At 40.9% G+C, this 57,671-nt stretch carries 40 protein-coding genes and 2 riboswitches (2 of these 42 only partly in view); of the genes, 18 read left to right on the top strand and 22 right to left on the bottom strand.

Annotated features, from left to right (window positions below; genetic code table 11):
* The 5 genes from ACM2FC_RS04675 to ACM2FC_RS04655 all read left to right on the top strand — a co-directional run.
* Positions 1–214: the 3' end of a fumarylacetoacetate hydrolase family protein gene (locus tag ACM2FC_RS04675; RefSeq protein WP_498479697.1), read on the top strand. Its footprint begins 638 nt before the window's first position; 214 of the gene's 852 nt are visible here — the last part of the coding sequence; its start codon lies off the left edge, out of view; it ends in the stop codon at positions 212–214.
* Positions 215–347: 133 nt separating this feature from the next.
* Positions 348–460, top strand: a riboswitch (glycine riboswitch).
* 3 nt (positions 461–463) lie between these two features.
* A riboswitch (glycine riboswitch) is annotated at positions 464–544 on the top strand.
* A gap of 120 nt (positions 545–664) precedes the next feature.
* Positions 665–2,044: an alanine/glycine:cation symporter family protein gene (locus ACM2FC_RS04670; protein ID WP_498479696.1), complete on the top strand. Its 1,380-nt coding sequence runs from the start codon at positions 665–667 to the stop codon at positions 2,042–2,044.
* A gap of 133 nt (positions 2,045–2,177) precedes the next feature.
* Positions 2,178–2,354, top strand: coding sequence for a hypothetical protein (locus ACM2FC_RS04665; protein WP_498479695.1), 177 nt, complete (start codon positions 2,178–2,180; stop codon positions 2,352–2,354).
* A gap of 8 nt (positions 2,355–2,362) precedes the next feature.
* The gene (locus tag ACM2FC_RS04660; RefSeq protein WP_498479694.1) at positions 2,363–5,209 is read left to right on the top strand and encodes a sodium:solute symporter family transporter; all 2,847 of its coding nucleotides are present in this window, start codon (positions 2,363–2,365) and stop codon (positions 5,207–5,209) included.
* Between the two features lie 204 nt (positions 5,210–5,413).
* Entirely contained in the window at positions 5,414–6,943 is a 1,530-nt protein-coding gene (locus ACM2FC_RS04655) for an HD domain-containing phosphohydrolase (RefSeq protein WP_498479693.1), read from the top strand.
* Between the two features lie 67 nt (positions 6,944–7,010).
* Here ACM2FC_RS04655 and ACM2FC_RS04650 read toward each other — a convergent pair whose 3' ends face one another.
* Entirely contained in the window at positions 7,011–7,655 is a 645-nt protein-coding gene (locus tag ACM2FC_RS04650) for a LysE family translocator (RefSeq protein WP_498479692.1), read from the bottom strand.
* Positions 7,656–7,920: 265 nt separating this feature from the next.
* On the opposite strand from ACM2FC_RS04650, the gene ACM2FC_RS04645 reads away from it, so the two are divergent.
* From ACM2FC_RS04645 to ACM2FC_RS04635, 3 genes are read left to right on the top strand one after another with little or no spacing between them, the layout of a single operon-like run.
* Positions 7,921–8,952 (top strand): efflux RND transporter periplasmic adaptor subunit, encoded by a 1,032-nt coding sequence (locus ACM2FC_RS04645; protein WP_498479691.1) that lies wholly within the window; start codon positions 7,921–7,923, stop codon positions 8,950–8,952.
* A gap of 1 nt (position 8,953) precedes the next feature.
* Complete coding sequence (locus tag ACM2FC_RS04640) at positions 8,954–10,033, top strand: efflux RND transporter periplasmic adaptor subunit (protein ID WP_498479690.1); 1,080 nt, start codon at positions 8,954–8,956, stop codon at positions 10,031–10,033.
* Positions 10,026–13,124, top strand: a complete 3,099-nt coding sequence (locus ACM2FC_RS04635; protein WP_498479689.1) for an efflux RND transporter permease subunit — start codon at positions 10,026–10,028, stop codon at positions 13,122–13,124. The genes ACM2FC_RS04640 and ACM2FC_RS04635 overlap by 8 nt, the downstream gene beginning before the upstream one ends.
* 83 nt (positions 13,125–13,207) lie before the next feature.
* Here the strand turns inward: ACM2FC_RS04635 and ACM2FC_RS04630 are convergent, their stop codons facing one another.
* Both ACM2FC_RS04630 and ACM2FC_RS04625 read right to left on the bottom strand, forming a co-directional pair.
* Positions 13,208–14,620 (bottom strand): hypothetical protein, encoded by a 1,413-nt coding sequence (locus ACM2FC_RS04630; protein ID WP_498479688.1) that lies wholly within the window; start codon positions 14,618–14,620, stop codon positions 13,208–13,210.
* 208 nt (positions 14,621–14,828) lie between these two features.
* Positions 14,829–15,977, bottom strand: coding sequence for a hypothetical protein (locus tag ACM2FC_RS04625; protein WP_498479687.1), 1,149 nt, complete (start codon positions 15,975–15,977; stop codon positions 14,829–14,831).
* Positions 15,978–16,487: 510 nt separating this feature from the next.
* Here ACM2FC_RS04625 and ACM2FC_RS04620 point away from each other — a divergent pair.
* Positions 16,488–17,972 (top strand): carboxypeptidase M32, encoded by a 1,485-nt coding sequence (locus ACM2FC_RS04620; RefSeq protein ID WP_498479686.1) that lies wholly within the window; start codon positions 16,488–16,490, stop codon positions 17,970–17,972.
* Positions 17,973–18,118: 146 nt separating this feature from the next.
* Here the strand turns inward: ACM2FC_RS04620 and ACM2FC_RS04615 are convergent, their stop codons facing one another.
* Positions 18,119–20,143, bottom strand: a complete 2,025-nt coding sequence (locus ACM2FC_RS04615) for a methyl-accepting chemotaxis protein (RefSeq protein WP_498479685.1) — start codon at positions 20,141–20,143, stop codon at positions 18,119–18,121.
* A 330-nt stretch (positions 20,144–20,473) separates the two neighbouring features.
* Between ACM2FC_RS04615 and ACM2FC_RS04610 the strand changes: the two genes are divergently transcribed.
* A complete protein-coding gene (locus tag ACM2FC_RS04610; RefSeq protein ID WP_498479683.1) occupies positions 20,474–22,387 on the top strand; it encodes a fructose-specific PTS transporter subunit EIIC in 1,914 nt (637 codons plus the stop codon).
* Positions 22,388–22,495: 108 nt separating this feature from the next.
* On the opposite strand, the gene ACM2FC_RS04605 is transcribed toward ACM2FC_RS04610, so the two are convergent.
* From ACM2FC_RS04605 to ACM2FC_RS04590, 4 genes are all read right to left on the bottom strand, one after another.
* A complete protein-coding gene (locus ACM2FC_RS04605) occupies positions 22,496–22,999 on the bottom strand; it encodes an outer membrane beta-barrel protein (RefSeq protein WP_498479682.1) in 504 nt (167 codons plus the stop codon).
* A gap of 123 nt (positions 23,000–23,122) precedes the next feature.
* Positions 23,123–27,073 carry an ATP-dependent RNA helicase HrpA gene (gene hrpA, locus ACM2FC_RS04600; RefSeq protein WP_498479681.1) on the bottom strand — a complete coding sequence of 1,317 codons (3,951 nt, stop codon included), beginning with the start codon at positions 27,071–27,073 and terminating at the stop codon, positions 23,123–23,125.
* Between the two features lie 57 nt (positions 27,074–27,130).
* Positions 27,131–27,931: a class I SAM-dependent methyltransferase gene (locus ACM2FC_RS04595; protein WP_498479680.1), complete on the bottom strand. Its 801-nt coding sequence runs from the start codon at positions 27,929–27,931 to the stop codon at positions 27,131–27,133.
* A gap of 158 nt (positions 27,932–28,089) precedes the next feature.
* Entirely contained in the window at positions 28,090–28,329 is a 240-nt protein-coding gene (locus ACM2FC_RS04590) for a hypothetical protein (protein ID WP_498479679.1), read from the bottom strand.
* A 473-nt stretch (positions 28,330–28,802) separates the two neighbouring features.
* On the opposite strand from ACM2FC_RS04590, the gene ACM2FC_RS04585 reads away from it, so the two are divergent.
* Positions 28,803–30,704, top strand: coding sequence for an alkaline phosphatase D family protein (locus tag ACM2FC_RS04585; RefSeq protein ID WP_498479678.1), 1,902 nt, complete (start codon positions 28,803–28,805; stop codon positions 30,702–30,704).
* Positions 30,705–30,720: 16 nt separating this feature from the next.
* On the opposite strand, the gene tatC is transcribed toward ACM2FC_RS04585, so the two are convergent.
* From tatC to tatA, 3 genes are read right to left on the bottom strand one after another with little or no spacing between them, the layout of a single operon-like run.
* A complete protein-coding gene (tatC, locus tag ACM2FC_RS04580; protein ID WP_498479677.1) occupies positions 30,721–31,467 on the bottom strand; it encodes a twin-arginine translocase subunit TatC in 747 nt (248 codons plus the stop codon).
* 34 nt (positions 31,468–31,501) lie between these two features.
* Positions 31,502–31,852, bottom strand: coding sequence for a Sec-independent protein translocase protein TatB (gene tatB, locus ACM2FC_RS04575; RefSeq protein ID WP_498479676.1), 351 nt, complete (start codon positions 31,850–31,852; stop codon positions 31,502–31,504).
* Positions 31,853–31,854: 2 nt separating this feature from the next.
* Positions 31,855–32,091: a twin-arginine translocase TatA/TatE family subunit gene (gene tatA / locus ACM2FC_RS04570; RefSeq protein ID WP_498479675.1), complete on the bottom strand. Its 237-nt coding sequence runs from the start codon at positions 32,089–32,091 to the stop codon at positions 31,855–31,857.
* A gap of 526 nt (positions 32,092–32,617) precedes the next feature.
* Between tatA and ACM2FC_RS04565 the strand changes: the two genes are divergently transcribed.
* Positions 32,618–33,061: a tellurite resistance TerB family protein gene (locus tag ACM2FC_RS04565; RefSeq protein WP_498479674.1), complete on the top strand. Its 444-nt coding sequence runs from the start codon at positions 32,618–32,620 to the stop codon at positions 33,059–33,061.
* Positions 33,062–33,066: 5 nt separating this feature from the next.
* Here ACM2FC_RS04565 and ACM2FC_RS04560 read toward each other — a convergent pair whose 3' ends face one another.
* Positions 33,067–33,597, bottom strand: a complete 531-nt coding sequence (locus ACM2FC_RS04560) for a 3'-5' exonuclease (protein ID WP_498479673.1) — start codon at positions 33,595–33,597, stop codon at positions 33,067–33,069.
* 318 nt (positions 33,598–33,915) lie between these two features.
* On the opposite strand from ACM2FC_RS04560, the gene ACM2FC_RS04555 reads away from it, so the two are divergent.
* The 4 genes from ACM2FC_RS04555 (at position 33,916) to ACM2FC_RS04540 (ending at position 40,083) form a co-directional block, all read left to right on the top strand.
* On the top strand, positions 33,916–34,548 hold the full coding sequence (locus ACM2FC_RS04555) for a DUF2760 domain-containing protein (protein ID WP_498479672.1): 633 nt from the start codon (positions 33,916–33,918) through the stop codon (positions 34,546–34,548).
* On the top strand, positions 34,548–36,461 hold the full coding sequence (locus tag ACM2FC_RS04550; RefSeq protein ID WP_498479671.1) for an Hsp70 family protein: 1,914 nt from the start codon (positions 34,548–34,550) through the stop codon (positions 36,459–36,461). The genes ACM2FC_RS04555 and ACM2FC_RS04550 overlap by 1 nt, the downstream gene beginning before the upstream one ends.
* 100 nt (positions 36,462–36,561) lie before the next feature.
* Positions 36,562–39,387, top strand: a complete 2,826-nt coding sequence (locus ACM2FC_RS04545) for an Hsp70 family protein (protein WP_498479670.1) — start codon at positions 36,562–36,564, stop codon at positions 39,385–39,387.
* A gap of 15 nt (positions 39,388–39,402) precedes the next feature.
* Complete coding sequence (locus tag ACM2FC_RS04540) at positions 39,403–40,083, top strand: DNA-3-methyladenine glycosylase I (protein ID WP_498479669.1); 681 nt, start codon at positions 39,403–39,405, stop codon at positions 40,081–40,083.
* Between the two features lie 101 nt (positions 40,084–40,184).
* Here the strand turns inward: ACM2FC_RS04540 and ACM2FC_RS04535 are convergent, their stop codons facing one another.
* The 6 genes from ACM2FC_RS04535 to trmY all read right to left on the bottom strand — a co-directional run bounded on the left by ACM2FC_RS04535 (position 40,185) and on the right by trmY (position 51,326).
* The gene (locus tag ACM2FC_RS04535; protein WP_498479668.1) at positions 40,185–44,003 is read right to left on the bottom strand and encodes a hypothetical protein; all 3,819 of its coding nucleotides are present in this window, start codon (positions 44,001–44,003) and stop codon (positions 40,185–40,187) included.
* A 783-nt stretch (positions 44,004–44,786) separates the two neighbouring features.
* Positions 44,787–45,347 (bottom strand): sugar O-acetyltransferase, encoded by a 561-nt coding sequence (locus ACM2FC_RS04530; RefSeq protein ID WP_498479667.1) that lies wholly within the window; start codon positions 45,345–45,347, stop codon positions 44,787–44,789.
* Positions 45,348–45,372: 25 nt separating this feature from the next.
* Positions 45,373–45,891 carry a phosphoribosyltransferase gene (locus tag ACM2FC_RS04525; RefSeq protein ID WP_498479666.1) on the bottom strand — a complete coding sequence of 173 codons (519 nt, stop codon included), beginning with the start codon at positions 45,889–45,891 and terminating at the stop codon, positions 45,373–45,375.
* Positions 45,892–46,049: 158 nt separating this feature from the next.
* The gene (locus ACM2FC_RS04520) at positions 46,050–49,151 is read right to left on the bottom strand and encodes an efflux RND transporter permease subunit (RefSeq protein ID WP_498479665.1); all 3,102 of its coding nucleotides are present in this window, start codon (positions 49,149–49,151) and stop codon (positions 46,050–46,052) included.
* Positions 49,148–50,227: an efflux RND transporter periplasmic adaptor subunit gene (locus ACM2FC_RS04515; protein WP_498479664.1), complete on the bottom strand. Its 1,080-nt coding sequence runs from the start codon at positions 50,225–50,227 to the stop codon at positions 49,148–49,150. Before ACM2FC_RS04515 ends, ACM2FC_RS04520 begins: the two co-directional genes overlap by 4 nt.
* 499 nt (positions 50,228–50,726) lie before the next feature.
* Complete coding sequence (gene trmY / locus ACM2FC_RS04510) at positions 50,727–51,326, bottom strand: tRNA (pseudouridine(54)-N(1))-methyltransferase TrmY (RefSeq protein ID WP_498479663.1); 600 nt, start codon at positions 51,324–51,326, stop codon at positions 50,727–50,729.
* 252 nt (positions 51,327–51,578) lie between these two features.
* Between trmY and ACM2FC_RS04505 the strand changes: the two genes are divergently transcribed.
* Positions 51,579–52,028 carry a hypothetical protein gene (locus tag ACM2FC_RS04505; RefSeq protein WP_498479662.1) on the top strand — a complete coding sequence of 150 codons (450 nt, stop codon included), beginning with the start codon at positions 51,579–51,581 and terminating at the stop codon, positions 52,026–52,028.
* Positions 52,029–52,051: 23 nt separating this feature from the next.
* Here the strand turns inward: ACM2FC_RS04505 and ACM2FC_RS04500 are convergent, their stop codons facing one another.
* The 4 genes from ACM2FC_RS04500 to ACM2FC_RS04485 form a co-directional block, all read right to left on the bottom strand.
* Positions 52,052–52,474 (bottom strand): hypothetical protein, encoded by a 423-nt coding sequence (locus ACM2FC_RS04500; protein WP_498479661.1) that lies wholly within the window; start codon positions 52,472–52,474, stop codon positions 52,052–52,054.
* A gap of 91 nt (positions 52,475–52,565) precedes the next feature.
* Positions 52,566–52,790: a hypothetical protein gene (locus ACM2FC_RS04495; RefSeq protein ID WP_498479660.1), complete on the bottom strand. Its 225-nt coding sequence runs from the start codon at positions 52,788–52,790 to the stop codon at positions 52,566–52,568.
* A 98-nt stretch (positions 52,791–52,888) separates the two neighbouring features.
* On the bottom strand, positions 52,889–54,955 hold the full coding sequence (locus ACM2FC_RS04490) for an ExeM/NucH family extracellular endonuclease (protein ID WP_498479659.1): 2,067 nt from the start codon (positions 54,953–54,955) through the stop codon (positions 52,889–52,891).
* Between the two features lie 232 nt (positions 54,956–55,187).
* Positions 55,188–56,234 (bottom strand): hypothetical protein, encoded by a 1,047-nt coding sequence (locus tag ACM2FC_RS04485; RefSeq protein ID WP_498479658.1) that lies wholly within the window; start codon positions 56,232–56,234, stop codon positions 55,188–55,190.
* A gap of 251 nt (positions 56,235–56,485) precedes the next feature.
* On the opposite strand from ACM2FC_RS04485, the gene ACM2FC_RS04480 reads away from it, so the two are divergent.
* On the top strand, positions 56,486–57,671 hold the 5' portion of the coding sequence (locus ACM2FC_RS04480) for a sensor domain-containing diguanylate cyclase (RefSeq protein WP_498479657.1). Its footprint extends 575 nt past the window's final position; 1,186 of the gene's 1,761 nt are visible here — the first part of the coding sequence; it begins with the start codon at positions 56,486–56,488; its stop codon lies beyond the right edge, outside the window.

The raw sequence follows: 57,671 nt of genomic DNA, 5'->3' as shown, positions 1-57,671 counted from the left end.
AAACTTCAATTCCAGCGACTACATCCGAAGTGTCGCGGAATGTGTAAGCCAGCTGAGCCGTTTCATGACTTTGAACCCAGGCGATGTTATTGCGTTAGGATCTGGACCTGGAAACGCCAAGCATTGGGATGAACAGTATTTACAGCCTGGCGATCTCGTCAGTTTCCAAATTGAAGGTTTAGGCACTCAACAACAAAAGGTAGTGAAAGTTTAGAAGTTTTGCCTACAAAATAATCACTCAGTTTCAGTATCTCAGTTAAACATTGAAAACACCTAAAAAGCTGATAGAGTTCACGAACTCAATTCGGTAAATCCGGGTTGAGTTGTGGGCATACCACCCACGTCCAGTGAAGACTGCAGGAGAGAGGCAACAAACTGATTAGCATTTAATCAGTTAGCCCACCGAAGAAGTAAATCTTTCAGGTGCTTATTCTTTATAAGCGTGGACTGTAGTTGGAGGACACTCTGGAGAGAACCGTTAAGTCGGTCGCCGAAGGAGCAAGCTTCTATATTTGAAGTGAAACTCTCAGGCAAAAGGACAGAGGAGCGGAAAATTATTTGTTTAGATCTATAGACATCTCGCTATTGCGCACAAAAATGTGTGTAGATCCACGTTAGCTTTTCCCTCTTCTCCTTAATTTTATGTTGTATTTAAGGGGAATCAATGAATCACATCCTTCCTATTTTACAAAGTATCGATAAGTTTATTTGGGGGCCACCTCTTCTAATCTTACTTGTCGGAACCGGTATTTATTTCACTTTTAGGTTAGGCGCTTTGCAAATCAGGTACTTACCAAGCGCGTTAAAAATGGTCTTTAGCAAAGGTGATACTAATAAAGCCCAAGGCGACATTTCCAGCTTCTCCGCGTTATGTACTGCGCTATCAGCAACGATCGGCACAGGCAACATTGTCGGTGTTGCGACAGCAATTAAATTAGGTGGACCGGGTGCCCTATTCTGGATGTGGCTCGCCGCTTTATTTGGGATGGCGACAAAATATTCGGAATGCTTGCTCGCCGTCAAGTTTCGTCAAACAGATGAAAATGGCCAGATGGTTGGCGGCCCTATGTATTACTTGAAAAATGGGGTCAAATCCGAAGCCTTAGCCACAATGTTTGCCGTATTTGCTCTAGGTGTGGCTTGCTTTGGTATCGGCACATTTCCACAGGTTAACGCTATCGTTGAAGCCAGCGCCTTGTCGTTTGGCATTTCAAAATACGTCACGGCCACTGTACTTACTCTTCTCGTTGCCTTTGTGACCTTAGGGGGCATTCAGTCCATATCCAAAGTAGCTGAGAAAGTGGTTCCTGCTATGGCTATCTTTTATGTCGCAACGTGCTTTAGCTTAATCTTGGTCAACTATGACAAGCTATCATCCGCGTTCCACTTGGTCATCACCTCAGCCTTTAGCTCCACTGCTGCGAGCGGCGGTTTTGTAGGCGCTACGATTATGTTGGCTATTCAGTCAGGAGTTGCTCGCGGCGTGTTTTCTAACGAATCTGGCCTTGGAAGCGCGCCAATGGCAGCAGCGGCAGCACAAACAGATTCCCCAGCGAAGCAGGGTTTAGTATCAATGACAGGCACATTTTTTGATACCATTATAATCTGCACGATGACAGGCTTAGCACTCATTTTAACTGGCGCTTGGAACAGCGATTTTGCCGGCGCAGCGATGACAACACATGCATTTTCTGTCGGCTTACCCAACCACACATTTGGCCCCATCCTAGTTTCTATCGGACTGATGTTTTTCGCCTTCACCACTATTTTGGGTTGGAATTATTATGGTGAGCGGTGCGTTGTTTATCTTTTTGGCACCCACGCAATTAAGAAATACAAGTACGTCTTCATTGCGCTCGTCGCATCCGGAGCCTTTTTACACCTTGATGTGATATGGATAATTGCCGATATCGTAAATGGCTTAATGGCCATACCAAATTTAATCGGGCTAATAGCTCTGCGCCAAGTCGTAGCCGACGAAACCGCGATATATTTCAATAAAACGCGCTCTATAGCCCCGGCTGAGGATCTTCCTTCGACCTAAAACATAACTCTAAAACCAATAAGCAATTAAATTTATGCACAATGGAGAGCCTGCTAATTTTTATGAATTACCGGCTCTCATTTTTTATATATGTCCTATGCTTTTACAAAGAGTTGGCAAGGATGCGATAAAAATGAATAGCAGAAAATCAGACTATATTGCTTTAAGAATTTTACTACTGGTGCTCGCTGTCATTTTTATTTCTTGGCCCGTAATGATTGATGGCGTATTTAGCCTTGAGGAGCTTGTTGGCGGTGTGATAGTAAGCTGGGGGATTTTAATCTTGTTACTCTACTTACTCTCACGATAGGCAGAAATATGATGAGTCCCTATGCTCTAGTTGCAATCATTATTTGCTATGTGGGTATCCTCTACCTCATTGCCAATTGGGGGTCGTCAAACAGTAAATTAGCACATAAAGTCTCGTCCAGCGCTTTCGTTTATATTCTTTCTATCGCTGTATACTGCACAAGCTGGACCTTCTATGGAAGTGTCGGACTCGCCTCCCGAGCAGGCATACTCGTCTACTGTGTTTATATTGGGCCTACCATACTCATCTTTATGATGTGGCCGATGCTAAAACGTATATTACATGTCAAACAGGCTTATCACGTAAATAGTATCGCCGATTTTATCTCTGCCCGCTTTAATCAAAGCTTCTCTTTGGCTGGCCTTGCTACGCTAGTAGCCATGGTTGGTATCGTCCCCTACCTCGCACTACAGTTAAAAGCAATTAACACTTCCTTTGACATTATGATTGCAGATAATCAGACCAATCCAGGGTTTACTTGGATTATCTGGCTTGGCGTTGCTTTGTTTACTATTGCGTTTGGTGTGCGTCATGTTGACCCAACTGAACGGCATCCGGGTATGATGTTAGCTTTAGCAACAGAGAGTCTAGTTAAGCTTATTGCTATGCTGCTCGTGGGAGTGTTTGTATGCTTCATTATGTTTGACGGCCCTGCCTCAATATTTAGTCAACTCGTGCAACTGAAACCAGAACAAGCTCAAGCTATCACCAAAATGCCCAATCCTGTCACTTGGTTCAGTTTTCTTGTTTTATCCGCTTCAGCCTTTTTCATGCTACCTCGCCAATTCCACGTAATGGTAGTAGAAAACTCCGAGCCGAGTTATATCAAGAAAGCCCAATGGCTGTTACCTGTTTACCTATTTTTAATTACCATATTCGTTATCCCTATTGCCTCTGCAGGTGCGTTAGTGATCGGCCCTGACAAACCTGACATGTATATGCTCACCTTACCTCAAAGTGAAAAACAACTTGCGCTTTCGGTCATCGTATTCGTTGGAGGGTTTTCAGCCTCTATGGCCATGCTCATGGTTTCTGGAATGACACTCTCTAATATGTTTAGTAACCACTTAGCTCTGCCCGCATTGCGTAAACTGTGTCCAAGCAAAAATTTTGGTCAATACTTATTACAAATTCGCTGGCTAGGCGTTTTTCTTGTTTTAGCTGCGGGCCAGTTGTTCTATTTATTTCTCGGTGAAACCTATTTATTAGTAAATATAGGACTGATCTCTTTTTGTGCAGTTTTGCAATTCTTCCCGATCATCATCGCAGGGCTATATTGGGAGAAAGTAAATTCAAAAGGGGCACTAATGGGCCTTTCTGCTGGCTTTATTATGTGGGCCTATACCATGCTACTGCCGGCAATAACTAAGAGTGGTTGGGTCGATAGTGATATATTGCAGACTGGTCTTTTTGGTATCGAACTACTCAGACCAGAACATTTGTTCGGCTCTAATATCGATAGGGTCAGTCACGGTGCATTCTGGTCGACGTTGTTTAATATATCAGGACTTATTCTTGGTAGCATGTTGACTAAAGAGTCGGATAAAGAAGCCAAATACAATGCAGAATTTGTAGATATCATGCACCAAAGGCAGCAAGACGTGGATGAAGCCGTTCTCGATCTGCCAAGACAAATAATCCTAAAAGAAAAAGTATCGATATTGCTCAACCTGTTTGAGCGTTATTTCCCTGGCGAAAGTGCACGCGATAAAGTTGATATTATTCTTGAGCTACACAAACTCGATCGAGATTCAAAAATTACGACTCAAGAGCTTGCCAATATAGAAAAAACCGCAGAGCGATTGCTTAGTGGTGCCACCGGGGCTGCAATGGCTCATGTGTTAATCAAAGAATCTAAACTATTCACGGATACTGAGATTCGGGAACTTGAAAAAAGCTACGCTTCCCTGCTTAGCCAATTGAAAATAAGCCCTTTACAACTGAGAATGCAACTAAATTATGCTAAAGAAAAAGAAAAACTGGCTGCACAATATACAAAGCAACTTGAAGGCTTAGTAGACAGTCGGACTAAAGAGTTACAAGGTGTAATTGAACAGTTGAATAGTGCTCAAGCTCAGCTCATTGAAAATGAAAAACAAGCTTCATTAGGCAAACTTGTTGCAGGTATTGCCCACGAAATTAATACTCCTGTTGGAATTTGCGTGACAGCGTCTTCAAATTTAAAACAAGAAACCAATGCAGTGCGGAAAGCTTATAAAGAAGAAAAGCTGACTGAACAAGCTCTAATCGAATACTTCGACCTAAGCTCTGAGTCTCTCAACATTATTATCAAAAATAACGAACGAGCGTCAAACCTTATTCGTAGCTTTAAACAAGTCGCCGTTGATCAGTCCGCTGACGAACTCAGAAACATCAACCTTTCTCGTTACTTAGATGAAATCTTGCTGTCTCTTAAGCCCATCCTAAAAAAAGAGAGACACAATATTACTGTTAATTGCGACAAAGACATTAGCTTTACGAGCTATGCTGGAGCAATTTCTCAGTTATTTACAAACTTGATCATGAACAGCATCATTCACGCATTCAAACCTCATCAAGTAGGAAATATAGATATACACGTGGACGTAAGCGATAAAAAGCTGAATGTTATCTTCAAAGATGATGGTAAAGGCTTAAATAAAGAAGATGCTAAAAGTCTATTCGACCCCTTTTTTACAACCAAGCGTGACGAAGGTGGCAGCGGTCTAGGCGCCCACCTTATTCATACTTTAGTGACACAAAAACTACGTGGCAGTATTAGTTTTGAGACAGCTCTAGGAGAAGGACTCACCTACAATATAACCTTCCCGTTAAAGCGTTCCAATGCTCACGAAACCCCTGATAATCAATGGTAAATAAATATTTGAACGCCTGCTGTTAACGGCTACTATTTTTATTGTGCAGCAAATATCACTTTTACATATGCTAAACAATATTGTGCCAGGCTAACTTGTAGATATGGCAATTTTTATCTATACCAATAAGAAGAAACACTATTAGAAAACGACCATTTACTGCATCTTGGCTTGGATGCTTACTAGTGATTTAGGGACTAATTTATGCCTTTGAAACTGCTTCGAGAACTTGAAGAGCCTTCAGCTCTTCCTTGGAAAGTCTTGATTGTAGATGATGAACCTGACGTCCACCAAGTATCAGTTATGGTACTGAAACGTTTCAGACTGGACGAACGACCACTGGAGTTTATCCACGCCTATTCTGGTGCGGAAGCGAAAGAAAAGATGTCAACAACACCAGACATTGCACTGGTATTCCTTGATGTCGTTATGGAAACGGACAACGCTGGTTTGGAGGTTGCCCGTTGGATTCGTGAAGATCTTGGCAATCATTTCACACGTATCGTGCTACGTACCGGACAACCAGGGCAAGCTCCCGAACAAGAAGTCATAACCAATTACGATATAAACGACTACAAAGAGAAAACCGAGCTTAGTAGCCAAAAATTATTTACCACCGTTTACGCGGCTATTCGCTCTTATCGAGATATTGTAAAAGTTGAGCAAGCTAGAGAACTCGAAGAAAGTTATCGACAAGGACTGGAAAGAGTTATCCAATCCACTGCGGTTATCTTCCAACAGCATACTCTTAAAGCATTTTCAGATGGTATCCTACGTCAAGTTTTATCCTTGCTGAGAATGAATGATCAAAGCATGCTTGTTAGCGTACGAGGTCTCACCACTTTGTGCGAACCACATAGCGACTATCAGGTATTAGCCCGTATTGGCGAGCATGAAGACCAAGGAGTTGGTGATGATGTTAGCCAGTACCTTGAAAAAGCCATAGAAGCTAAAAATAGCATCATCGAAAACGATGTATTTGTCGGGTACTTTTCCACCAGCTCTGGAGCTATTAGCCTTTTGTACCTCAAAGGAGCAAGAAAAATTACCGAGCTAGAAAGTCAGCTTCTCACTATTTTCTCATACAGCGTCAGCTTAGCTTTTGAGAACTTATTCTTAGGCCAAGAGATTATTGATACACAAGGCGAACTCATCTACCGACTAGGTGATGTCGTCGAGTCGCGCTCTGAAGAAACCGCCAACCACGTTCGCCGACTTTCTGAACTCTCTTATCAGCTATGTAAACTGCTGGGATACCCAGAAGAAAGAGCCAATCTTCTACGTCAAGCTGCTCCTATGCATGACGTAGGTAAAATTGCTATTCCTGATTCGGTGTTACTCAAGCCAGGCAAGCTCGACGCTGATGAGTGGGAAGTGATGAAAACTCATGCTGAAATTGGTTACAAGATATTGGCAGGTTCAAAGCGTAGTATTCTCCAAACGGCAGCAACTATCGCCCATCAACACCATGAAAAAGTTGATGGCTCAGGCTACCCTCAGGGTTTAAAAGGGGATGAAATTAGCATTGAGGCCCGTATTATCGCAGTCGCAGATGTGTTTGATGCCTTAACCCATGAACGAGTATACAAACCAGCTTGGCCAATTGAAGATGTCATTGATCAAATGAAAGAGGCTCGCGGCTCACATTTAGATGCGCACATTGTTGATACTTTATTGGAAAATATTGACGTCGCATTGGATATAAATGAGAAGTATAGCCCTAAGCCACATTAGACAAAATTGCTTAATTGTATAAAAATGCCCAAGTCATTCGAAAACTTGGGCATTTTTGTATTATCACTTAAAGCGACTTAGGTGGTTCTTCGAGTAAAAGTGCAAGCCCCAATGAAACTAGAATGGCTCCCGTTGTTCCTTCCATCCAACGCATAAAATTAGCGCTTTTCAAGAGTTGCGTCGCGTAACCTAGTGCTGCCGCTAAGCTACACTGCCAAATCATTGCTAAAACAAAGTGAATGCTCGCCATAAATAACGATTGAATGACAACTGAACCTTGCGGATCAATAAATTGTGGCAGAAATGCTAGATAAAAAACCGCTGTTTTAGGATTGAGTACATTAGATAAAAAACCTTCTCTAAAAGCACGCTTTACCCCTACACCGCCAGAAGAAGTGTTTTCCATCTTTGGACCTTGGCTATTTGATAAGGTAGCCCGCAAGCTATTAATGCCCAGCCAAATTAAATATATCGCTCCTATCCATTTCACAGCATGAAATAGTTCTGCAGATTGCATCAATATGGCCGAAATACCGATAGCAGAAAATGTCGCATGAACAAATAAGCCACAGCAAATACCTAAGCTAGAAACAAATCCATCTTTAAATCCACCACGTGTGGTATTTCGGATAACTAATGCAGTATCCAACCCAGGAGTTAATGTTAAAATTGTAATCGCGACGAGAAAGGCGCCAAAGTGTTCAATAAACATTTACAGTCATCGATGTTAGGTGAAACAAGAACATTACACTACAGGACGGGGTTAACAAAATCTATCAAATGGTTACATTTATTCTTTACCTTCTTGAGCCGCGTTATAGTAGATTTCGCAAATATTAGTAACTGCATACCATATCAAAACATTACCAATTAAACTTAACTAGACTATTTACTTTCGCTATATCTAAGTAACTGAGCTGATTCTTATTCGGTTCAAGTAAATTATTCTCACATGTTGAAATTTATGGAAGAATTCTATGGGTAAAACCGTCGCTTTACTCTCAATAGTGATATTGTTTGCAGGATGTAAGCAAGAACCGCAGTCCAAATTAGAGCCTGAATCTAGGCCCGCTAAAATGCTCTCCGTTTCTGTAGGAGACAGTGAATTTAGTCGAAGCTTTCCAGCTATCTCCGAAGCAGGAGATAAAGCGGCTTTAGCTTTTCGAGTCTCGGGTCAGATTCAATCAATCGATGTTAAGTCTGGGCAACAAGTAAGCAAAGGCCAACTGTTAGCAACTCTTAATCCAGATGAATATTCGTTGCTTGAAAAGAAGGCAAATGCCAGCTTTAAACTTGCAGATGTCCAATATCAAAGATACAAGAAACTTCATGATGACAGAATTGTCTCGGACCAAGACTTTGATCAAGCAACTGCCAACTTAAAAACGGCAAGAGCCGACCTCGACCAAGCAAAAGCCAACCGTAGTTACACAAAATTGCTCGCGCCGTATAATGGCACCATTTCTTATATCGGAGCCGATGACTATCAATATATAGCGGCAAAAGAAGGATTGATGAACATCCAAACTGACCAACTACTTAAGGTTGTTTTTCAGTTACCGGACTATCTACTGCAGAAGTTTAATGCCGATGACAATCCTGAAATTAGCATAACGTTTGATGCTTTCCCATCAGAATCTTACCCATTAACCTTTCAAGAAATTAGCACTCAAGCCGACCCAAAAACTGGTGCCTATAAAGTGACACTAGTAATGGATAGACCAAAAGACGTCGGAATTCTTCCCGGCATGTCAGGTATTGTCAATGTTGTTGTTCATTCGAAAACGGCCACCCCAATTCCCCAACCAGCCCTTATGAATGAAGATGGCGTAATCAGTGTTTGGAAAGTCTTGGAAGATGGCAGCGTCGAGAAGTCAGTTATCGAATTAAACGCCAATAATGAAATTATCTCCGGACTAGAAGACGGTGACCGCATCATTGTCTCCGGCGTTGGCTCCGTTACTCCAAACATCAAGGTTAGAGAATGGGTTAAGGAAAGAGGGTTATAATATGAAGCAATGGATACTGCTTTTTTGCACTGTTTTGCTTGTGGCAGCATGTGGTGACAAAAGCCAAACTCACAAACCTCAAGAGCCTAGAGTCAAAGTCGCGTCACTTAGCGAAAATTCAAGCAAAGGTACTATCTACTTTCCAGCAATAGCAAACGCATCAACTAAGTCACAGCTAAGTTTTCGTGCTTCTGGTGAAGTGATTAGAGTCAATGTAAAAGGTGGAGATGAAGTAAAAAAAGGGGACGTTCTCGCCCTACTCGATCCAACAGATTATAAACTCAACGTTGATAACGCTTCCGCACGCTACAAAGTGATTAACAACCAATTTCAACGCTCAAAGCCACTGGTTAAAAAAGGGTTACTCGCCCAATCTCAATTCGATGAATTAGCGGCTGAGAGAGGCATTGCATTAGCGGATCTCCAACTCGCCCAGTTAAGACTTTCTTTCACAGAGTTAACTGCCCCTTACGATGGCATCATTTCCGTTGTTGACGTGGAGCAATTTGAAAATATCCAGCTCGGTCAACCTATCATAAACATCCAAAACTTATCCAACTTAGATGTCCTAGTACAAATTCCCGATCGCGTGTATACCAATAGGCCTTCTTTGGAGAGGCTCGCTCAATTCAAAGCTTTTGTAAAAACACCAAGCGGACAGGAATATCCCGTTTCAATAAAAGAGTTCACTACAGAGCCAAACCCCACAACAGAAACTTTTACCGTTACATTTAATATGCCCATGCCAAAAGATGAACTGATTTTGGATGGCATGGGGGTACAAGTTCGAGCTTCACAAGACAACGCTCATTTAGACTTAAATGCTCGCGTTCTGGTTCCGATAGAAGCCATTTTTAATGCTGATGGCGACACTCTAGATAGAAATTCTAAATTCGTCTGGCTACTCAACGAAGATAGCACGGTTTCGAAACAACTCATTAAAGTGGGTAAAGCAACCAACAATCATATCCAAGTACTTGAGGGGTTAACACCCGAAAATAAAGTCGTTACTGCGGGAATCACGAGGCTTCGTGAAGGAATGAAAGTTCAAGTCGTACCAGGAAGGGACAGCAATGAGTGAAAATAATAATTCGCCTCAATCTGATAACGAGATAACAGGCATCGCAGCCTATTTTATCCGAAACAAGGTTATCAGTTGGATGATTTCTCTCATCTTTCTGATTGGTGGCTTAATGGCATTCTTTGGTTTAGGGCGGCTGGAAGACCCAGCTTTTACCATTAAAGATGCGATGGTCGTGACCTCATACCCGGGGGCTACCCCCCAACAAGTGGAAGAAGAAGTCACGTACCCATTAGAAAAAGCGGTACAGCAACTTCCTTATGTTGATGAGGTGAACTCCATATCAAGCCGTGGGTTATCTCAAATCACCGTCACCATGAAAAACAATTATGGGCCCGATGCTCTACCGCAAATTTGGGATGAATTACGTCGGAAAGTTAACGACCAAAAGCGATACCTGCCTCCGGGAGTTGAAGAGCCGAAAGTCTTGGATGATTTTGGTGACGTTTATGGAGTCCTATTCGCCGTGACTGGCGAGGGCTACAGTTATAAAGAACTTTTAGACTACGTCGATTATTTGCGCCGAGAACTAGAGTTGATTGATGGCGTTGGCAAGGTCACCGTGAGTGGAACGCAACAAGAGCAAGTCTTCATTGAAACATCGATGAAAAGACTGAGCAGCCTTGGTATTTCTCCCGATACCGTTTTTAATTTACTATCCACTCAAAACGTTGTTGGTGATGCTGGCGCAACCAGAATAGGTAACGAATACATTCGCATTCAGCCAACGGGCGAATTCCAAGATGTTTCGCAGCTTGGCAACCTCATTGTCACTGACAGTGGCACAGATGGTCTTATCTATTTACGTGACGTAGCGGATATCAAACAAGGCTACATCGAAGTACCCAGTAATATCATCAACTACAACGGAGAGCTTGCCGTCAATGTGGGTATCTCCTTCGCTACGGGTGTGAATGTGGTCGATGTGGGCAAAAAAGTTGAACAACGATTAACTGAACTCAAAACTCAGCAGCCCCTAGGAATTGATATTTCGACAATCTACAGCCAACCAACTGAGGTAGAAAAGTCTGTTAGTGGATTTGTCGTTAGTTTAGGGCAAGCAGTAGCCATCGTAATTATTGTCTTGCTCTTGTTCATGGGGTTAAGATCTGGACTACTCATCGGCTTGATTCTGCTGCTCACAGTACTTGGCACATTTATATTTATGAAATTCTTTGCCATTGATCTACAAAGAATTTCACTCGGTGCCCTCGTTATCGCTCTAGGAATGTTAGTCGACAATGCCATCGTCATTGTTGAAGGTATTCTTATTGGCACCCAAAAGGGACGAACCCGCCTCCAAGCTGCTACAGATATCGTGACCCAAACCAAGTGGCCGTTATTAGGTGCAACAGTCATCGCTATCACTGCTTTCGCGCCAATAGGCCTCTCTGACGATTCAACGGGAGAATACTGTGGGACTCTATTCGTTGTACTTCTCATATCGCTGATGCTGAGCTGGTTCACTGCCATCTCTTTAACGCCATTCTTTGCCGACTTATTTTTTAAAGGCATGAAAAATCAGAATACTGAAGAGCAAACTGATCCCTACAATGGATTTGTGTTCACAACTTATAGAACATTTTTAGAATTTTGTATGCGCCGAGCATGGTTCACAGTAGCAGTGCTAATAGGCGGTCTATTCGCAAGCTTATACGGATTTACATTTATCAAGCAGTCCTTTTTTCCGTCTTCCACTACACCTATGTTCCTTGTCGATGTTTGGATGCCCGAAGGTACAGATATTCGAGCCACTGATCATAAGCTAAAAGAACTGCAATCTTGGCTCAGCAAGCAAAAATCAGTTGAGCACGTCACCACAACTGCAGGTAAGGGTTTACCACGGTTTATGCTCACCTACTCTTCCGAAAAGAGTTATCCGGCATATGGTGAAATTATTACGCGAGTGGATAGTTACGAGTCACTGCCGAAACTCATGGCCGATTTTCGTCATTATGTTGAACAGAACTATCCTGAGCTTGACTACAAACTCAAACAGATTCAGCTAGGCCCTTCAAGTGGTTCTAAAATTGAAGCCAGAATTATTGGCTCTGATCCGACAATCTTGAGAACGATTGCCGCTCAGGTGAGTGAAATTATGCATAACGACCCTGGGGCAACTAACATTCGTCATGACTGGCGCGAACGAACCAAAGTGTTAGAGCCACAGTTTAACGAAAGCCAAGCAAGGCGTTACGGCATCACAAAGTCTGACGTCGATGATTTCTTGTCCATGTCTTTCTCAGGGAAAACCGTTGGTATTTATCGTGATGGGACAACATTAATGCCAATCGTTGCTCGCCTCCCTGACGATGAAAGGGTTGATATCAGAAATATCGACGGTATCAACATCTGGAGTCCAGCGATTAGTGATTACATCCCACTTCAGCAAGTAGCACTTGGCTACGAACTGTTTTGGGAAGATCCACTTATCATACGCAAAGATAGAAAACGTATGTTAACCGTAATGGCAGACCCAGATATACTAGGTGATGAAACCGCCGCGACATTGCAAGCGCGCCTTACTCCTCTCGTGGACGCTATTAAACTTCCGCCCGGCTACACACTTGAATGGGGAGGAGAATATGAGTCATCAAGAGATGCACAAGCAAGCTTGTTCACTACAATGCCGATGGGCTACTTGTTCATGTTTATCATCACGGTGTTGTTGTTTAAAACCGTTAAAGAGCCTGTGATTGTTTGGCTGACTGTACCGTTAGCAATCATTGGTGTCACAGTTGGTCTACTCGCACTCAATACTCCATTTGGCTTTATGGCCCTACTCGGTTTCTTGAGTTTGTCGGGAATGCTGCTGAAAAACGGCATTGTGTTACTCGATCAAATTGAAATAGAAATCAAATCAGGAAAACAAGCTTATGATGCTATTGTTGAAGCTTCCCTCAGCAGAGTCCGTCCTGTGTGCATGGCGGCAATAACTACAATATTGGGTATGATTCCACTTTTACCGGATATCTTCTTTAAACCAATGGCAGTGACCATTATGTTTGGGTTAGGTTTTGCAACGGTATTAACGTTAATTGTGGTGCCTGTTTTGTATAAGATGTTTCATAAAATAGCTACACCAATCTAAATCACCCATTATCATTCGGATTTACTCTAGAGAATATTTTCATCTAGAGTAAATTCTATTTTAGGAAGTGGGTAACTTTTTACTTAACTTAAAAAGTTTTCCAAAAGTGTAAAACACTGTGGCCGTATAACTTCAATGGCGTGATTAACTTTTTCTTTAAAAGTAGAAGATTTACTTTTGTATTCAGCGATAACATCAAATCGACCAAGCTTTTCTCTTGCTTTTTGAAATTTCACTAGATTACCATTGTTCGACCAACCAAAATCATTACCGATACCAACTAAATCGACAAGGGCTTCATATTGCTCTTTCGGAGAGTCTGCTCTTTCGAATTTATTCAGTGACTTTCTTGTACTAACTTTTTCACTAATCTTGCTCATAAACAGCATATAGATTAACGAATCAGCCTCTTGTTTTTCAGATGAAGTTTCACTGTAGAGTTTATTTACTAATGTATACATTGAAAACTTGCCACTCATAGCTATCAACTTCTGTTCAGCTAGTAACATTTCTTCATAGCAAGCCCTTTCACTTACTGATCTACGTTTGGCTAGTTTGTACTTTTGTTCAACAATTACGTATTCCTTTGCTAATTTGGTCTTCTCGGAATCATTTTGAGCTCTATAAAGGTACATCTTCTTCAATCTAGCCAATTCTGTTTTGTATTTTTTTTCCTTTTTGAACTCCTCCCCAGTCGGATCCAGAATATACTCTAGGTATTTATTTTTCTTAATGTTGTGTAATCTGCTACTGTCAACTTTAACCATTAGTGCTGATGTCTGATAAAGCGTAAGCCCCGCCGCAATGGCCCAACCTAATGGAGTACATGCTGCGATCCCCGCAAAACCTAAACAAAAAATCAAAGCTGTAATTAAAGTTGCGGAGCCACCTACAGCCAAGTCAATCATTAAGTTCTCTTGGTTGTGCTTTGTCGCTTTATACAATCCTTTATGAATTTGTTTTATATCATTTCCTTTAACAGATTTATATAGGCCTTGATTTTCATTAGATTCGATATCTTTATTGGGGTTATTGGGGTCTATTTTTGGATATATATCACCAGGTTTTGGCAACTCATTTAAATCAATATACAGTCTAATATTTTGACTGTCTTCTTTTACTTTTTTTGACAGTTTTTGAACTAATCTCTTGTTCTGACTATATTTATAATAATTCAGCGCAAAACCAACCGATCCCCCAGCTAAACTTAACGGCCCCACCAATACAGTATTAACTTTATTTATAATTGATTGGCCTATTGCGCCAGGTGAAGCTCTATGAATAATATCCAGTACTTCACTTGACAATACTGCACCTTCATATTCTAACTGTAGAACTGAGTTTAAAACATCTAAAACACCTACTTGGTCGTTCAGTTTATCGATAGCCTCTCTTCTTTTTTTATTATACTTAATTCCATAACTAACTTTATTTGACTTGCCTTGATATGAATCATCCCTGCTAACATAACCTAGGCTTATTACTTTATCAGGCATTACTTCTCCCAAAATTTAATAACCTAAAATTTATCTTCGGTGTTAACATTTATCCATTTCGAGCAATATTAAAAACATACTAATTAATAACCATTCTTTAAAATCGAAAAAAATGATCATTTACAATCGAACTAACTTAAAATCACACACTAGTTATTCATCAAAGTGAAATATAAAGTCGACTTAATTCTTTTACTACTCGGCTTACTCAGTCGACAATACATGACCACTTTCGATGCTGATTCATTGCTCTTCGAAACTTATTTAAATTATCTTCACTTCCCCAGAAATCTCGTTTTATACCAAGCAAATCACGCAGCGACTTATATCTCGCAGCATGAGCAACTTTATGGTTAGTATGGCTAGATATAGAAGCAAATCTTTTATACGTCATCGCTTTTTTCTCGTAGACGAACATTTGCTTAATAATACGGGCTGCATACTCATGCTTTTCTATATCATTACTACTATACATTGTAACTAGAGCATCAAGTGTGTATTTTGCGCTGCATGCAAGGAGTTGTTGTTCTATAGAGCGATAAAAGTCGGCTACGGTAATATCTTCTATATCTTTTTTTAAGTATTCACTTCCGAGCATATATTGTTCACGTTGTGCAATTTTTTTATTCCACTTCCTAATCATGTAGTCTTCACGAACAGACATTTTTTTATGCTGGTATTCATATAACCTCTGTTTACAACGTAGTAATCCTTGTTTGGGGTTTTCTAAATCCTTAAGTAGTTTTCTCTTCAGTCGATCATGTGTATAACTCTTACCTAAACGATAGCTAGTTGTTACACCGCCTACGAGAGCACCAACTCCCCCTACCACTCCAGCAGCAATCGCGAGTCCAAAAGGTCCTCCAGCACATACACCCGCTAATATTAAGGCACCACCAACAGTACTCACGAAATCAGATGTCAAGTTGGCACATTCCAAATTTTTTTCGTAACTCACCGTACCTATCAATTTTCCCACAGCTTTAGCACCACGCGGTGATGTTGTATTGATCGCACGAAGCATTTCCTCTCTACTGTTATATTCACTCACATTTATGAGATCATTTGGCAATTTAATAAGGCCTGTAACCGTACCGACTCCGCCCACGGCAGCCCCTGCAATACCTATAACTTGAGCCGTACCTACAAAGTAATCGACTCCTTGTTTTACTCCTGATCCAGTCAAAGATGTAACCGTGGAAGTAATCGCTGCTTTGCCAAGACCACTTTTAAACGTTTCTGTACCAAGCTCTTCATTATCCGTTAGGATATACTCTTTGAGATTGTTAATTTCTTTTTTAACTTGAGCATCAAATACAGCTTTTTGAACAGCTTTTTGAACAGCTTTTTGCTTCATAAGAAGATTGTAAATTCATGTACAATTATTCCTAAACTTATAAGATGGTTTTAAAATATAAAAAACTAAGCTTTTCAGAGTTAATGTAAAACTACTTTCATAAACAACTGGAGTAATGTTAGATTTAATCCTATTAACCGATTGATTAATTATTTTATTCAATAAACTTAAAACAAATCATTAACTATTGTTTATTGTCGTAATTTATTAATTGACCAAACTATACTTCATGATCAATTATTTCCGCTGGAATAATTAATATATATATGAGAATAATTGTTTTTATTTACTGGTATATTTAATTAATCAAACAATTAATTTTAAATAATTATCCATTTGATTAATTCTTCGATTTAGGCCCTATAAAAAGAAATATAATCAATTTGCAAGCATCAATTATTAACTTATGATTCATTGATGTAGTTTTAATAAACCCCCTCTCCAGTTTGGCCTCCTTCCAACTCCCTGATAGACTGGTTGTTCAACCTCATCATCAATGGAAGGACGCCGATGCAAGCATTTCAAAATCTCATTGAACACTTTCAAAAAATATCTCGTTTTAGTCACCTATCTGCCATTTGTGGCTGGGATGCGGCATCCATGATGCCAAGTGGTGGCAATCAAGCCCGCTCTGAAGCAATGGCTGAGCTTTCCGTTCATATTCATTCGCTCATGACTCAAGCTCAATTATCAGATTGGTTTGAACAAGCTAGTGAAGAAGTAAACTCTAGTACTGATCAAGCAACACTACGTGAAATGAAACGTCAATGGCTGCAATCAAATGTGCTTCCTGAAGATTTAGTACAAGCAAAATCACTCGCAGGATCTAAATGTGAACATGCGTGGCGCTCCCAAAGAAACGACAATGATTGGCAAGGATTTGAAAAAAATTGGGCTGAAGTGGTCAAACTTTCTCAAGAGGAAGCGCAAATACGTTCCCAAGCAACAGGGTTAAATCCATACGACTCAATGCTTGATATATATGAACCGGGAACACTCTCACAGTCACTGGATGCTACATTTAATGATGTGAAAAGCTGGTTGCCTGACTTGATTGATCAAGCAATAGATAAGCAGAAATCAGAGACTTATATAAAACCGGAGGGCAACTTTAGCAGTCGGAAACAGAAATCACTTGGCTTAGAAGTAATGAAACTACTTCAATTTGATTTCAACCATGGACGGCTTGACGAAAGTGTCCATCCTTTCTGTGGCGGGGTTAACACAGACGTTCGAATTACCACACGCTATGATGAAAGCGAATTTGTACAATCGCTAATGGGAATTGTGCATGAAACTGGCCATGCGCGCTATGAACAGGGAAGGCCAAGCGAATTAAACGGCTTACCAAGCGGAGAAGCTCGTTCAATGGGGATTCATGAATCTCAATCCCTATTTTTCGAGATGCAAATCGGTCGTAGCAATGAATTTATCACTCTCCTTTCTAAGCTTGCGAAAAAACACTTTTCTGGAGCGAGCGACTCTCTACTATCTCAAGAGAACCTGTACAAGCTCTATACCCGAGTCAAAAAAGACTTTATCCGCGTCGACGCAGACGAGCTTACCTACCCCGCTCACGTTATTCTTCGCTACGAAATTGAACGTGATCTAATTAACGGCAATATTTCGCACTCTGACGTACCAGAGCTCTGGGATCAGAAAATGCAACATTATCTAGGTCTCTCTACAAAAGGGAACTATAAAAATGGCTGTATGCAAGATATCCACTGGACAGATGGCGCTTTCGGCTATTTTCCTTCCTATACACTAGGTGCGATGTATGCTGCTCAGTTTATGGCGTCAATGAAGCAAGATATTGACGTAAACAATACGATAAGTAGTGGTGATCTCACTCAAATTTTCGCATGGCTAAAAGACAACATATGGAGCAAAGGGAGCCTATACACCACCGATGAACTCGTTAAGCAAGCAACTGGAGAAACGTTGAATACAGAATACTTTAAACGCCACTTAACTCAGCGTTATTTAGGCTAATTCTGAAAAAGAATACAACATGATATGCCAGTACTTACCATTGAAGATATTGTGCAATATAGATTATCTGCCAACTTAAAACTCGCTTAAAGAGACTAGGCCTCCAGTAGATAACATAACGTACTGGAGGCCCTTACAATTAAGGCTTACGCTTCTAATTTAAAGCTGCTAACTAAATCAAACACCCTTCTAGATAGGTTTTGTACTTCTTTGCTAGAAGAGAGTGAGTCGTTAGCACTTTTTAGAGTTTGAGTTGACGATTCACGCATAGATTCAACGCTACGATTAATCTCTTCCACAACAGAGCCCTGTTGCTCGACAGAAGTCGCTATTTGGGTGTTAATATCGTTCATCGTTTGCACGCTACCAACAACACCATTCAATATATCTATTGTTTCGGAAGATTGCTCAACACTGCTACCAGCAAACTCAGAGCCCCGCTGCATCACGTCAACGGCACTTTTCGATCCTTGCTGTAACTTAGTTAGCATTTCTTGAATTTCAATCGTGGAATCTTGAGTTCTTTTAGCAAGCGTCCTTACTTCATCAGCGACTACCGCAAATCCTCTACCTTGCTCACCTGCCCTCGCCGCTTCTATAGCCGCATTTAATGCCAGCAAATTGGTCTGATCAGCAATATCTCTAATCACATCTAAGATGGTGTTGATACCATGACTATCTTGCTCTAACTTTTCGATTACTCCGTTTGCCGACTCAACTTCATTGGCCAAGCTACTAATTGATTGAGACATTTCATTAATTGAGCCCATACCAGTTTGAACCGATTCCTGCGCCTCAGATGAAGAGGTCGCGGCTGACTGACTGTTTTGTGCGATGTCAGCAATACTGGCGGTCATCTCATTAATTGCAGTTGCCGTCATTTCGATTTGTTTCGTTTGTTCTTCCGTCTCTTTAGTCGCAATAGAGTTAATGTCATTCATCTCTTTACAGAGAAAATCAAGGTCCTGAGTCGCCTCTCGGATCTGTAAGGTAGTTCTTCTAAAGTCTTGAGCAATTTTGTTCACTGCTGTGAATATCATCGCCACTTCATCTTTACCCTTCGACTCCATGTTTAATGTGAGATCTCCTTCTGCCAACTGATTTGCCCCAGCCATTAATTCTTGAATTGAATCCGTTATAGTGAAATACATAGCCATAAAAATCAGGACAGATACAGCAATTACTAACACCAATATTGTTATCAACGAATTCAGCTTGAACTGATCGCTGCTTTCTCTATCAGCGAGCATGTTGTCTAATTCAGGTACCAACGTATCAAACGCTTTTATAGCTGAAGCAATAGCACTTGACCCTGCTGAAAAATACTCACCTGGGCTGACTGTAGGGGACGTATTTTGCAGCAACTGTTGCTTCGACAAAGAAAAAAAGTCAGAAGCATTTTGTTCTACTGCCTGAGTAACACTATCAAGCTGTTTGAAGTGAGCGTTTTTTGATTCGACCGTTTCAATAGCATAGCTGTACTTTTTTAACTCCTGACTTATAGAATCGGTAAGAATAGTGATGTTGAGTACTGTGTTTTCAGATTGATCTTTTCTGGCTATTGCACCGGTTCCTTTACCACGCAGTTTTCCCATACTTTCTATTAAACTAGGAAGTACTGTCGTAACAACAGACATAACATAATAACTGTCTATTTGCGGATCTAATGTGAGATTTGATTTATCAGCTACAGCTATGATTAAGTTTAATACTGAACCAATGACTTTAGTGTGCTCCTCAAAGTTTTCGGCAGCACCCCAACTGGTATTATTTGCTACCGTTTGCCAATTTCGCTCTATAGATTGAATTGATGAGGATAAGTCAAATTCATTATTATGCTGTTTATTGAGACTTTCCAAATTGCTAAGCGCTTGAGCAACCACTTTCTTCTTATCCGCAACTTTGGCAATGAGTGAGTTATCTCCACCCATCACTCCCTGTGTCATCCCTCGGTGCTGTGCCATATTGGTAAACACATTTTTTAAAATCGGAAGATAAGCAACGCCAACCCGCTCTCTTTCGGTAAATTCAAGTCGATGTCTGAGCTCTGCTTGGAAGAAATAACTAATACTCAGAAGTGGAATGACAAACAAACAACCCACTAAAAGAAACTTATATTTAAAACTAATTTGACTCAAAATATGGCTAAGTGGAGAAAGTAATCGCTTCATTATGAGACCTTCCTAGTCAATAGAGTGCTATCCATCGCACCCATTATTAATAGTTATAATTATAAACAATGAATATCAATTATCTGCTCTATTCGCACTTTGGAATGATAATTACTACTAAATGGTTACAAGGTGGATATTTCTATAAACCTTTCCGGAGTAGATCCTTACGATATTGCTCCTTGTCGACATCGTTAACTTCCTAACCTGGTCTAAATCACAAAACACTTTAGAGGATACAATAGTCCAGTAAATGCTTCTTTGCTCTAGTTTTTATTTTGTTTCTAGCTGTCAATAATATGCCCAACTATTCTAATACGTGGGTGAAACATGGAAATCCAATCTCTAATTAATACAGATTTAGTCTGCTTGGATCTAAAAGCCAAAAGTAAAAAAGAAGTCCTCAATGAAATGGCAGAGATACTAAGCCAAGCAGGAAAACTCTCTAATAAAGACCAATACCTGTCTGACGTCTGGGCGAGAGAAGAAATCGGCAATACGGGTTTTGAAGACGGCATTGCGATACCACATGCGAAGAGTAAATATGTAGCACAACCCGCTGTTGCAGTTGGAATTAGTCGCCATGGTATAGACTATGGTGCAGAAGATGGTGAACCATCCTGTGTCTTTTTCATGCTTGCTTCACCTGACGGTGAGGACAATCATCATATTGAAGTACTGGCACAAATATCCAGTAAGCTTGTCGAAGACGGTTTTATAGATAGGCTAAAGTCTGCGAAAACTAATGAGGAAGCGGTAAATCTATTAACGTCAAATAAAACTGAAGCTAAGCCGATACCTCAAGAGTCTATTGATAATTCTTTAGATAAAAATGACACAAAAACCAGCGACTTTAAAGCGAGAATGAGTCGTGTTAAAGAACACCTTCTATATGGAACTTCACACATGATTCCATTTATTGTTGCAGGTGGTGTTTTGCTGTCGCTATCCGTCATGATTTCTGGGAAAGGTGCCGTACCCGATAGCGGCGTATTGAAAGACATTGCAACGATGGGTATTGCAGGCTTAACCTTATTTACCGCAGTACTCGGTGGTTATATCTCCTACTCAATTGCAGATAAGCCTGGCCTAGCCCCGGGTATGATTGGCTCATGGATTGCCGTACAAAACTATCATACTGGATTTTTAGGCGCGATAATTGTTGGCTTCTTTGCGGGCTTCGTTGTCTCTCAGCTAAAACGCATTAAACTCCCTGATACGATGACGTCACTTGGATCAATTTTTATCTATCCACTTGTCGGTACGTTTATCGTTTGTGCCGCTGTAATGTGGATATTTGGTCAGCCTATCGCTCTCATGATGTCTGGCTTGAACCATTGGTTGGCAAGTATGGCAGGCGCAGGTAAGGTGTTACTTGGGACTATACTTGGTGCTATGACGGCATTCGACATGGGCGGGCCAATCAATAAAGTGGCGACTTTATTCGCTCAAACTCAAGTAAGCACTCAGCCATGGTTAATGGGTGGTGTAGGTATCGCTATTTGTACTCCGCCACTTGGGATGTTCCTAGCGACAATTCTATTCCCGAAAAAGTTTAAGAAATTTGAAAAGGAAGCAGGCAAAGCGGCAGGAATCATGGGATTAATCGGCATTACTGAAGGCGCAATTCCTTTCGCTGCTGCCGATCCTATCCGTGTCATTCCTTCAATTGTTGCGGGTGGTATCGTCGGTAACGTCATAGGGTTTATGTTCAACGTGATTAACCATGCACCTTGGGGTGGGTGGATTGTTCTACCCGTTGTAGAAGGTAAGATGGGTTATATCATTGGTACCATTGCTGGCTCTCTTACCACTGCCATTATTGTCGCTTTGCTCAAGAAAAACGTCGAAGAAGATGAAGAGTCAGTGGTAGAAGAAGCTGAGTACAATAGTTTTGTTGGAGAAGGTGAAGCACAAGTACTCGCTATCACTGCATGTCCTTCGGGTGTAGCCCATACATTTTTAGCAGCAAAATGTTTGGAAAAAGCCGCTCATCAGTTAGGCGTGAAAATAAAAGTGGAAACACAGGGCGCAAATGGGACAAATAACAAAATAAGCAAAGCGGATGTAGCAGGTGCGCAGTTTGTCATCTTTGCTCATGACGTAGCGATTAAAGACAAAGAACGTTTCGCTCACTTACCGAGTATTGATGTTGGAACCAAAGAAGCGATGCATAACGCCGAACATCTGATTTTATCCAAACTTGAAAAGCCTGAGTCAACTCCCGTACTAGCAACTACCTAAAAATAGGAGAGAGAAGTTTTATCCTCTATCCAACCTAGGTCTATATAATAAGCCGTACTTCGATGTAAATCGAAGTGCGGCTAAAACGCTATGACTTAACTATGAAAATTATAAGAAATGAAAGTCCAAGCTAATATTAAAGGACTTCATATCATCATTCTTAAAATTGAAGTTATTGTAGCTTGCGCCAATAGTTAGCGGTCCCATAATTGAATATTTGGCACCAACACCATAGAAGCCATCAATTTCGCTTTGGTTGTAGCTGCCGCTGGTCGATTCAATTTCGTAATCGTGCAAACCCGCTTTCGCATACACTTGCAAAGGCCCTAGCTCAATGCTTGGTCGAAGTGCAATGTATTTTGTGTTTGCCTTCAGCTCACCTGAAGTGTTGTCATAGTTGGAACTATCAAACTTACCAAAATCTTGATAACCCGCTTCTAACCCTAAAAATGGAATCATGCTTAAGCTGGTACCGACATGCACACCATATGATGTGGAAGAGTCACCGCCTAGATCGGAAGAGCCAACATCTACCCCACCATAAATTAATGACTCTGCTGACGCTGTCGCTGAACACCCTAGCAACGCTAATGCAAGAAGTGTTTTTTTCATAATTAACCCTCTAGTAATTTTGTAGGCAATACGCTGTGTTGCGAAGTTTTGCCGTCTTCCGTCAAAATTTAATGCTACTAATCAAGTAAGCAAATATCATACCTTTAGGTGGTTTCTAGTCGGTTAACACTGTTCAATTGAGATTTTGATCCGCTTATCTGAGATTGGATAAGGTGTCCCTAGCTGCTGAGCAAAATAACTGACTCTCAACTCTTCTATCATCCATCGAATAGCCTTTACATTTTCTGGAATGGCTAATCCTTTCGGTATTTTATTCAGTAACTCATGATAATCGTTGGTTACTGCCTCTATTTTAAGCATGTGTAAGCGATCTTTGTTGGGATCAATAGGCAGTTTTTCCATTCTTCTTTCAACTGCTTTTAAATAGCGCAAAATATCTGGCAGTTTCTGCCAACCCGACTCAGTTGCAAACCCTTTGAATATCAACCCCTCGATCTGAGCCTTGATGTCAGACAGCGCAAATGCCATGGTAAAGTCGATTTTACCTTTCAGCTTCTTATTTATCTGAAATGCCGTGGTTAGGATTGTTTCAACCTGCTTGGCGATATCAACAACCGTTTCATTAAGCTCAGCCCTAACGTACTCTTTCAATTGCTCAAATTCTTCAGGTAGCCACACTATCCCACCTTTTTCTTCAATCAACTTATCAATGCCACATGCAATGCAGTCATCAATAAGATCTAACACCTTGCCATAAGGATTAAAATAAAGCCCCAACTTCGACTTATTCGGTAAATTGGCGTGCAGATATTTAATAGGTGAAGGCACATTGAGCAAAATGAGCCGCCTTTGTCCTGCTGTCATTTCTGTCAGCTGTTCTTGTTCAGTCTCAAACAGTTTGACTTCCACACTATCTTTGCCATCTACGATAGCTGGGTAGGCTTTAACATCATAGCCACCGCGTTTTTGGGTATAGACTTTCGGCAATTCGCCAAAGCTCCACGTGCTTATCCCTTTTTGCTCAATATCATCATCGGCAACTTTTGACAGAGTTTCCTGAACCTTATCCTTCAAGCTTTCCTTGAGTTCAAATAAGTCTTTGTTCTCTTTAAGTTTTCGGTTGCGGTGATCAACCGCTCTGAATGTCACTTTTAGATGCTCTGGAACTTGTTCTAAGTTCCAATCTTCTCGCAGCACTTCAACCCCTGTCATGCGGCGTAACTCTTTTTCCAAACTATCTAGCAACGGAGCTTCAAGCGGCGTGACTTTCGCGATAAATGCATCGGCGTAATTCGGGGCAGGCACAAAATTTTTGCGAACAGGCTTTGGCAAAGATTTAATCAAGCAAACTATGAGTTCATGACGTAAGCCGGGGATCTGCCAGTCAAACCCTGCAGGCTCAACTTGATTTAATATAGGCAGAGGAATATGAATAGTGACACCGTCACTATCATCACCGGGTTCGAATTGATAACTTAGCTTAAGTTTAAGGCCATTTTGATACCAAAAGTTTGGATAATCTAACTCAGTGACATGGCTCGCATCGCCTTTAAATAGCATCTCTTTTTCAAAATTCAGCAGCTCTTTGTTTTCTTTACTGGCTTTTTTCCACCAAGTATCAAAATGGCGACCAGATACCACCTCTGTACCCACCCGTTGATCATAGAATTGGTACAACTCTTCATCATCAACCAATATATCTCTGCGACGAGACTTATGTTCTAGCTCTTCAACTTCTTGGAGCAGTTTTCGGTTTTGTTTAAAGAAAGAATGTTTGGTGTCCCACTCTCCTTCAACTAGTGCGCTACGCAAGAATATCTCGCGGCTTATTGTCGCGTTAATATTGCCATAATTAACGAGTCTCTTAGCGACAATTGGAATTCCATAAATCATCACTTTCTCGTAGGCCATGACTGCAGCGCGCTTTTTAGACCAGTGAGGTTCGCTATGACTTCTCTTTATTAAATGCTTGGCCAATGGCTCAACCCACTCTGGTTGAATCTTGGCGATGATTCTCCCCCACAACTTCGATGTTTCGACAAGTTCGGCAGACATCACCCATTTAGGCTGCTTCTTGAATAAACCTGAGGCAGGGAAAATGTGAAAACGCGCATTTCTTGCCCCTAAATAATGATTCTTTTCCTGATCTTTAAGGCCAATATGAGACAGCAAACCAACGAGCAAGGAGCAGTGAACACCATCATAGCTGCCCGGCTCATCATTCATTTTAAAGTTCAGTTCACGAACAACTTGATGGATTTGAAAATATACATCTTGCCATTCACGCACACGTAAGTAGTTGAGGTATTCCTGCTTGCACTGTTTTCGGAACTGATTGCCAGATAAAGACTTTTGCTGCTTTTGCAAATAGTTCCACAAATTTACAAACGTCATGAAATCGGAATCTTCATGGAAAAAACGTCTGTGCTTATCATCGGATTGTTGCTGCTTATCTGATGGTCTTTCTCGAGGATCTTGGATGGAAAGCGCCGACGTAATCACCATGACTTCTTTTAAGCAGCCGTACTTTGGTGCTTCAATTACCATTCTGGCGAGTCGTGGGTCGATAGGTAGACGAGCTAGTTGGCGTCCAATTGGCGTTAATTTATGCTCAGATTTGCGTCTTTTTTCTGACTCTTTTGCTGAAGAAATGGCACCAAGCTCTTCCAAAAGCCGAACACCATCTTGGATATTTTTATTGTCAGGAGCCTCGACAAAGGGGAAGGCTTGAATATCCCCAAGGCCAATCGACGTCATTTGCAGGATAACGGATGCCAAATTGGTTCTGAGTATTTCTGGATCGGTAAATTCTGGCCTAGATTCAAAATCTTCTTCCGAATATAAACGAACGCATATTCCTGATTCGACACGTCCACAGCGCCCTTTTCGTTGATTTGCACTGGCTTGAGAAATGGGCTCAATCGGCAGTCGCTGAACTTTGGTTCGGTAGCTATAGCGGCTAATTCGTGCCGTCCCCGGATCAATCACGTATTTAATACCCGGAACCGTCAGTGACGTTTCGGCGACGTTCGTCGCAAGAACGATTCGGCGCCCGGAATGAGGCTGAAATATTTTGTTCTGCTCACCAGCAGATAACCGAGCATACAGCGGTACAATCTCGGTATCTCTTAGGTTTCTTTTTGACAGTGCATCTGCGGTATCACGTATTTCACGCTCGCCGTTCATGAAAATCAAAATATCGCCTAGACCTTCATCGCATAGCTCGTCAACCGCTTCGAAAATGCCTTCCAGCTGATCTCGGTCAGAATCATCTTCACCCTTTAAAGGAGAATATCTTGTTTCAACAGGGTAAGTACGACCAGAAACTTCAATAATTGGTGCGTTATTAAAGTGCTTTGAAAAACGCTCAGGATCAATCGTCGCAGAGGTAATGATAATCTTTAGATCAGGCCTTCTAGGCAGTAGCTCTTTTAAATAGCCTAGAATAAAATCGATATTGAGGCTGCGCTCGTGTGCTTCATCGATGATTATCGTATCGTATTGATTCAAAAATTTATCGTGTTGGATCTCAGCTAACAGAATGCCGTCTGTCATTAATTTGACTTGAGTCGATTCTGAGATTTGGTCATTAAAACGAACCTTGTAACCCACTGAGCTACCAAGTGAACATTTCATTTCTTCCGCAATACGATTTGCCACCGATCTCGCAGCTAAGCGTCTAGGTTGTGTGTGACCAATAAGGCCGTATTTACCTCGCCCTAACTCTACACAAATTTTGGGGATTTGAGTCGTTTTCCCTGATCCCGTTTCCCCCGCAATAATCACCACTTGGTTATTGCTGATTGCATCTGCAATATCCTGCTTCTTTTGGCTAACTGGTAATATTTCAGGGTACTCAATAGTATGTTGAGCTGAACCTCTAAGCTCCGCTTCAGACATCGATTTCGCTATATCTAAAGCGATTTCATCAAATACGGCAGCTCTAGACTCTGGCTTTTTAATTTTGTTTGCGCCTTGGATTCGTTTGCTTAAACGAAAACGGTCACGCAGCATACATTCTTTCAGCGCATTGCGAAGCGAAGCCATGTCATTGTTTTTCTTAACAGGCTGTGAAGAAGACGGACGGTTATTATCTGAATGAGAGGATGTCACGCTATATCCAATTATTAACTACAAAAACTGCGCGGATTGTACCATAAGCAACGCAAATTATTTGCTTTCTGATTTAGTCGCAGAGACAAATATTCTTGGCATAGTTATAGAAATCTGATCGTGGTCTTTTGTGAAGCTCTCGACGTATTTTAGTAGACTTTCTCGATACCCATTTGGTAGCGGAACACCAAACCAATCTTGGTAGCTATACACTTTGTAAGCACCTGACTTAAACACTTTTATAAAGTCGGCTGGAGATAAGTGATAACAAAATTCTTTCAAGTAAATATCGTTAACTTTAAATCCATTTGATTCAAATAATTGACGGTACTCATCAGCACTTTCCAAATGCATACAAGGAAAGTGATGGTACTGCTTCAGTTCGGGATAACAATCGGAAAAAAAGCGCTCCATCAAACTGACTATTGTTGGGCACCAATTCTCCTTACAGGGTGTTTGAACGGCAAACGTGCCTCCAGCTGCTAAAACGTTGCGGATATTTGCGAGCGCTACCGTGTGATTTCGATACCACTGAAACGAAGAATTCGAAGTAACTAAATCAAAGCTATCACGTGCCTCACCGACACAATCGGTGACAAAATTTTCTATCGAACAATGTAAGAAATGTATCGAGTTATCAAAAAATGCTTTCCGAGCTTCGGCTATCATCTGCGCAGACTGATCAATAGCAACAACACTTGCTGCTCGCGTATGTGTTTTAAATCGACTTGTAACGCGACCAGAACCGCACCCAATATCGAGTATGCGATTTACTGATTTAGGGAGTAAGTTGAGAAGTTCAGTAGCGGCATCGTACTGGACAATGCCATTGACGTCGTATTCTTTATCGTAGTTCACTTTGTAGCCTTGGACCTTTCGGTACTTATTACTAGGGGTCGTTATATCAGCTACTTAATGAAAGTGTAAGCCTAATTATTCACTTTCTGAGTTTTGCATGACACCTATTTACGCATCCCAAGCGCACAGCTTCACTAACTAAACCAATGAGAAACACGTTATTCTGTAAAAAAGAAGGATTGATAACCATTCAGAAATACATGGCAAGCATCCCCTTGACCTTGAAATAGCACAGCTGCTGCTTCTGAGTTCTTAAGTTCTTGTTTTACTTTTTCTATTCGGTAATCTACAGCTGTTGTAATAAGGGAAAGTCGCTCATTTTTAAGTCCATCTAGTTGCTCGTTTATACATTGGACTTGAGCAGAAAGTATAGGTAGGTAACTATCAGGTAATTTCATTTGCCAACACACGTTTTTTTATATTTATATTGAAATACTAATACGTGAACAAGCTTATTCAACTTTGCTTAAACGCTTTTTAATCAAAACTGAGTAAATGTCACTAACCTTCTTCGATACAACGTATCAAGAATCTGCTATCGCTTTGTTACGTATGTAAAAGAATAACACGTATTCACGCTTTATAATCTTTCAATCTAGAGTATCGCCTAAAGTAATATAACTATCGCTCTCTAGCTTTCTGGTAGTGGCATTTCACAAATAACGATAAAATCGCATTGACTCAACCTTTAAGCTGCTTTAGTCCAATCACACTCTAAAATATCCTCTCAACAATATGTAAATATAAGTAAAAACCTTTAGGATTGAGTAAAGCTTGAAGAGAATTTGCATGTAATAGTATAGAATCAATTTTATTGGAAAATTAAGACTCTACATCTGCTTTCAGAGTGTCTAGAAGAAAGGAAGGTTTTTTGCGCAACAGTCAGGTTCACTCTCTACCACTCATCATTGCCGGGCCAATTCTACGCAAGACAACCCAAAGCGAGGTTGTTGTCTGGCTTACTACAAGCCAACCTCTAGTTGGTACATTTCAGGTATTCACTGATGACACTAACCAAGTAGTGTATCAATCGGAACTGAATCAACATACGCAAATTCAAATTGGCGACAATGCCTGGGTTAGCTTGATTCGTGCTTTGGGTGACTTCCCGCTAAACGATACCTTATGCTATGACATCACTACGGATGACGGAAATATAAAGTCGCTGGCTCCACAAGTTGTCTATGAAAGTGAAAACTCACCAAGTTTTCGTATTACCAACCGAGCTGAATACATCTTACACGGCTCGTGCAGAAACCCAAACCATCCAGCGAAAGATGCTCTCATCGCAGCAGATAATAAAGTCTCTAGCCTGCTTATAAAAGAGCGCCCTGATATGCTTATGATGAGTGGTGACCAAATCTACGCAGATCATGTCACTGGCCCCTTGCTAAGAGCTATTCATCTAGTGATTCAACTTTTAGGCCTGCCAAAAGAAGAGTTTGAAAACGCAGCTGTTAAGGATAGTTATGAGTTATACCGACATCCGGACACTATATATGGTCGCTACTCTATACTGCCAACTTCTCACAGTAACAAAGGGCTGTTGGATCGCTTGCTCTCGAGTAAACCTAGCCCAATATTTACGTCACAAAATTGCGTCAATCACCTGATTACTTTTTCAGAGTTTTTCGCAATGTATTTGCTGGTATGGTCTCCCACATTGTGGGAGTTTATCGACATAGACTCGCTGGAAATCGATACTAATAATGCATCAGATCAAGTAAAACAGGGACTAAAAAACTGGGCTTCGGAGTCACGACGTTTGAGCGCCTTTGTGAACGAGCTATCAAGCACTCAACGGCTAATGGCGCATATTCCAACGTACATGATATTTGATGACCATGATGTCACTGACGATTGGAATTTAACCATTGGTTGGGAAAAATCAGTCAATGAGAATGACCTATCCAAACGAGTGATCGGTAATGGGTTAATTAGCTATTGGTTGTGTCAGGGTTGGGGAAATGAGCCAAAAAACTTTGACGACCACTTTATCCAGCTTGCAACTGAATATTTTGCTGCTCCAATACCAACCACTCAGGATGCGTTTATACATTATCTAAACAAATTCGAGCAGTGGCATTACACCATCCCGACTTCACCAAAAGTCGTCGTACTGGATACTCGAACTCGACGCTGGCGTTCAGAGTCAAAAATGAATAAGCCTTCAGGTTTAATGGATTGGGAAGCGTTAATCGAGTTTCAACAAGAGCTACTCAATGAAAGCAAAGTCGTGATAGTTTCCGCAGCTCCAATGTTTGGTGTAAAGTTTATCGAAGCTTTACAACGAATCATGACATGGGTTGGGCAACCTCTTGTTATTGACGCTGAAAACTGGATGGCCCATCCAGGTTCGGCTAACACCTTACTTAGCATATTCACTCATACCAAAACCCCAACAAATTTTGTCATTTTATCTGGAGACGTTCATTACTCATTCGCCTATGACATTAAACTTCGCCATAGCAAGAGTAGCCCAAACATTTTCCAAATCACTTGCAGTGGGTTTAAAAATCAATTTCCAGAACCACTACTTAAATGCTGTGACACGCTAGACAGGCTACTTTACTCGCCATATTCTTTTCTCAATTTGTTTACAAAACGAAAGCGATTGTTGATTAAAAAGCGCGATCCAGATACTCCGGGATTCCGTAGACTAGTCAATCAAAGTGCAGTCGGAGAGTTAAAGCTAGACAGTAAAGGCAAACCCAAAAGTGTCGAACTACTTACTTCAGAAGGTAAAACCATCCAATTTCCTGAGCGCAAATAGCCACATGCTCTTGTAGTTATGAAACCGTAACTTCTCTTGACCCTTTAGGGATATAGAACCGAGAAAAGAACAAGCCTACTTCAAACAATAAACACATAGGCACAGCTAACAGTGTTTGGGAAAGCATATCTGGCGGCGTAAGGAACATACCAACTACAAAAGCACCGACAATAATGTACGGTCTCTTCTCGCTCAAGGCTTTTGGAGTTGTAATGCCCATCCAACAAATCAGAATGATTGCAACAGGTATTTCAAAAGCGACACCAAAGCCCATAAACACAGTCAAAACAAAATCGAGGTAGCTCGTAATATCTGTCGCATATTCAACCCCTCCTAAGGAGATCGCTGTAAAGAAATGAAATACTAGAGGTAGGACGGCATAATACGCAAAAGCAACACCGCAATAAAAAAGTACAGAACTTGAAATAAGCAGTGGTGTAATTAATCTTCGTTCGTGTTTGTATAAACCTGGCGCAATAAATGCCCAAATTTGATACAGAATATATGGCACAGCAATAAATATGGACACCACTAACGTTAACTTAACTGGTGTAAATAATGGAGAAACCACGCTCGTTGCTATCATTGTGGCCCCTTTTGGTAAACGTTGTACCAAAGGAGCAGACACAAAGTCATAAATATCATTAGCAAAATAAGCAAGGCTAGCAAACACCACCAGTACTGAAGCAATTGATTTAAGTAATCGGCTTCTTAACTCAAGTAAGTGTCGCATTAGAGGCTGAGAAGGTTGTTCTGACGGCATAGTTTGCTCTATTAATATTGGTAGACAACAAGTTCTATTTCTTTGAAGAACTTGAAAAGTCTGTTTCTATATCCTTTACTTCCGACTTAATGCTATTTAAAGAATCATTCATGCCGTCTGTTATATTTCTCAAGCCATCTGTTGAAGCATTGATACTGCTAGAAAGCTTGTTCATCTCGCTTTGCTCAATAGATTTCATTTCTTCTTTAAGTTCTGATAGCTGTAACTCCTTAGAGACTTCTTCCTTTACACTGTTTGCCATAGCACGTGCGATTCCAATGAACTTAGCAACACTGCGGACAACCTGAGGCAGCCGTTCTGGCCCAAGAACAACGAGCGCAACCACAAAAATAAGCCCAAGTTCTCCGAAGCTGCTATCAAACACTGTTACGCCTTCTCGGATTGTTTATAAGAATCAGCAGAAGTTTGTTGCTGAACCTTTTCTGTAGAATCGAAATCAGCATCTTGATTATTTCCCACTACAGTGTCTTCCTTTAAAGATTTTTTAAAACCTTTGATTGCAGAGCCTAAATCGCTTCCAATACCACTGAGTTTTTTAGTCCCAAAAAGTAACACTACAATTAAAGCAATAATAAGAAGTTGCCATATACTAATATCAGCCATAATAAACCTACACCTACTCTATAAAACCAAAAATACTTTGAAAACAAAGTAATAAATAATCGACACTAACATACTTAGATATGCGTATGAAAGTTGACCATATAAATATTTTCACAACAACACTTAAGTTTAATATAACGCACAACATGCTAATAATTGAACGTTACTTAGCTGCGCATATATAATCTTAAAACCAAAACAATTGCAATATTAAATATATAACATTAATAACGATAAAATATACAACATATAAAACTGTATATCTAATTAGTTAAAAATCTATAATTTTTACCAAAATTTACATTATTAGAATTCTACTAATAATATGGGGTATTACTATTTCTGTTTTATTAATATTCGGTTAATATTGGATGCTCTATACTTATAGTCTGAGATAGCTTTAAGATAGTCGAACATCATCCAGTAGAGTAATGTCCTAATCGACAAAGTGGCTTAACGTATGATGTGACCTAAGCCGAAAGTTTGGTTATACTGAGTAAATAGTTTCTGATAGGTATTAAGATTTATGTTCAACGCAATTTCTAACGTGTTCAAACAACTTATCGAAGGAACGAACTATCACCAGCAAGGAAATAACCCTAGCCTCGCGATGGCTTCACTGCTTTGCGAAGTTGCCGACGCCGATCACCATACGGTCGCTATTGAACCAAAAACAAAATCGGCACTACTCACTCGATTACTTGGTGTCAGCGACGAAGAAAGTCAAAACCTTATCACTGAAGCTGAAGAAAAAGTCAAAAATTCAGCCTCACTGTACGATTTTACTTCTCAACTCCGTGAACTTTCTCAAGATGCACGTTTCGAATTGATTAAAGCGATGTGGGAAGTAGCAAATGCCGATGGCAACATTGATCCAATGGAAGAAGCGGTGATTCGAAAAGTGGCCGAATTACTTTACGTCGACCACAGCGAATTTATCCGCGCCAAACTTTCTGTAATTGAGAAATAAGCCCGTTAAAGAATTTTCAATGCAAGTTTAGCTAAATTGTAGGCGTCAACATACCCAGAGTGTTGGCGACCTTCCCATTCTATTCCCTTACTTTCTTGCGCTTCGCGATGACCTACTCGTTTATCTTTTACGCGGTTTTGTACACGATACAAAGTGGCTAAGTTAATGTACTCCCTAAACGGCATTGGAATCCCTTTCTGCTCACACTCTTTGAGAAGAACTAAATCATCCCTACCCCACGAAGCGTATATTTTGTTAGCACCACCAAAGTTTTTGATCATTGACTGAATAACGGCTTCAAGTGGTCGACCTTGCTTCTCAATCTTTCTAGGTGAAATCCCTGTAAGTTCGCTACAAAACTTAGATACTTCATCGGTGTCGGGCTTAACATAATACTGCGCACGCTTGACAATCTCACCCTTAACAAGGTCGATTTCAGCCAACCCAACCTCAATGATCTCTCCAGTCGTACCGACACCATCTTGGTTCCAACAACACATTTCTAAATCCAAACAAACTATCCGGTTGTGATTCATTACTTACCTAAAATTTTAAAATCAGCTTATTGTTCGGCCGCAATTCTACCCTAGTTGCGAAGAAACACGAAGTGCTGAGTTTCTACCGAATCTCTCGTGTAATTCGCTACATTTGGCGGCATTTTTACTTTCTTTTGTATTAATAAAACAACCATTTGAGCATATTTTAATCAATCACCCATAGAAATGAACGAGTAATGTCATTTTTCATCAAGATCCTTGCTTTTTATATGGTAGTATCCGGCATTAGTAATCTATGGAAGTCTGTGGTGATAGCTCTTCTAAAACCCGACAAACAATCCCTTGAGAGAATTCAAAATGACTGTTGATTTAAATCTATTTCCAACCACATTCGACATGCTCCACGCTATCTTAGCTGTGTTAGTTGTTTTGCTTTTATTAGTAGTAATCTTCCGAAAAGCGAAGATCGTGGAAAAAGTAGTTGAGAAGCCAGTAGAAAAAATTGTCGAAGTTGAAAAGCCTGTCGAGAAATTGGTTGAAGTTGAAAAAGTTGTTGAAGTTGAAAAAGTGGTAGAGAAAATCGTTGAAGTCGAATCTAAACTAGCGACTAACCCGACAGATTCCGCTCTGCAGTTACTTTCTCTATTTCAAAATGAAGCACGGCTCATTGACTTCCTCAATGAAGACGTTTCTGCTTTCTCAGACGAAGAAGTTGGCGCTGCTGCACGAGTGATTCATAGCGGTGGACAAAAAGTGCTTCAAGAATACCTAACGCTATCACCAATTCGCGTAGAAGATGAAGAATCTCACATAGTTGTTGCTGAAGGTTTCAACCCGCAAGAAATTCGTTTAACGGGTAATGTTACTGGCAACGCTCCATTTAAAGGCGTGTTGATTCATAAAGGCTGGAAAGCCGATCAAGTCAAGCTGCCTAAAGTATCCGAAAACTACGACGCATCAGTAATTGCACCTGCGGAGGTAGAACTGTAATGGAAAACGAAAACACAGCAGAAACACTGCCAAGATTCAGTGTCGGCATTGATTTGGGCACAACACATTGTGTCATGTCGTACACAGACAATTCTCAAGAAGAACCGACCGTTGAGCTGATGGAAATCCCACAGCTAACAACTCCAGGAACGGTCGAAAATAAAACTCAGTTAGGTTCGTTTTTATATCAACCTCATGAACATGAAATGGATTCATCCGCTCGTGTTTTACCTTGGACCGATGAACCAAATGCTTTGGTAGGCGCGATCGCTCGAAACCTTGGCGCAAAAACGCCAATTCGCCTTGTAGCGAGCGCTAAATCTTGGCTATGCCACGGTGGTGTCAATCGCCGCGAAGCGTTTCTACCAAACGGTAGCCCAGAAGAAGTCGAAAAAGTCTCACCATTAAAAGCGTCTGAGCTGTACCTAGAGCACATGCGAGATGCATGGGATAAAGAGCATCCTGAAGACCCACTTTGCGAACAGGAAGTCATCGTTACTGTTCCTGCTTCTTTTGACCCAGCAGCCCGAGACTTAACCGTTGAAGCGGCAAGAAATCTTGGTCTTAGCCACTTAACCTTACTCGAAGAACCACAAGCAGCACTGTATAGCTGGATTGACAACAACAATGACTCTTGGCGTGATCAAGTATCGGCGGGTGATATTGTTTTAGTTGTTGATATCGGCGGTGGTACAACCGACTTATCTCTGGTTGAAGTAACAGAAGATGACGGCAATCTAGAACTGAATCGTATCGCGGTAGGAGAACATATTCTTCTTGGTGGCGATAACATGGACCTCGCCCTAGCCTATCGCTTAAAAATGAAGTTGGCTCAAGAAGGCAAAGACCTCGCACCTTGGCAAATTCAAGCGATTACCCAAGCGTGTCGCGATGCCAAAGAAGCGCTATTGAATGATTCAGAACTAGAATCAGTGCCAATCGTGGTACCAAGCCGCGGCTCCAAGCTTCTTGGCTCTACTCTCAAAACTGAGCTCACCCAACAAGAAGTGCAACAAACACTTGTCGATGGTTTCTTCCCGAGCGTGAGTGTCAATGAGCACCCCGTGCAGAAAAACCGTGGTGCCTTAACTCAAATGGGCTTACCTTATGCTCAAGATGCAGGTATCACGAGACACATCGCTGCGTTCCTAGCTAAACAAGCGAGTGCGAATAGTGACGCACCAGCAGAAGAGCATAACCCGTTTGCCAATATGCCCGGAATGTCTGCTCAAGAACAAGCTGTCGACTTCATAAAACCAACAGCAGTATTGTTCAATGGCGGTGTGTTAAAGTCTGATCTTTTGGCTAGCCGCTTATTCGAAACCATCAATACATGGCTTAATGACGCAGAAGCCGAGTTTGCGAAACGTCTTACTGGATTAGACCTAGACTTGGCCGTTTCACGCGGCGCTTCATACTATGGCTCGGTTCGCCGTGGCCAAGGTATCCGTATCCGCGGTGGTATTGCTTCCAGCTACTATGTTGGTATCGAAAGCGCGATGCCTGCAATACCAGGAATGGCCCCACCACTTGAAGCTATCTGTGTTGCTCCATTTGGTATGGAAGAAGGTTCAAGCGCAGACGTGCCTAGCCAAGAATTTGGCCTAGTTATCGGCCAGCCGGTACATTTTCAATTTTTCGGCTCTACTACTCGCCGTGAGGATGAAGCAGGTACACACCTAGATCATTGGCGCGAAGGCGAACTGGAAGAACTGCCTGAAATTCAACTTAGCCTTCCAGTTTCCGAAGGCCGTAGCACTGGAGAGATTGTGCCTGTGACGCTAGCGTCAAGAGTGACTGAATTAGGTACATTGCAACTTGAAGCTATCGCTACAGATAATGGTCAGAAGTGGCATGTCGAGTTTGATGTGCGTGACGACTCAACTGAACAACAAACTGCAGAGCACGCTTAACCCACCACACAAAGCCGTGTACATTTAAGTACACGGCTTTTTTGTTTCACCTGTTTACACAAGCTACAGACTTTAAGCCTAGCTATATTTAGAGGTTTGCATGACATCTCCCCGTTATCTGGTCGGTATCGACTTAGGCACGACCAATACTGTGGTTGCCTACAGTGAGATTCAAGATGATTTGAATAACTCCGTGACTGAAATATTTGAAATAGACCAATTAATTGGCCCCGGAGAAGTCGTTCGCAAACCCCTGCTCCCCTCTTTTCGCTACCATCCAGCCACAAATCAAGTTAGCCCATCAGATCTCACGCTACCTTGGGTTTCTCAAACCGTGGAAGGGGATCTAAATAATATCATTGTTGGTGAATGGGCTAGAGAGCTCGGCGCAAAAGTAGAAGGCAGACAAGTATCTAGTGCGAAAAGCTGGCTTTCACACCCTAACGCGGATAGACAGGCTGAAATACTACCTTGGACTGGCGGTGAAGAGGTCGAAAAAGTCTCACCAGTTATAGCCAGCGCCAGTTATTTACATCATGTTAAACAGTCTTGGAATTATCACTTTCCTAGCGATAAATTAGAGCAGCAACAAGTCGTCATTACCATCCCTGCATCGTTTGATGAAGCGGCAAGAAACCTCACTCTAGAAGCGGCGAAACTCGCTGGCTTACAAGATATTCTATTGCTTGAAGAGCCACAAGCAGTGTTTTACGACTGGTATGAAAGACACAAAGATAGCGCTACCGAGAAGCTAGCTGACATCCCATTGGTGCTGGTGTGTGATGTTGGTGGAGGAACAACTGACCTTAGCTTAATTCACGCGAATGTTGATAACGAAGAGCTACAGCTCAAACGTATTGGTGTAGGTGAGCACCTTATGCTTGGCGGTGACAACATTGACTTAGCACTTGCTCATCTATCCGAGCAGCGTCTAAGTGCAAGTAAAAAGCTAAGCGCCGCTAATTTATCCAAGCTTATTCAACAAACTCGACGTGCAAAAGAGACATTACTGTCACCTTCTGCTCCGAATGAAGCCAAAATCACCATGTTAGGGGGTGGCTCCAAACTAATCGGCGGCGCGAAAAGTGCCCTTCTTACCAAGCAAGAAGTCCACGAAATCGCACTTGAAGGATTTTTTCCACTAACAAAAATTGACGAACTCCCGAACAAGAAACGAAGCGCGATGGTTGAATTCGGACTACCTTACGTAGCAGATGCTGCCATTAGTAAACATATCGCTGAATTTCTCTTCAATCACCAATCAGTATGCCAAAACATTCTTGAAAACGGACAAAGTTCTGAGACAGCTTTGCCCGTTGGCGTTCTATTTAATGGTGGCGTGTTCAACAGCAGTTTAGTTACTCAGAGAATGACTGAACTTCTATCTAACTGGCGTGGTTCTGACATAAACGTCTTAAACAACCCTCACCCTGATTGGTCTGTGGCCTTAGGCGCTGTAGCCTACGGGAAAGCTAGGCTCGGCGCGTTGGTAAAAATAGGCGGCGGAGCGGCCCGTTCCTACTTCCTCCATTTGCAAGAGAAGAATAAGCAAAGTAAAGCATTATGCTTGTTAGCAAAAGGCACGGAAGAAAGTCAGGAGATCCGTCTAACTGGGCGGCGATTTTCTCTAACACTAGGCGAACCTGTGCGATTTAACTTGCTAACCTCTACCCATGATGAAATCCAAGATGCGAATGCCAGTCAAAGTTACTTTGTCAAAAATGGTTTGGTGGTCAATGTAAATACTGAACAATTTAACGCCCTTCCTCCATACATATCGACACTAGCAGGAGAAGAGAACTTAGATTTAGCCGCAAATGAAAAGCAGCGAGTCGAAGTTATTTTGGCTTCGCAGTTAACTGAAATTGGCACTCTCAAAGTCGAGTGTGTAGATGTGAACGATGAAACCAAACGATGGTTGCTTGAGTTCGAAGTTCGCCACCAAAATGCACAAGAAGATGAATCAGAAAACACCGAACATCCTCGACTTAAAGACTGTAAAGACATCATCCAGCACCTTTATAGCGGTAACAAAAAATCAGATGATAACAAGGCAATCAAAACTCTATCTCGTGACTTAGAAAAACGATTAGGTAAGAGAGAGACATGGGATTTTCATACTTTGCGACAACTGTTTGACACCTTAATTCAAGGTAAAAAACGCCGCCGCCGCTCCGAGTCACACGAAAAAAATTGGCTCAGACTTGCAGGGTATACCTTAAGGCCGGGTTTTGGTGATGCAACAGATTCATGGCGCATAGAACATATTTGGCCTCTATATCAGCAAGGTATACAGTTTCAAGATCATCAAAGTTGGACCGACTGGTGGGTATTTTGGCGTCGAGTTTCAGGAGGTTTATCTCAAGAACAGCAAGAAACCATTTTGGCTGATATCGCGAAATACTTGCACCCTGGCGCTATGAAAAGTGCCAAAAATGCAAAAGAAGTACTAAGCAAAGGTTACGAAGCCATGGTACGTCTAGCCGCTTCTTTAGAGCGACTTCATATGGATGACAAAGTACTACTTTCTTCATGGTTCCTATCAAAAGCGCTAAACCAGAAACAGTTTAATCAAGCACATTGGTGGGCTCTAGGCCGCGTGGCTGCCCGAACTCCGCTGTATGAGAGTCAACATAATGTTGTAAGCAAAAAGCAGATCCATCAGTGGTTACCCAAACTGTTGGAACAAAACTGGCAAAATGAACCTATTATTGGCTTTTCGGCGGTGATCATGTGTCGTAAAACTGGAGATAGAACCATCGATATCTCGGATGAACACCGTCAAGATCTTCTCGCTAAATTGCAGCAAAGTAAAATGCCAAGTTCTTGGTTGGAATTGGTGACAGAAGTAAAAGATCTTTCGGAATCTGAATCAAAGCGAGTGTTTGGTGAAGCACTGCCAAGTGGACTTAGGTTATTGCAATAATATTTGGAGAGAACCATGGAAAAGTTTGAGCAAATTTATCAACGAGCAGCAGAGCGAAAAGGTGGGCAAGACAAGCTTGAGTCGATGCTGTCAAAGCCGATCAGTAAACAAGAGCTGGTTGAAACTCCAGACGACCGATGGCTATCCGCTTTTTCTCAAAAAGTGTTTCAAAGTGGTATTTCGTGGCAAGTGGTTCGCAACAAATGGCCAAATTTTGAAGAGCTATTTTTCCAGTTTCGTATCGAACCCCTGTTGCTACTTCCACAAGAAAAGTGGGATGAAAAAGCCAGCGACGCCCGAATCATTCGCCACCATACTAAGGTCATGAGTATTGCGGAAAATGCACGCATGATTCACGAAGCTAGCCAGCAACACGGATCTTTCTCAAAGTTTGTCACAGATTGGCCAAATGAAAATATTACTGGCTTGTGGACGTATTTGAAAAAACACGGCGCTCGTTTAGGTGGGAATACTGGGCCCTATACACTACGCCAAATGGGCGTAGATACTTTTATCCTATCTGGCGACGTAGAAAGCTATTTGCGTAATCACAAAATTATCGAAGGTGGAAAAGCGACTCAGCGAGCTCTTAAAGCCGCTGAGCAAGCCTTCAATACATGGCAACAAGAATCATCCAGAAGCTTCACCGAAATTAGCCAAACTATCGCCTTTAGTGTCGGAGATAATCGGGTATAACTTATCGTATTTAATCTTCTATGATTTTCCACAGAGATTCTCTTCAAGCAGAGTATTGATAATATTCCGCTTGAAGAGAAATTGCTTATAACAAACGAAAACTATTTATAGATTGTAAATTTGTAATGATACATACCAACATTATTTGAGAAGCTATTTATCTCTTTTTCATAATTGTTGTCACTATCACCTCTATAAACTTCAGTTGTATCGATTGGCACTTCAGTAATACTGGTATATTTTGCGCCACTTTTTCGGTACATACCTTTGTTGGACATTTCTACATCGTTGTAGTCTGCAAGAGGATACATTGTTGCTGGAAATGCTACTACCCAAAACACGTATTGCTTCCCTTCACTACTGCCAAGGTTAGTCGTATCAAAGTCTACTTGAGCAATGTCCCAGTTTGGCTTTCCGTCTTCATTTTTTATGCCAGGTAACGGATCGACAAAGTCGTTACCAATAAAGTATGCTTCATAAGGAACTACGTCTGTAATATAAGTAGTACTTCCATCTTCGCCTGTTATTATCTTAGTACCAAGTTCTTGGTAATAGAACTGGACGCGGATGCCATAAGCTCCCATGTCACCTCGCCCATAGTTATAAACCCTTGCTTGCAACTTAAGATGATCACCATCTGTCGCATAGCCAACCATTTCTCCGGTAGACAATTTTACATTACTTCCGACAGAGTCCTGATCACTGAGCTGTCTTATAAAAAATCCCTTCATATTATAAAATCTGTTATCATAAACTGATTCTGTGTATGGGTCTGAAGTTGGTAGGTAAGGAATGATACATTCATTGTTGTAGATGTTATCTAGGCAATTGTAATAAGTTATCGTGCCATCTGCAGTGGCGGCGTCAGCAAAGCTGTTTCGAGACGTTCCTGCAGCTTTCTGCCATCGAGTAGGGTTATTAAAAGCAATATCGAACTGATCTAAATTATTTGAGTAATAAGATCCAGCATTATCGCTGGCTATAGACGTGGTATAGCCGTATATGATTGGACCTTCTATTTTGCTGTTAGAATCATCACTGGTTGGAGTCCAAACCGCTGCCCCCAGAGAATAACCAAATGCGGCATCATCAAACTTACTTAAGCCCACGTCTAAACTATATGTGGTTGAAGTCGTCACTACAGACTCTAGTGATGTCGAATTACCATTGACAGCTGTCGAGGTATGAGAACTAGCAGCTGCACCACCTATGCCCGCACCGACTTGGTTAGCAGGAGCGAACTCTTTATATGCGCCAGCTTGACCACCAATGGAAGCAGAAGATTGAGATGATGCACTTATTTCAGTCGAAGTTGTATTTTTACTGGAATAAGCTGCTGACCATTTAATTTGAAGAATACTGCCTGTAGCAATTGAAAAATATTCGTTATTCCCTTCATTGTAATCAGACAGGATGGATACTTTCTCCCCATTGTTCCACGTTTTGAGGTCATCAATTGTTGTTGGATAAGTGAGCATATTTCCATTTTCATGGATAGGTTGATACCAGGATAGGCCAGAACCAGGTTCTCCAGAATGATGTTCTACAGTAAACACCTTATCGGCGATGATATATTCCTGCTCTCGATCTGAATAATCACAATATCCCGTTTCATCTGGGCAAACAGTTACTCCAGTTACTGGATAGTAATATTGGTAAGAATCCACTATCGAGTATGAAACTAGGTCATCTGCAAATGTATTGAGTGACAGTTGGTATTCTGTCGAACTACTGTCACTATTTGTTTGTGATTCTGTCTCTTGTAGACTATCCGTAGTCGCTGAGCCATTTCCTGCAGAGAAATTGGTACCAGACAGCCAAGCTCCGCCGTTACTGCTAGTTGATTTTGCGTGAACATTGGATAGCGATGTAGATTCTGTCTCCACACTTGTCGTACTCACAGCGCTATCAGTTGCTAAGGATGCATAGTAGTATTTGCCTGAGCCATAACTTGCATTGTGTAAAGAGGTAGCTTTGACACTAGAGGAATAGCCATAGTCAATGAATGCAGGAGGAGCTTGTACAATAGTGTCGACGATATTCTTTCTCCCTGTTTTTACTACTACCGACGGTCGACCAATTTTCCGAGTTCTTCCCGCCCAATCCACTTTTTTTAACGCATTGTAGAACCTACCTCTAGATCTGAAATGCACATTCACCGAGCCGTGTTTTACGCTTTTATCAGGGTCTACAAAACTATAAAGCGGTGTTTTTTGAATAAGAATATACCGAGATTTGTCTATATCATCACCATGTTTTGGCACAGTAAAACCACTTCGCCCAGTTTTTTCTAGGCTATCTATATCGTATGAAGTAATTCGAATGTAATGTTGATCAGACAGGTCGTATTCTGCGTACATTATAGAAGGTACAGGATCAGCGTCGTTCTCATTACCAAAAAAGCCAGCAGCAAGGCCCAACATCTTAAACTTGCTGTCCTCACCGGATAGATTTCTGTCAATTTTGTGTTTATTAACCACAACTTCGACACCTTTGGCTTCTGATTTGATAGTTGCATCTAAAGTAAGGAGCCAACCAGTAGTTTGTGAATAGTAGTAATTACCTTCATCATCACTTTCCTTAGCATCTTTATGGTGTTTTTGAAACATAATGGCCACTTTTTCATGTATGTTCCAAGGGTTATCTTTATAGGTATCAGATAGAAACGTCAAATCTCCGTTAGATCCTATATCGCTTGCAAAAGTGAGTGTTTCCGTTTTAGCAGCTGTGAGAGTTAAGGATTCATCACTAGACAATTTAGCATCGTAGTAAGTTACCTCCGCGACCGCATTTCCTGAATTACTACGATAAGTGCGAATAAGAGCAATTTCGTCGCCGACAAAATGAGTATTATTTAGTGAATCGGTACTTTCGTTAATAAAATCGCCAACTTCTATATCAAAAGTGTAAAAGCGGCTAGTTTTTAAGTCTGCATCATCATAGGCATGTATAGTCACTCCATCTTCGTTTTTTGGCTCTCCATGATCAATGAGAGCAAATTGTTGGCCCGGATTACTGGTGAATTGCTTCTGGCAATCTGTTTTATCAGCTTCATCAATCGGCTCTGCGCCATCAATGACAGCTTCTTCAGAACAAACTGTCATGATTCTTAATTTACCATCATACATGGTTCCAAAAATGACCTCGAAATTACCATCGCGATCAATATCTATGACTCTCGGCTCATTAGTAGTCAAATCTCCGGAGAACGCGCCTAGATGTGTCAATTTAATACCAGAACTGGAGTCAGAAGGATCGTTTGCTGAAGCTATATTCAGGTCAAAAAAACTACCGCTAGGAGAAACACTCTGTGTAAGCAACAGAACAGATTCTGCACTGCTGGTTTTGTCAAATGGAGCGACTATTGGATAAGCTTCGGTGACGCCTGTATAACTCGACGTGGTTTCTAATGTGTAAGGCCCAAAAGTTTTGTCTGGAGAACTTGGGAAATGACTTACCAAATCAAGGTAAACTTCGGTTTTAGTGTTACTACCACCATTATAATTACCGATAACAGTCAGTATGGAGTCACTTAGAACATCTTCGAAAAACCTAGCACCAACTTGTGAAGCACCAAGATTGTAAGTTTGTGCTGCTTCTATATCTAAACCATTTACTGGCTTTTCATCAGAAGATCTTTTTGAAACGTATTCGGTAATATTATCTGCATCAGTATCGACACCAATTATTCTTGGATCACGATAAAAATAAAAATTCCCACTCATACCGTTTCGTTCTTTTGTAGAGATTCGATTTATATCTAACAGTAAATCATCATGCTGTTTAACTCTGTATCTTTCATTTAGAGGTCCTTTATAAAGTAACGAATTCAAATCTGTATTTAGCCCTGTTGCATTTAACGAGCTACAAAAAGCTAAATTTATTAGCGCTATTTTGGTTGTTAGTTTCCGTACATTCATATTGCATTTCTTCCTGTTATAAAATAGGAGTAATACCTAATGACTTCAATCAATTAAAATCAACCGTTTTAGGTGCATGCTCCACTTAATCCAAAGGCACGGCTCTTTTACTCTAGGACGAGAGACTGAAGAGCACTATGCTCTAGGCGGCTCGCTACCATTAAGTTGATTTCGAACATGAGGTCTAGTTTTAATTCGGGAACGTTCTCGGAATTAATTGGCAGTATATTATTTATATCAATAAAAACTTTGATGAATGTATGATTTTTAAAGTACGAGATTGGCAGAGTGCATTTTATAGATATTTATCAAGAGTAAAAAGTATTATTTAATAACATTAATTAACCATTTTCTAATTTTGTTTAATTAATGATTATTAGTTAATTTAAACATATATTAAAATTTAACAATAATATTAAATAAGTTTTTAAACATAAAGTAATACATGCTGTTATTGGTTATTCCACATGGCGAAGGTACGCCTTAATTAGCTATTTCAGCGTTAAAGTTCGTGTCATCGTCATTAACTACATGAAGCTCATGATTTATTACAAAATATGAAAACTATACCGGAGTTCTTGCGTGTACTCTTGAGGTGCCTATTCTTTTTTTCTTTCTCTCGTCCTTAGTAATATTCAACTATAAGCGTATAGTAAAATAAGTTTTAATCCTGAGGGATCCTCTCGAAGTTCATCAGAGTTTAGCCACAGAGTCAGTTAGAGAGCGCTTCCTTCTTAAATCTTTCGAAGGAAACTTATTTAGCTTTAGTAATCTAGGGAGATTTCACCCATTTTCTATCTGTTTGATAACTCTACAAGGGTTTCCAACCGCAAGGACATTCGCTGGAATATCTTTTGTGACTACACTACCAGCACCAATAACGGCATTTTCTCCAATGGTGATACCGGGGCAGACAATCACACCGCCACCTAACCAAACATTGTCACCGATATAAATGGGAGAACCAAACTCTACACCCTCTTCCACTCTGCTCTTTACATCTAGTGGATGCGCCGCTGTGTATATCTGAACATTGGGCCCAAACAATACATTATTTCCTATGTGTACTTCCGCAACATCTAAAATCACGCAGTTAAAGTTAGCGTAGAAATTTCTGCCAAGCTTAACGTTGCTTCCGTAATCACAACGAAAAGGAGGCTCTAGAAATGCTCCCTCTGAGTCTGGTATCAATAAATCAATGGCTCTGCGCCATTCTGCTGTATCAGGAATAGCATTATTTAGTATCTGCAATAGCTTTCGACATTCAATACGCTCACGATACAGTTCCTTGTCCCATGCATCATAGGCTTCTCCCGCTAACATTTTCTGTTTTTCGTTTTTCAATTGAGTCACCACATTTATTTTTATGCTATTTCACCAACTTCGAGATATAGGGAACATTTCTTAACTTATCTTGCCATGGAAGTCCGTACCCAACTAATAAGTCATCAGTGGTCATTTCGTAGGCGTAATACTGAGGAGCAGGGATATCGACACGACTTGGTTTGACAAATAATGTAGCGATTGAAAGCGATTTAACCTCGTAGCGCTCTTGAATATGAGCAACTAATCGTTTCATTGTGCCTCCTGATTCAATTGCATCGTCAATCAAAATGACGTCTTTGCCAAACAATGAAATGTTTTCATAAAACACAATTTTAGATTGGTTGTTACTATCACCTGGAGTATGTGGACATGATATATAGTCCATTTTAATGTCAAATTTTAACTGACGAACTAAGTCAGCAGTGAACAAAATACCACCCGGTACAACGGTAATGACTACAGCATCACGGAACTGGGTGTTAAGTTGTTCAGCAACAATTTCAACTCCGTCTTGAATTTGTTGTGCATTCAAGACTGTTTCACCAACATGTTGAGATTCCATCTCTCATTCCTATTTTATTTGTTGGGCAACCAACGCTTTATCTGTACTATGCCGTTTTATTTATATCAGTTCATTTTACAATCAATAGCTTAAATTAAAATATAGAAAAGCGCTCACGAAGATATGAACGCTTTCTATTTCACTTTTTGATTAACTTTTTAGTTCTGGGTAGTAGGCAACACCTCAGGGCTTTGCTCGTCTTCCTCTTTCACCGGTTTCTTAAACCGCTGGGCCATTAGGTATATGCATGGCACTACGAATAATGGATCGACTATACCTATCGCCATCCCTGAGATTATGATGATGCCTAAAGACCCCATCGAGTTAGCTCCCGGCCCTGTTTCCATCACAAGTGGAATGGTACCTAGTATCATCGTTAAAGAGGTCATCAATATTGGCCTCAAACGAGTTTTGGTGGCCCGTAAAATGGCTTCCTTCGCTTCTAAACCTTCTTCACGAAGCTGGTTAGCAAACTCGGTAATTAAAATACCATGCTTACATATCAAACCGATAAGCGTGACCAGACCAATTTCCGAGTAAACATTTAAGCTATAGTCACTGAAATAAAGAACCCACAGAGCAGCTGACAGGGTAATTGGCAGTGACAACATCACGATAAAAGCATCGATAAAGCTCTCAAATTGCGCACTGAGTACCAAGTATATGAACACCAATGCGGCGGCGAAAACAAACAACATCTGATTACTAGCTTGCAAATACTGCTCTGCATCGTCGATATATTGGTACGAAGTACTGGCAGGCATTATCTCAGGTAAAATATTGTTCAGCTCTTTGATGCCTTCGCCCATACTCACACCATCTGCCAGTTGGATAGACAATGTCGCAGCAGTTGTACGATTGTATTGCTCTATCGAGCGCGATGTTGTTTCTGGTGTCATCGTGACTAGTTGGCCCAAAGGAACCAATGTTCCGTCACTATTTGCTACCTTCAGCGATTTTATCGACTCTGGCGTTAAGATGTGGCTTTTTAACATCTGCACATAGACTGAATAATTAGTGCCGTTATAACTCATATCGTTATCAAAGCTCTTGCCACTTAATGCCACTTTCAGCACATCGTTAATGTCCGACAATGACACACCATATTGCGCTGCGGCAGTACGGTTTATTTTGACTTTAAATTGGCTTTGGTCAAACGTGAGCTCGTTACGAACTTGAGCGAAGATTGGAAGTGTCTTCAGTTTTTGTTCCACTTTGCTCATCTGTTCAGACAACGATTTGTATGTTCCAGAGCTACTTACATTAATTTCAATATTGTTGTTCCCTTTGCCACCAGAACCCGTGTCGACAGCTGGGATGACACCTGTAATGACAAAGTTACCACCTTGCTTTAGCGATTTACTTATCATTTGGCTGATTTGTTCGGCGCTCTGGCTGCGATCATCCCAAGGCTTCAGCGTGATAAACCCTTGAATAAAGTCTGTACTCGCCATTACAGCAACATGGGCAATTCCCGGAATATCCTTAAGCTTTTTACTCATGTTGGCCACCATTTTCTGCTCTGCAGCCTCGTCACTGCTTCCTGTTAATGGTTGGAACATAAATATTTGTCCTGAATCTTCATTCGGAATCATGACCGATGGGCTTTGAGTTAAAGGCCAATAAGCGGTAGCCAACACAGCGAGCAAAATAATGACGACCGTTTTCTTGTAATCAATGGTCTTACTCAATACTCGATGATACATATCGGCTAATTGATCGAGCTTATTGTTAATCCATACTTCAAACTTACCCGCACTTCGATGATCCATCATCTTACTGCACATCATCGGTGACAAAGTTAATGCGACCAATCCAGAAACAACGACAGTGCCAGCTAGAGTAAAGGCAAACTGTTTAAATAACTGGCCAGTAATTCCGCTGACTAAACCAACCGGAATATAAACGGCAGCTAGGGTTAATGTGGTCGCGATAATCGCAAATCCGATTTGTCGACAAGCAATTACCGTTGCTTTTCTTACAGAAGATTCGGACTTTAGTTTTCTGTGTACGTTTTCGGTGACCACAATGGCATCGTCAACCACTAACCCCACGGCTAGCAACATCGCAAGCAGCGTCAGCGAGTTAATGCTAAAACCTGCAAGCTTCATTATAATAAAAGAGCACGCTAAACAAACTGGAATTGTCACAACCGGTATTAAAGCAATTCTTAGGTTACCTAAGAACAACCAGATAACACCCGCAACCAACACAACAGCGAGGCCAATTGCGAAATATACTTCATGTAAAGAACTGTTAATAAATGTGGCTTTATCCAATAGTACCGTTGCTTTCATACCACTTGGTAAGTTGATGGTATCAAGCAAAGAGTGAACCTGCTGAGACAAAACCAGTGCATTTGCAGTTGCGCTATATTGTGGTTTGAGAACAAACAGCATCGCGCTTTTACTCGAAAAGTCGATTAAAGGTGTTACGTCTGGCGTATTACCAGGAGTACCAATCGTAACCGTTGCAATTTGTGATAAGTGTATTGTTTGAGAATTATAGGTCGCAACAACCATATCTTTAATACTGTCTAAACTATCGATTTCACCAGATGTAATCAGTTGGTATTGGCTTTTTGTTCCGCCTGTATAGCCACTTATCGACGTAATATCATCGGCGTCACTTACGGTATTAATGACAGAGTTAATGTCTAAACCATAATAATCAATTTTGTCAGGGTTTAGCTTAATAATGACCGACTGTGAACTGCTCGGAGCCACTTCCACTGAACCTGCAGCAGGTAACTGCTCAAATCGAGGCAATAGCGTGTTGACTCCGTACTGACGAAATTCATATTGTTGCTGATTTGGTCCTGGAGATAACCCAATCAACATAGCTGGCATGCTTTTGTCGTTCGACTTAGTGACTGTTGGTGAAATATCGTCTGGCAGATCGCTTTGTATTTTAGATATATCGTTGTAAACCTCGACCATTAAGGTATCGACACCTGTAGTGCTCACACCATCTGCCACATCTATTGTAATTGTTCCCTGTCCCTGCCTTGCCGTGGCCGTTACATTTCCGATACCCTCGGTACCTGCGATGGCATCTTGGATAGGTATAAGCACCTCGGTCATCATGTTTTGCGCTGCGAGAGAACTATCTGTAGCAGTAATTTCTACAGAAGATTGCGCGATCTGCGGGGTATATCTTAGGGACAACTGTTGGCTAACGATGACACCAATCAGTACCGGGATTAGCCAAAGCACAGTACACAAGACTGGTCGGCGAACGCATAATTCAGTCAATTTCATTGAGTAGCTCCAGAGCTAGTAGTGCTGTTTGTCAGTTCCTTACCAGTATTATTTACAATGACTTTCTCATCAGAATGGAGGAAGTGTTGTCCATTGGTGACTAATTGTTCTCCTGCTTTTAAGCCAGATGTAATTTGGACATAACCATCGTAGTAGTTCCCTACGGTGACACTGCGTAGCACCGCTTTGCCATTTTCTACAATAAACGCCTGATTCCCTTCTAAACTCGAGAGTAAACTTCCAGTCGGTATCGTGACTTGATTGGTCAGTACAGAAGTTTGCTGAACCACTTTAATTCTCTGACCCGGTTTAAAGCTTGATCCTTGAGCAAGTTGAGCTTTGACTGTAACAAGGCCGGTGTCCACATTTGGAGAAATGTAAACCACTTTACCTTCTGCTGAGATACTTGAATCAAGCTCTGATTGCACACTGACTGTTTGTCCGAGTTTATATGCTGAACTCTTTGAAGCTGGAAGCTGGTAGGTCACTTTGAGATTGGTAGGGTCATATAAGGTTGCAATAGTGCTACCCGAGTCAAGTAAATCACCAACATGATAATCCGTCGCTCCTATCACACCAGAAAAAGGAGCAATCGTAGTCAATTCAGAAAGCGTGACTTTATCTTGCTCCAATGCGGCTTTATCTTGCTTATAGGTGCTTAAAGCATCGTCATAATCGCTTTTAGAATTCAAACCTTTTTTTTGCAGGTTTGACTGTCGTAGCCATTCACTTTTTGCCTGAGTCAGTGAAGCTTGATCCTGCTCCACTTGGGCTTTGGCTGATCGCGAATCTTGTGTTAGTAGTACCTGCCCTTTAGAAACAGTTTCACCATCAGAAAAGTTGATACTGGTAATGCGATTGGTTTGTAAGCTTTTCAAAGTCACATAATTTTCTGAATATACTGTTCCATAGCCAGAAACATATGCCGTTAGTGTTTTAGTCCCTATCGTCGTCGTTTCAACTTGAGATGACGGCATTATTGGTTTCTCTACACTCCTAAAGGAGTAATAGTAAACGGCAATGGACACACCTACGACTAATATAGCTAACACAAAGATATTTCGTTTATTTATCATATTAGTTACTTAAAGTTTGTTAAGTGGGAAAACACAAATATTTAAATAATTATTTGGCTCTGAACTCTAATTAATGTTTAAGTTGGAATAAAGATTTAAATACAGGTTCTATCAACGACATTGCATTAATAAAATATTATTCTCTTGAGATAACAAGCAATTGAATATAAATAGTTCGTTATTTTAGTCGTAAGGCTAAAATCACTAGTTCTCGGTTAAAATGCCAAATGAATCCAATAGTCGTCACCCATATCACTCAATACACATAGAATATCGATAGATTGTGAGTCAAATATGGAGAAAATGTGGAGATTCAACTCCACTAGCGTATGAGCATAAGAGGCGTAAAATCCGGAATTAAGTTCACTTATTTGATAATCGGAGTGTTCGAGTTTAATCTCGACATTATTTCCTTAGGAACTTTCATACTACAAATAATATAGCGTTTCTCTCCTTCAGGCATACCTGAAAAGTGAGCTGGGCGATAACACCTGTTACGTTAAAGCCCTTGAATATCAAGCTCATTATTAATTAACGTAATACACTGAGAAGCAAATAACATCTTGGGGCCTAAGCTAATTTTTTCAGTATTTAAACGCTTTAAACTATTCCAAGATTTTTTTGGCATTGGAATATGATCAGTAAGCAAAAAACATACATCGTTAGGAAACTCGACTTCTCTGGCTTCTGCTCCCTTCTTATCTAGTAGGTAAAGCTGATAGTGTTCTGACAACCTCTGTACGAGTTTCTCAAAGCTGGTTGTTTCAACAGTAATCCCTGATTCAACTTGCCTTAATTGCTCCTTGCTCATTCCAACAGACTTACCTAGTGCTAAAGCAATTTTGTCTATTAACGCTTGCTCATGGAAACCACCGATATTAACTAATTGACTAGATTGAAAACGAACGGTACGTGAAAAGTCCTGCGTACTTTCAAGCACTAAATAAACATCCACATCATCGCGATGAGACTGAGCCGTAAAAATAGCGTTCATCAAAACGTGAGCCAATATTTCTACGTGCGCTTCATTTCCAACAGAAGACAAAAAGGTATCTTTACAAGTCGATGCTGCGCGAGCCCTTACGACAAATGCTCTCATGGTTAAACCTACTAACATTAATATTTGCCGCACATGTTACACCGCTTTGCATGATCTTTAAAAGATAACGCTACATAGAACAATATAAGGATTACATTGTATGAAAGGTCCATATTTGCACAATAAATGAATTTGAAAGTCGTTACGCCATGCGATAAGTTTCATAAAATTGTTCTCTAATTAGATCAAATAGCAAGGGGACTGTCCCATTACAGTCTCTCGATATATAAAAACAAAACCTAGTTGGCAAATATGACATATTCATTTTTTAAGGCGAGTAAACCGAGGCTCCTGTCGGGCATCCTTTTACTTAGTGGTGTAGTTTTGTTAGGCGGATGCAATGACAATTCGGCTTCACTTAAAACTCTTTCAAGGCCAGGAGCATTTCAGCTTAAATCGTTAACCGCTATCTCAACCAGAGATCGGTCTTTTAACATCAGCTGGAACACTAGCTCTGACGCAAGTCGTTATCAAGTTTGCTTATTCGACCCTTCCCTAGAAAACCACTGTTTAAAGCTAACAGAAAGTACAACAAACACTCGCCAGATAGTGGGGTTAGGAAACTACCAGACAAGCGCCCCACTAAAATTTTTCGTCATAGCGCAAAACTCTAACGGAGCTACGTTAAGCGAAAATATTGCTAATTTTGACAAAGCCACTCAAACAGCATCAATAAAGCCAATACAGTCTATTGATACCTAAACGATTCAAAGTAAGTAAAACTATCATGCGCGAAGAGTGCACTGAATAGATTCAATAGGCACTTTTGAATGAGTAAAGCAAACATAAGCTTTTGCAGGATTTTGAGGCCCAATATCAATGTAACCAGTCTGTACCTGATCACCCGGGAATGAGATCTTATGGGCGGTAACTTCTCTGCCGTTCATATAAGTAGCAATGAAGTTGTCACGCATTGCATGTGCGACTCTAGGTTGGTAATAATGAGTGCGAAATTTTACCATCGCACACCTCAAAGGCAGTTTTTGCACAACGACCACTTTCTCGTTAGGCTTTCCTTTATTTTTAACCACAGTTTTGCTTTCAGATTGTTGATCAACTATACGATAACTGGTCACGATACAGTTACTATTAGCCAAAGCATATTGAGAGAAAAACACCGCCGTTAGCAATAACACATACTTAAACATCTACCGATCCATATTACGCTCTACTCAAAGTTCTGTCATATTAACTACCCACTACTATTTGTTGACAGAACAAAGTTAAACTCAAACTAAATCAATGCCTTTCTCCAGTTGGATCGAGTTCGAAATGAGCATTTTGGTAGGCATTAGCAAATGCTTTTCGTCTGCGTTCTTTCTTATCCCTATAGTATTCGTTGCAGATTTTGTTTACTTGTTCGATAACCGCAGATTCATGATTTTTTGCCGACTCTAAAAAGTCAGGATCCTTCACTGCTTGCTTTCTCAATTTATTGACCCGCTCCAACGTATCCCACAACATAGAAAACCTCCCGCGATATACTGTATATATAAACAGTATATCGGAGAGGTCATATTGTCAATCAATAGATTGTTTTATGCTCTATTTGCTATGACATGTTAGTGTTTGTGGTGACTAAACTTTACATCCACAATCACAGGGTCATGATCTGACGCAGCATAAGCATCAGGATACTTAGGCAATGAGCCTGTGTATTTACTTCCGTATTCGAAGAAATTACTTTCATACGAATTTATATGCCAATCAGCCACTTGCAGAATATGCTTATCCATTTCCTTATTTGCCAACGCGTAATCGAGCGTACCTAACTCGCCGTTATAACTGTATGAAATCGCTTTTTTGCCATTTCTCTCAGCATTCGCATCAACAAAACCATAACTATGCGTCACAGCTGTTCCCTGCTTCTGATAGAGCTTATCACCAATATATGTATCAGACGCTGTCATTATTGGACGTTGCCCTTTACGCACCGTGTAATCAGTTAGAACTCGAATTGGATCTTCTTGCGCGTATGAATTGAAGTCTCCAACCATCAAAACCATCCCAGGAATTTTGCTCACAGCATTACCAAGAACTGTAGCTGCGGTTACTCTGAAATCATTACAATGACCTTGGACATTTTCCGTCGTACTGTTTTCATCTTCTAAGCAACCTGAACCCTTAGATTTTAAATGATTAGCCACCAGCGTAAATGTTTGATCCGATCCCTTAACCTTAAAGGCTTGTACCAAAGAATTACGTTGATAAGCTGACTCAGCTTCGCCCTGACTATTAGTATATTGCTGGTTCGGCATTACAATAACTTTGGCGTGCCCTTCCGGTTTGAGCACAGCTGGTCGATAAATCATACCAACCGTAATAGCATCTCCACCAAAATATTTTCCGTCAGTTCGTTCGCTCTTTGGCAAAACAATATATTTATAACGTTTATCGCGAGGCTCGTCCTTGTTTAGTGCATCTACGAGATTAGCGATAGACGAATCTTTGCCGAATCCGTTATTCTCTAATTCCATCAAACCTAATACATCAGCGTTTAGCTGAGTAATAGCTGAAACAATTTTCTCGCGCTGCATGATAAAGTCCGGCTCGTCTTTCGCTCCTCGATTACAGCTGTCGCTATACACACCATTACATGTGATATTTAGTGCTCCACCGATTGATGGATAGCTGTTAAAGAAGTTCAACACGTTAAAACTACCAATAAGCAGATCCGTACCTTTAGCTCGCTCGGGGGCTTCATGGCGATCGTTAGCTTTTTTGCGAACCAAGTCTCCAAGAGAAATCGTGTCTGTTTGTGGCACAATTAATCGATACTGATCGTAACTGTACGAGACCATACCCTTAAGATTAACGGGCTCGTCACCAATTCGGATATAGCCTTCAAGCGCATCCCAATCTGGTAACCATGGTAATACACCATCTGCCGCTTTGTAGTCAGATTCAACCACTAGACGGTTCGATGCATTCGCTTTTTCCAATTTATCCGCCTTTTTGGAGCCAGCAGGATATAACTGTGTCGGCTTAATTAACGGCTTTCCATAAGAAAGCACTAGATTATTTCGATACCTATCATAGTCATAACTGAAGTTCCTAGTGACTTTCAAGTCACTATCACGGTCTAAAATAATCGGCATGCCTTCGTAACGACGAAGCGCATGCGCCAGTGTCTCACCGTGTCGAACCCTAAAGCGATACGGTTTCGGGGCTTCTCCCTGCCCTAACACGGTTAATTTTGGTGTCGGGTAATCCAGCGCAAGCTGAGTACTACCATAATAATCTTCCACTTTAGCTTCTAAACAAACCGTAGAGCCCGGTTTCAGTGTTGGGTATTTAGAAGCGACGTCTTTTAAATAAACAAATATTCCATCAGATGTATTTCGATTCCCATCTCCATTTGTGTCTAATAAATAAAAACCTTTACTAAGACTTTCACCAATCTGGCTCACCGTTGCTTTAACGTAAACATCATTTGGGCTGATATAGCCATAGCTTGTGGGAATAGTCGCAAACGGACTTTTATCACCACTACCTTGGATTGCCGGAATTGAAGTAAACGCACTACTATCAGTTGGACAAGTAAAATCTGATTGAGTGTCAGCGTATGAAAAAGAAGGTAAAAGAATAAAGCCTGCAGCTATAGGAAATAGCATACGAAAACCTATCATAATCAATCCTTTAGTGTGATATGGGTTCGGGTGCGAAGTATTGCATGGCAAGAAAATAGTTACTAGAAACTATTTATTAAATTTTGATTATAGAACCAATACAATCGATAAATTTTCTCTCTGAATGCCGTCTGATTACTCAAGCCACGTTAACCTCAGCCTGAGTAAGTTATTGACAATGTTCAAAAGATAACGGCCACAAATAGTGGCCATATTCGATATATTTGAAAACTCAGCTATTGCATTGATATTTAGCCATAAGCTGTAGAATAGTGGGGCCTAGTTTCGATGATTTTTTTGCCGAAATATACGACTCAGCGTAAAGAGTTTGATCTTCATCTTGTGGGTTAATCAAAAATGGAGTGATCGTATACTGCCTCATATCTCCGAAAATATTGTACTGATCCGCAGATGCAAATTGGTGAGTGTTGCCCCAATTGCTATTCATTAACGTCGCATACGATGGTTGTATCTTTGTTGTCGCAGAAACTGTAAATTGAGAAAGTAGTGATTTGCTGGCATATACTGTCACTTTGTTATTTGGAAACATATCGACCAACGCTTGAACTCTCTGGCTTTTCTCTTTATACGTCATGGCTTTGGTGAATATCCTAGGCATTATAAACAAACCTACAGAACTACCGGGCTTAATCTCACCTTGAATTTGTTTCAACGAGTTTGCAAATTGGGCTGTAGTGAAAGTCTCTCTAACTCCTTTCGAGTTAGTGTAGTTCCCGCCAAACCAAATGGCATTGTCTAGTTTTGGCGCTGAAATTTGGGTGCTGCTTGGCACTATAGAAGATGCTGCCATTGGTGACGTGTAAACATGGGTGTTCGACTGACTAGATTCCAGCTTCGTGTATAAGGAAGGAAAGTGTAACTTTAATTTATACAATTGAGAGCTTGTGACAAACAAATTGACATGCTTGTTACCATTTGTTTGTTCCCTAATAAAATCAATTAGGCTTTCATCTATTAAGTGTGAGTAAATAGCAACAGATTCCCGCTTCAGTATGTTCTGAAATTGAGCCGAAGACAGTAGCTTATCTGATGCACCTTGGCCGAATACAAGTGGGCAGTTCGACTTCCCTAACCCTTCGCTATCGAATTCTTTTACATCAATGTGCCGACTGTTTGGAATTTCACTTTGTAATACTTGACCAGCGTAAAAGTCACCGCCCTTGCCCTTTGTAATTATGACACTACCTAATGTTTGGGCCCATGCTGAAAAACCTACGATAGAAAGTGCATAGATTGTTAACGCTGTTAACTTCTTCATATGATTATACTCGTTTATTAATTTGCTGATTACATTAATAAACCTCGCAAAAACATGCACTACGACAAAAGTCAAATTGACTCGAGCTTTGGCCGACATCGAAATTTGAAGAGCAATGTTTTCTTCGCAAACGACTACCTATTAAGAGATATATTGCATATAAACAGTTTATTGTCGATAAAGATAATAAACTGCCAAATTTGAACTAGACTTTTTAACTATAACGATAAAAACGCTAGGTGGCCTTAGTGATGAAAGGTAAGTCAATTTACAAATTTCAATACCTTCCCATTGTTGCTTTTATTATCTCCATGCTCATCGGAGGATACCTTTACAACAACACTCTTAATCAATGGCTAACCAAAGTGGTCAGTGGCTATATGCTTGGCCTAGTTGATGACGTTGCGCATGAAATACAACAAAAAAAGCTTGATCTGAACGAGATGAGCGACACCCAAATAGATGCATTTCTGGATACACTTTCTCAAGTGAATTCTCAGAGAAGATTCACAATAGTAGACAGCCGCGGCAAAGTGCTTGGCGACTCACAAATCAACATTCTTGAGCTAAGAAAACTTGATGATCATAGCAGCCGGCCAGAAGTTATGTCAGCCCTGAAGGGTGAAGAAGGCATTTCACAACACTACAGTACGACCTTAAACCAAAATATGTTGTATGTAGCGAAGAAAATTGAACTGCCTTTTTCGGATCATCATCACGACAATACCTATGTTTTACGTCTTGCTACTCCGACTACAGCAATAACATCTTTGGCCAAAGGTCTACAAGTCATTGTTCTCGCAATGATGGGTTGTTCTTTGTTCATCCTTATTTTCTTTTCCTGGTATAGCAACCGCAAGATGATGAGCTTTATAAATGAAGAGAAAAGTCATCAGGACGATCGAATTCGTCAACGCACCAAGGAAATCGAACTGCTTCATCGTTTGGCTAATATGCTAGCAGCATGCAACAATATCAACGAAGCACAACATGTAGTAGCCGATATCATCCCTAGAATCCTCGGCAATATAAACGGCTGTGTTTCGATTATTAGAGAATCTCGCAATCAACTTGAGGTGCAACTGGATTGGGGGGGCGAATGGCCTGCTAACAAGCTATATTCGCCAAATGACTGCTGGGCCTTAAGAAAAGGTAAACACCATTTGTCTCATGACGAATACCATCACCTACCTTGCGGACATATGAAAGGATGTGAAGAAGAAGGCCAAACGCTATGCATTCCTCTGACCGCACATGGCAATACCGTTGGTATGTTCCACTTATTCTTTGGCAACAACGTCGAACTTGCTTCCTATGAGACAAAACAATTAGCTTTTACTATTGCCGAGCACTTAGGATTAGCACTAGCCAACTTAAGCTTGCAGGAAAAACTACGTTCTCAAGCACTTAGCGACCCACTCACTGGCCTTTATAACC

The sequence above is a fragment of the Vibrio sp. A37 genome, from assembly GCF_059777565.1.
The sequence above is the reverse complement of the archived record's forward strand: the minus strand, read 5'-3'. Positions and strand labels throughout refer to the sequence as shown.

What these genes read in the sequence shown, in the direction of transcription:
- ACM2FC_RS04670 (WP_498479696.1), top strand. Translation starts at nt 665, where the DNA reads ATGAATCACATCCTTCCTATTTTACAAAGTATCGATAAGTTTATTTGG.
- ACM2FC_RS04665 (WP_498479695.1), top strand. Translation starts at nt 2,178, where the DNA reads ATGAATAGCAGAAAATCAGACTATATTGCTTTAAGAATTTTACTACTG.
- ACM2FC_RS04660 (WP_498479694.1), top strand. Translation starts at nt 2,363, where the DNA reads ATGATGAGTCCCTATGCTCTAGTTGCAATCATTATTTGCTATGTGGGT.
- ACM2FC_RS04655 (WP_498479693.1), top strand. Translation starts at nt 5,414, where the DNA reads ATGCCTTTGAAACTGCTTCGAGAACTTGAAGAGCCTTCAGCTCTTCCT.
- ACM2FC_RS04650 (WP_498479692.1), bottom strand. Translation starts at nt 7,655, where the DNA reads ATGTTTATTGAACACTTTGGCGCCTTTCTCGTCGCGATTACAATTTTA.
- ACM2FC_RS04645 (WP_498479691.1), top strand. Translation starts at nt 7,921, where the DNA reads ATGGGTAAAACCGTCGCTTTACTCTCAATAGTGATATTGTTTGCAGGA.
- ACM2FC_RS04640 (WP_498479690.1), top strand. Translation starts at nt 8,954, where the DNA reads ATGAAGCAATGGATACTGCTTTTTTGCACTGTTTTGCTTGTGGCAGCA.
- ACM2FC_RS04635 (WP_498479689.1), top strand. Translation starts at nt 10,026, where the DNA reads ATGAGTGAAAATAATAATTCGCCTCAATCTGATAACGAGATAACAGGC.
- ACM2FC_RS04630 (WP_498479688.1), bottom strand. Translation starts at nt 14,620, where the DNA reads ATGCCTGATAAAGTAATAAGCCTAGGTTATGTTAGCAGGGATGATTCA.
- ACM2FC_RS04625 (WP_498479687.1), bottom strand. Translation starts at nt 15,977, where the DNA reads ATGAAGCAAAAAGCTGTTCAAAAAGCTGTTCAAAAAGCTGTATTTGAT.
- ACM2FC_RS04620 (WP_498479686.1), top strand. Translation starts at nt 16,488, where the DNA reads ATGCAAGCATTTCAAAATCTCATTGAACACTTTCAAAAAATATCTCGT.
- ACM2FC_RS04615 (WP_498479685.1), bottom strand. Translation starts at nt 20,143, where the DNA reads ATGAAGCGATTACTTTCTCCACTTAGCCATATTTTGAGTCAAATTAGT.
- ACM2FC_RS04610 (WP_498479683.1), top strand. Translation starts at nt 20,474, where the DNA reads ATGGAAATCCAATCTCTAATTAATACAGATTTAGTCTGCTTGGATCTA.
- ACM2FC_RS04605 (WP_498479682.1), bottom strand. Translation starts at nt 22,999, where the DNA reads ATGAAAAAAACACTTCTTGCATTAGCGTTGCTAGGGTGTTCAGCGACA.
- ACM2FC_RS04590 (WP_498479679.1), bottom strand. Translation starts at nt 28,329, where the DNA reads ATGAAATTACCTGATAGTTACCTACCTATACTTTCTGCTCAAGTCCAA.
- tatC (WP_498479677.1), bottom strand. Translation starts at nt 31,467, where the DNA reads ATGCCGTCAGAACAACCTTCTCAGCCTCTAATGCGACACTTACTTGAG.
- tatA (WP_498479675.1), bottom strand. Translation starts at nt 32,091, where the DNA reads ATGGCTGATATTAGTATATGGCAACTTCTTATTATTGCTTTAATTGTA.
- ACM2FC_RS04565 (WP_498479674.1), top strand. Translation starts at nt 32,618, where the DNA reads ATGTTCAACGCAATTTCTAACGTGTTCAAACAACTTATCGAAGGAACG.
- ACM2FC_RS04560 (WP_498479673.1), bottom strand. Translation starts at nt 33,597, where the DNA reads ATGAATCACAACCGGATAGTTTGTTTGGATTTAGAAATGTGTTGTTGG.
- ACM2FC_RS04555 (WP_498479672.1), top strand. Translation starts at nt 33,916, where the DNA reads ATGACTGTTGATTTAAATCTATTTCCAACCACATTCGACATGCTCCAC.
- ACM2FC_RS04550 (WP_498479671.1), top strand. Translation starts at nt 34,548, where the DNA reads ATGGAAAACGAAAACACAGCAGAAACACTGCCAAGATTCAGTGTCGGC.
- ACM2FC_RS04545 (WP_498479670.1), top strand. Translation starts at nt 36,562, where the DNA reads ATGACATCTCCCCGTTATCTGGTCGGTATCGACTTAGGCACGACCAAT.
- ACM2FC_RS04540 (WP_498479669.1), top strand. Translation starts at nt 39,403, where the DNA reads ATGGAAAAGTTTGAGCAAATTTATCAACGAGCAGCAGAGCGAAAAGGT.
- ACM2FC_RS04535 (WP_498479668.1), bottom strand. Translation starts at nt 44,003, where the DNA reads ATGAATGTACGGAAACTAACAACCAAAATAGCGCTAATAAATTTAGCT.
- ACM2FC_RS04525 (WP_498479666.1), bottom strand. Translation starts at nt 45,891, where the DNA reads ATGGAATCTCAACATGTTGGTGAAACAGTCTTGAATGCACAACAAATT.
- ACM2FC_RS04520 (WP_498479665.1), bottom strand. Translation starts at nt 49,151, where the DNA reads ATGAAATTGACTGAATTATGCGTTCGCCGACCAGTCTTGTGTACTGTG.
- ACM2FC_RS04515 (WP_498479664.1), bottom strand. Translation starts at nt 50,227, where the DNA reads ATGATAAATAAACGAAATATCTTTGTGTTAGCTATATTAGTCGTAGGT.
- trmY (WP_498479663.1), bottom strand. Translation starts at nt 51,326, where the DNA reads ATGAGAGCATTTGTCGTAAGGGCTCGCGCAGCATCGACTTGTAAAGAT.
- ACM2FC_RS04505 (WP_498479662.1), top strand. Translation starts at nt 51,579, where the DNA reads ATGACATATTCATTTTTTAAGGCGAGTAAACCGAGGCTCCTGTCGGGC.
- ACM2FC_RS04500 (WP_498479661.1), bottom strand. Translation starts at nt 52,474, where the DNA reads ATGTTTAAGTATGTGTTATTGCTAACGGCGGTGTTTTTCTCTCAATAT.
- ACM2FC_RS04495 (WP_498479660.1), bottom strand. Translation starts at nt 52,790, where the DNA reads ATGTTGTGGGATACGTTGGAGCGGGTCAATAAATTGAGAAAGCAAGCA.
- ACM2FC_RS04490 (WP_498479659.1), bottom strand. Translation starts at nt 54,955, where the DNA reads ATGATAGGTTTTCGTATGCTATTTCCTATAGCTGCAGGCTTTATTCTT.
- ACM2FC_RS04485 (WP_498479658.1), bottom strand. Translation starts at nt 56,234, where the DNA reads ATGAAGAAGTTAACAGCGTTAACAATCTATGCACTTTCTATCGTAGGT.